Origin of the sequence: Micromonospora sp. CA-259024 (assembly GCF_050936255.1) — a bacterium.
GTDB lineage: Bacteria > Actinomycetota > Actinomycetes > Mycobacteriales > Micromonosporaceae > Micromonospora.
Genome location: NZ_JBNJND010000001.1, coordinates 1,320,710 through 1,377,389 on the forward strand (window position 1 = coordinate 1,320,710; position 56,680 = coordinate 1,377,389).

Here is a 56,680-nt window from a genome sequence, read left to right on the forward strand (position 1 = left end):
CGGCCAACCGGAACGTCATGCCCGGAAACTGGCTCTGCACCGCGTCGATCGTCGCGTCGATCGCCTCCCGGCCCTCGGCGACGGCCAGCGGGTCGACGTAACGGCCCTCGGGAGCCCACAGGTCGTCGATGTCCCGGCGTCGCCTCGCCGGGTCGGTCTCGTTCCAGGTCGCGATGTACCGCTCGGCCAACTCGTCGTACACGCTCGCCATGACATTCTCCTCGTCGCGGGGCTGGAGGTCGGGTCGTCGCCTCCGGAAAGATGATCTCGGGCGTCCGCGCGCCTTGTCGATTACGTCGCAGGTAATGGCCTGTGCCCACTGCGGTCACTAGGGTCGGGACGTGACGACCACGACCGAGCGGGGGCGACCGGTCGGCGAGCTGCTGCGCTACTGGCGCCGAACTCGCGGCATGAGTCAGCTGGACCTGTCGATCGAGACGGGCGTATCGGCCCGGCACCTGAGCTTTGTGGAGACCGGCCGATCCCGGCCTAGCCCGGAGTTGATTCTGCGGCTGGCGGACCAGCTCGACATGCCCCTGGCCGAGCGCAACACGGTGCTACTCGCGGGCGGATACGCCCCCGCCTACCCCGCTCGAGAGTTGAACGACCCGGAGTTGGCTCCCATACGTGCCGCCGCACGGCAGATTCTCGACGGACACAGCCCGTATCCAGCGTTGCTCATCGACCAGCATTGGCACCTCGTCGAGGCCAACGCCGCCGTCGCTCTGTTCACCACCGGCGCCGAGCCGCACCTGCTGGCCCCACCGGTCAACGTGCTGCGGCTCAGCCTGCACCCCGACGGCATGGCTCGGCGAATTCTCAACCTGCCGGAGTGGCGCGCCCATCTGCTCGCACGACTGCGCCAGCAGGCCGTGGCGACCGGCGACCCGGCCCTGTCCGACCTGCATGAGGAACTCCGCGGCTATCCCAGTGGCAACGACCGCACGGCGCCGGTCAGCGACGCGGCGTCGCGTGTCGTCATCCCGCTCCGGTATCGCCACGGAGACCAGGAGCTGTCGTTCTTCAGCACCACCACCCTCTTCGGCACCCCGCTGGATGTCACCGTCTCCGGGCTGGCCGTCGAGGCCTTCTTCCCCGCCGACCAGGCGACCACCGCCACGCTCCACGCACTCGGCACGCCCGCGGCCGGGCTGGGCTGAACGCCACACACCCCCGCAGCATCCCGCTGGCTCGCGTTCAGAATGAACCGATGGGTCGTATTTTCCGTGATGACGGTCAGGGTCACACACCAGAGTCACGGAGGCGCGATGTCAACGGTTCGAACTGGTCCGCTCATCGGGCTGATCGTGCAGATCGTCATGCTGGCGGTGCTCGCGGGAACAGTCGGGCTGGGCGCGGCGGGGTGGTTGGCGGGGCTGGCGTACGGCGTCGTCCTGTGCGTCCTGCTCAGTCGGGGGTTGACCCGGTCGACTGCGCGGGGCCTGAGCCCGGCTGACCGGGTGACCCTGAGCCGGGCGATCCTCGTCGGCGGCGTGACGGCCCTGGCGGCGGAGTCGTTCTCCCGGCCGGCACCGGTCGCCTTGATGGTCGCCCTCACCAGCGTGGCGTTGGCCCTGGACGCGGTCGACGGCTACACGGCCCGACGTACCGGGACCACCAGCGAGCTTGGCGCGCGCTTCGACATGGAGATCGATTCTTTCCTGGTACTGGTGCTCTGTCTCCACGTGGCACCCTCGGTGGGCGGCTGGGTGCTCGCGATCGGCGCGGCGCGCTACGTCTTCGTCGCCGCGAGCTGGGTCCTGGGGTGGATGCGTGGATCTCTGCCGCCGCGCTACTGGCGGAAGGTGGTCGCGGCGGTCCAGGGCGTGGTGCTGACGGTAGCGATGGGAGGTGCCCTGCCCGGGCCGCTGACGATCGTCGTGCTGATGGTGTCGCTGGTGTTGCTGACGGAGTCGTTCGGGCGCGACGTCGCCTGGCTCTGGACGACCCGTCACCTCCGCCGCGCCTCCATCGAGGACACGCTGGACGTGCGGGGCGGTGTGGTTCACGTGGGTGCTCAGCCGAGCCACCGCACCCGGCACACCGGCTCTGCGCTGGGCGGGATCGGCGCGGGGAACACGGATGGGCTGTCCTGGCCGCCCCGCCCGACGGTCGCCGTGGCTCGGAATGAGATCGCCCGAGTCTGAGCCGCCGGCACGCTGCCCCCATCAACGAATCATGGAAGGACGCCCGGGTTGTCGCTCTTGACACGAGTACGTCAGCTGCCGAGCCAGGGACGGACGAGGCGCTCCATTCCGGCCCTGCTGGCGACCGTCCTGGCCGCACTGCTCGTGCTGTTCGTGCTGCTCGTGCCGTACGACTTCGGCCGCCTCACCCCGGCGGCGTTCGTACGGATCCCCCTGGAGGCGTTGCTGGCCGTCGCCCTCCTGCTCGCCCTGCCAGCCCGGGGGAGTCGGGTGGTCGCGACGCTCGTCGGCATGGCCCTCGGCCTGCTCGGCCTGCTGAAGCTGCTCGATCTGGGGTTCTCCGCCTCGCTCAGCAGGGCGTTCGACCCAGTCCTCGACTGGGCGTTGCTCGACGACGGGTTCGCCTTCCTCAGCGAGTCGTACGGCCGGCCGGCCGCCACCGGCGCCGCCATCGCCCTGGCGGTGGGGGCCGTGGGCCTGCCCGTCCTGGTCGTGCTGTCGGTGCGGCGACTGCGGCGGTTGGTGATCCGGCACCGCACCGGGACCACCCGGATCGTGGCGGCGCTGGTGGTCGTCTGGGTGGCCTGCGCCGCGTTCAACGTGCGGGTGGTCGAGGGCGTACCGGTCGCCGACACGTCCGCGACCACCCTGGCCAACGGCCACGGCTTCCAGGTGCGCCTGCGTCTCGACGACCGGGAGACGTTCGGCGCCCTGATCGAGGCCGACAGGTTCGGCGACACACCGGGCGACCAACTGTTGACCGCGCTGCGCGGCAAGAACGTGGTCATCTCCTTCGTGGAAAGCTACGGCCGGGACGCCGTCGAGGACCCGGAGTTCGCCCCGCAGATCGGTGCGGTCCTCGACAGCGGAACCAGTCGGCTGAATGCGGCGGGTTTCTCCGCACAGAGCGGCTTCCTCACCTCGCCGACGTTCGGTGGCGGCAGTTGGCTGGCCCACGCCACGCTGCTCTCCGGCCTCTGGATCGACAACGACCAGCGTCACCGCACCCTGCTGGCGAGCGACCGGATGACCCTCAACGGTGCCTTCCGGCGGGCGAGCTGGCAGACCGTGGGCGTGATGCCCGCCGTCACCAGGGCCTGGCCGGAGGGTGCCTTCTATGGCTACGACCGCTTCTACAACGCCAAGACGCTCGCCTACCAAGGCCCGAAGTTCAGCTTCGGCACCCCGCCCGACCAGTACACCCTGTCCAGTTGGCAGCGGCTGGAGCAGGCGAAGCGCGGCACCCCGACGATGACGGAGCTCGCGCTGGTGTCGAGTCACGCGCCCTGGACGCCCGTTCCGCCGCTGGTCGACTGGGCCGACGTCGGCGACGGCGCGGTCTTCCACGAGGTTGGCGGCGGCGCGTCGGACGACCGGCGACGAAACACCGCCCAGATCCGGGCGGACTACCGGCACTCGATCGAGTACACGCTCAGCGCGCTCGTCTCCTACGTGGAGACCTACGGCGACGACGATCTCGTGTTCATCTTCCTCGGTGACCACCAGCCCGCCACGGTCGTCACCGGCGAGAACGCCAGCCGCGACGTCCCGATCACGATCGTCACCCGAGACCGGGCCGTACTGGACCGGATCTCCGACTGGGGCTGGCAGGACGGGCTCAAGCCCGGTCCGCAGGCTCCGGTCTGGCGGATGGACACCTTCCGGGACCGGTTCCTGACCGCCTTCGGGCCGTGATCCCGGCCCACCTCGCGCCCCTCTCACCGACTGGAAACAGACAGATGACGGCTACCATCGGCACCAGGATCGCGGCGCTCATGACCGATCCGGCGATGTCTCTCCTGCGCCGGTCGCTGAACGTCTACTACGGCGACCCCGAGCGGGACGCGCGGATGGACACCTTCTACTCCCGGTTCGTCACCAGCGGTGATCTCGTCTTCGACATCGGCTCCCACGTGGGTGACCACATCGGCAGCTTCCGCCGCCTCGGAGCCCGGGTCGTCGCCGTGGAGCCGCAGCCGCTGTGCCTACGCGTACTGCGGGCGATCTATGCCGACGACGACCAGGTGACTCTGCTCGAAGCGGCCTGTGGCGCGGTTCCCGGGAGCACCCGGTTCCACATCAACTCCGCCAACCCCACCGTGTCGACCGCCTCGTCCGACTTCGTGCGGGCGGCGAAGGGCGCGGGCGGCTGGGAGAGCGAGGTGTGGGATTCGGCCATCGAGGTCCCGGTCGTCACCGTCGACGCGCTGATCGACCAGTACGGCATGCCGGCCTTCACCAAGATCGACGTGGAGGGTTTCGAGGACGAGGTGCTGGCCGGCCTCAGCCGCCCGCTGCCCGCGCTCTCGTTCGAGTTCACCACCATCGCGCGTGCGGTGGCCGATCGGTGTCTCGACCGCCTGACCGCGCTCGGCTTCGACGGCTTCGACGTCGCACTGGGCGACAATAAATCGATGACGTTCCAGCGCTGGGTTTCCGCGAACGACATGGCGACACACCTCCTTGGACTGCCGCACGAGGCGAACTCCGGCGACGTGTACTGCGTGTCCCGCAACGCGGTGGCCGCCACCGGATGAGCGACCCCTGTGGACACCACCGCGTCACCGTGGCGTCACCCGCGATGACGTAAGATCGACAACGACACATGTCGCCTGTTGGTGTACGGGGGCTTTGATGAGAATTCGACAAGGCTTGGCCGAACTGATGGCGGTGGCATCGGTGGTGGCCGGTGTGACCGCCCTGCCGTCGGCCGCTTCGGCGGCGGAGGCGGCCGAGGTGGGCCCGTCCTGCGTCCGGGAGGACCTGCGACTGCCCGCCGGGCCGTGGCAGCGGATCACGGTCGGCCACGCCGACCCGAGCGGCCGGTTCCAGATCGCGTACGGCGAGGACACCTCCTGGCGCGGGCACATCATCCGCTGGGACAACGGCGTGCCAACCAACCTCGGCATGCCGGCCAGCGGCCCCGAGGAGATCAACGAGCAGGGTGACTTCGTCGGCAACACCTCCTCGGAGGACGGGCTCTACCGCAGCACCGCGTGGCGGTATTCGGCCGGGCAGGTGACCACGCTGCCGGGCCTGCCGGACAGCGTGCAGACCATCGCGAGCGCCATCGCCGCGGACGGCACCGTCGCCGGGTGGGTGCGGTCCGCCGACGGGCGACCGACCGCGGTGACGTGGGCGCCGGACAACACCGTACGGGCGCTTCCGGGCTCCGGCGAGAGCCGGGCGATCGACCTCGACGCCGACGGCACCGTCATCGGTTACCTGGCTGACAAGCCGGTTCGGTGGGCGCCCAACGCCCAGCCGGACATCCTGCCCGGCTACGCGGCTGGCCCCGACACCTTCTGGGCGCTGACCGGGATCAGCGCGGGCGTGGTGGTAGGCCAGGAATACACCGGTTCCAGCCAGCTCGCCCTGGTGTGGGCGCCCGGAGCGGCCCCGGCCCTGCTGGCCCAGGGGGCGGTCGCGCACGCCGTCAACGCGCGTGGCTCGGTCGCGTACGAGCGGATCTATGAAAACGAGCAGTGGCTCCGGCAGAACGGCGTCAACCGGGCATTGCCGTTCGGTCCGTCGCCCTTCTCGATCGCCGACATCACCGGGCTGACCGACGACGACATCGTGTACGGCAACCACTACTCGACCCCGGTCCGGTGGATCTGCGCCTGATCCATGGTGGCCCGGGATCGCGTACCCTCCGCGGATGAATCTCGATGATCTTCCGCTTGCCGAGTTCGCGTTTCCGGGGCCACTTCGGGACACGCTGGTGGCCGCGATCCTGTCCGGCGCGAAGACCTCGACGTCCGGCCTCCTGGTCAGCTACGAGTGCGCGAACGAGCCGCTGCCCCAGGTGGGGCAACTATCCGCCGTGGTGGACTCCGAGGGCCGGCGGGTCGCGGTCATCGAGCTGACCGACGTACGGGTGATCCGGCTCGCCGACGTCGACCTGCCACACGCCCTGGCCGAGGGGGAGGGCGATGAGTCGGTGGCGCAGTGGCGTGCGGGGCACGAGACGTTCTGGCACAGCGCGGCAGTGCGCGCCGAGCTGGGCGATCCCGACTTCACCGTCGACGACGACACCCTGGTGGTGACCGAACGCTTCCGGTTGGTGCGCGTCGTCTGAGCAGCCCCGCCGGGACGCGCGCCAACGTCTCACCGCGCAGCGCAGGGGTCGGCCCAGCGTTTCGCTGTTGTCGGGCCGACCTGGAACCGTTCCGCGGCCCGGCGCAGCGGCCAGCCGTCGTCGACGACACAGCTGGCCAAACGCAGTCTGCCGTGTTCGGTCAGGGGTGCATTAGCGTGGGTCATGAGGACCTCCCGGGTGGTGCGAAACCGTCGACAAGCTCCACCCCACCCGGAGATCCTCACCCATCTCAAGATCTCAGCTCTGTCACCACGTCCATGGGCAGAACACCTAGGCTTCCGCCATGCTGATCATCGAAGGCGCGGGCCGGTGGACCGCACCCGCCGGGGCCGCCAACGACTGGGTTGAACACCTGAGAGTGCCGGACCTTTCGGTGGGAACGTACTGCATCCCGGCGGGCGGTCTCGACGATCAGAGCCCGCACACCGAGGATGAGATCTACGTGGTCACCGCAGGGCGGGCCCGGATCATGACCCCGGGCGGCGCGGCCGAGGTGGGCCTGGGTTCGGTGATCTTCGTGCCGGCTGGCGAGGAGCACCGGTTCGACGAGGTGACCGAGGACTTGGCGCTGCTGGTGGTGTTCGGCCCGGCGTACGGCTCGCGCGCTCCCGGTCGGTGAGCCGAGTAGGGCGGTCGAAGTCGACGACCGGAAGTCGGCTTCCGTCGTGAGTGGACCCGGCGACCGGGCCGAGGTGGTCTTGAGGGCTGCGCGGGAGCTGTCGATCCAGCGCTGGACATTGTCGATGCCCTGGTGGCGGTATTCGACGGCCTGGACAAGACACTCGAGCTTGTCGGCGTCGCGGGCGACGATGGCCTCCAGGGTCTCCTGGGCGTGGTACTCGCTCTAATTCGATTGCCTCAGCTCGGCTACGTAGACGCCTTTGCCCGGATGCCCCTCGACCAACTCACGCTCTTTGAGGATCGTCATGACCCGGTTGACCGTGGAGATGTGCACGCTGTGTTGCTCGGCCAGCTCGCGCGTGGACGGTAGCTTCTCTCCCGGCGCGAGTTCTCCGGACTTGATCTTTTCGGCGATCTCGGTTGCGATGCGCCGGTAGTCCACTCTCTCGGTCGGCATGAGTCGATCTTCGTAGGTCCCCTGGTTTCGGCACCCCAATTCGATCACGTAGGACGCACGGACTCTGCCCCCAGGTGGGGGCTAATCATGATCGCGGGGAGGGTGTCGACCATGCCGATCGACGAGCCGATCTCCAAGGCCACCGAGTTGTTCACTGCCAAGAGAGTTCTGGACGCGCATTGGACGAGTGCCCTCGACCGGCCATGGCGGGTAGGTGGTTGCCTGGAGTGCCGAGGTCGCAACAATTGTCCGCAGCTGGATTGGGCAGTCGAGCTGACCGCGGAAGTGGCAGCGTTGATGTTCCAGAAGCGCTGACTGCGTTTACAGCATCGCCAGCGGAGCCAGGGGTACGCCGTCGACACCGTCGAGCTTCATCAGCTCGGACACTCCAGATCCCTCTCTGGTCAGGGGCATCTCGAACCGCCACGACTCGTGCGTCATCTGCGGTTGGAGCTGCGTGCTCAGGTCACCCTTGCCCTGGCACCGCTTGCGCAGGCGCTCGTATGCGGCGTCGCGGTCCTCGAACCGCACTGACTTCGCCGTGGGCAATGCCTGAACGGCTTTCTCCACGGCGGCTCGTTGCTCGCCGGTCGCCGACGATTCCAGCCGGACGATGACCCCGATCCGCGAGGGCAGAGGCTCGACATCCGCGATCCTGAGCACCACGTCATCGACGCCGTCAACCTCGGCCATCACCAGTTCGACCGCCTCGGCGATCGAGGCGTCGGTGACGGTGGCGTGGATCAGCTCCGGCACGTACTCCGGCTTGAGAGCCGCCAGCAGATCGGGCTGGTCCTTCAGGTCCGCCTTCTGGCGCTCGTACACCTGGTCGCGGGTTTCGAGGGACACCTCCTTGACACTCGGCATCGACCGAAGTCGCTGTTGGGCTGTGTCTCTCTGGATCGCTGTCACGTCGTTGACCAGGAAGACGGTCAACGCGACGTCCTCAGTCTCCTCCGGCTTCGAGGTGCAGGCGGACAGGCTCAGCAGGAGTACGAATGCCAGTAACGGGGCGACACGACGCATGGGCGGAGATGCTAGCGCTCTGACCGGGAACGTTGGCCGGGTCGGGTGACACGCCGCGGCAGTGTTGTGGAGGCGCGGCCGATGGCTGGGAGAGCCGGCAGGACCGTGCAGGTTCCTCCCGGCTCTCCGCCGGAGCTCAGAAGGCGCTGAGCATCGTCCAGTACTCCTTCGTGCGGAATCCGAGGCTCTCGAAGAAGGGCAGGGACGGCTCATCCGCGTGCAGGTACGCGGCCTGGGCGCCCGCCGTGTGACCGTCGCGGAGGATGGCCTCGGTGAGGGCGCGCCCGTACCCCCGACGTTGGAATTCGGGAACCGTCGAGATGTTGGCCAGGCCGAGGTACTGGTCGTTGAGGAATGCGACTCCGGCCGACACCGCGTCCCCCCGGTCGTTCTCGGCCACGTACGCCGAGGTGCCGGGGCTGTCCAGCACGGCGGGCGTGTAGATGGCGGAGATCATCTCCGGCGGCGCCCCGAATCCCGCGCTGAGTACGGCGGCGAAGATCGCGGACTCGTCCCCCGACAGGCGGCGTACCCGCACCTCGCTGACGGATTCGGGCCGCGCCGGACCGTACCCGTCGAGCGACACGAGCATGAACGGTTGCTTGGACGTGGTGGTCAGGCCGTACCGCGTCGCCGTCTCCACGACCTCCGGGCCCGGCTCCCCGCGCAGCCGGATGCTCCAGGGCGCCGGCCCGGATTCTCGGGCGGCGACCTCCGCCAGCGCGGCGATCTCGGCGGCATCGGGCGTGGCGGCGGCACTGAGGATGGGATTCAGCGCCGGAACCATGGCGTGCGTCACGGCGAGCAGGGTGCCGCTCGCACCCCGCTCACGGTATGAGCCGGGAATCGCCGCCGCCAGATCCTCGATGCCCGACTGGAAGGCGAGTGCGGCCTTCGCGGTTGAATCATTCTCCGTCATCAGAACCCCCTGTTGTCGGTTGCGGAACGCCGATCCCCGCTGTTCCGGGTCCACCGTTCACGCGTTCACAGTCGGCACGATGCGCGGGAACACCGGAAAGTTCGAGGATCGGGTTGTGGCCCCGGTCACCGATCCGGCCCTCCTCATCACTGAGCCGTCGAGCCCGTACAGGTTCTGCCACCCCGACAGCCTGACCCCGACGCAACCCCTCTGTCGGCCGACTCGTTGGTGCGACAAGGGGCGGACGGAGGCGGACGATGGCGGCGCGACGCGGTGCCGAACTGCTGCGCCCTCCCACGAGTTCGGGCCGCGCCACCTTCCTCGAGCTCTTCTTCGATCTGGCCTTCGTTGTGGCCCTCACCCGGGTCTCGCAACGATTCGCCGACCTGAGCAATGACACTGGCTGGGCGCTCGTCGCGGGGTTCGGTCGTACCCTGCTGCTCTTCTTGGCGCTCTGGCTGATCTGGTCGCACACCACCTGGATCACCAGTCGCTACGAACCAGAGCGGTCGATCATCCAGGCCGTCGTGGTCGGCACCATGTTTGCCAGCCTGGTTATGGCGGTGGCGCTGCCACGCGCTTTCGAGGAGCGCGCGCTGCCGTTCGTGGCCGCGTACCTGATGGTGATGGTGGTGCGGCCGCTGGTGATCGCCGCCGCGCTGCGTGGCCATCCGCGACGGCTGGTGCCGTTCCGGCTTGCCGCGTGGGCTGCGGCGAGCACGCCGCTCTGGTTGGCCGGCGCCTTGGGCCCGGACCGACTTCGCCTGCCGCTGTGGTCCGCCGCCCTCGCTGTCGACTATCTCGCCTGGGGTCTGGGCTGGCCGCTGCCGAGGCTCGGGGCTTCGGCGGTGGCCCGCTGGCGGATCGCTGGAACGCATCTTGCCGACCGTCACCAGCAGATGTTTCTCATCGCACTCGGTGAGTCGATTCTGGTCATCGGCACGGTTTTCAGTGGCACGGACTACTCCGCGGAGCGGGCAGCCGCCTTCGGGGTCGCGTTCGCCACCAGCGCGCTGCTCTGGCGGATCTACTTCCACCGCGCCGGGCTGCTGCTCAATGAGGCGTTGGGTCGGGCGGGGATGCCCGGCCGGCTGGGCACGGCGTCGGAACGGACGCACTTGCTGATCGTGCTCAGCGTGCTCGTCACCGCGGTCGGCTACGAGCTGGTGATCCATCATCCGTTCGGGCCGCCGCGGCCCAGTTGGCTTCTGTTCGTGGTAGGCGGTCCGGTGCTCTTCCTCGTCGCCCGTGTGCGGCTGGAGTACGAGATCTTCGGCCGGATATCCCGATCCCGGATGATCGGCTTGGTGGCCCTGCTGCTGCTCACCTGGGCGTTGGCCCGCTGGGCGCCGATGGTCGCGCTGAGCGTGGTGGCCGGAGTGCTGGCCCTGGTCGCGCTCCTCGACGCGCTGCGGAGTCGGGGACGGCCGCTGGAGGTTCCCGCCTCACCGATCGGGCGGGAGGCGCCCGCCGATCGCGACTCCGAGGCTTGACCGCGCGCGGCCGTGCACAGCGACCAGACCCGACTCGGTTGTCGTTACTGGCGGGCGGAATCGGTCGACTGGCGCTCGGCATTGATCCGGAGGAGTCCCTCGATCCCGTGGAGGAAGGTGTCGGACACCAACGCGGGGTCGAAAAGGCATCCGGCCGCCATGGCGCCGTCGCGGAGCATGACGAAGTGGCGCGCGGCGGGATCCGCCGTTTCCTCGTGGACCTGCGCCATCAGCATGGTGAGCGTGTCCAGGAACCATTGCCGGTGGGCGATGATCTCCTGGCGCACGGGATGGTCGGCGTCGGGATACTCCGCCGCGGCGTTCAGGAATGCGCATCCGCGGAACCCGGGGGACTGGATGCTCTGAGCGATGGAGCCGGCAATGGCCAGGAGGGGGTCGACCGGCGATGGGTTGGCGGCGATGGCCGCGTCGACCGCTCCGCGCTCCATCTGATGGACTTCACGCAGGTAGGCGAGGATGAGGTCTTCCTTGCTGGGGAAGTGCCGGTAAAAGGTGGCCCGGGTCACCTTTGCCTCGGCGATGATCCGGTCAACGCCCACGGAGTGGATGCCCTCCGCGTAGAAGATCCTGGTCGCCGTGGTGAGGAGCCGGAGTCGCGCTTCAGAGGGCCGAGTTTCGGGTTCGCCGCGCGTCATACAACCATCTTAGCGAACAGAACGTTCGGTCTGACATGCAGGCGCCGAACTCGCTGTGCAATGGCTCACTGCGGTGGATAGAACGTTCGGTCTTGACAACGTGAGTTGGGTTCGCCATGCTGACGGTGACAGAACGTTCGGTCTCTACACGCCTCCACTGGAAGGGTCACCGTGACCACCATTGCTGCTTCGCCCGGCATCTCCCAGACCGCTTCCGCGCTGCGGCGGCTGTACTTCATCCGCTTCGCGTTCGCCATCGTGTGGGCACTCGTGACGATCGCGACCGCCAAGGAGATCGGTCCGCTTACAGTGGTGCTGTTCGTGCTCTACCCGCTGTTCGATGTGGGTGCCGCCATCTATGACCTTCGCTCGTCGCGGGCCAGCGGCTCGCCGACCCTGCTGTACGTGAACATCGCGGTCAGCCTGATCACCGCAGTCGGCGTGGGTGTCGCCTGCGCGTCCGGTATTCCGGCGGTGCTGCGGGTGTGGGGTGCCTGGGCGATCCTGGCCGGTCTGGTCCAGCTGATCGTGGGTGTCACGCGCCGCAAGATGGGCGGACAGTGGCCGATGATCATCAGCGGTGGCATCTCGGTGCTGGCCGGCGGGTCCTTCATCGCCAGTGCTTCCGCGGACAGTCCGTCGCTGACCAACGCGGCTGGCTACGCCATCCCCGGCGCCATCTTCTTCCTCATCGCCGCCTTCCGCCTCGGCCGTAGCGCGAAGGGCAACTGACATGACCGTCACCGAGTACGACGTAGTCGTGATTGGCGCGGGCCCGGTTGGCGAGAATGTCGCCGACCGGGTCGCGCAGGGCGGGCTGACCGCCGCCATCGTCGAGCGGGAGTTGGTCGGCGGGGAGTGCTCCTACTGGGCCTGCATGCCGACCAAGGCGTTGCTGCGCAGCCCGTCCGCCCTGCGGGCGGCGCGGCAGGTGCCGGGTGCCCGCGAGGCGGTGACGGGTGACCTGGACGTGGCGGCGGTGCTCGGGCGCCGGGACTCCTTCGCATCGCATTGGAAGGACGACGGGCAGGTGTCGTGGCTGGAGTCGGCCGGGATCGCGTTGTACCGGGGTCAGGGGCGGATCAGCGGCACCCGGGTCGTCGAGGTGACGGGTGACGACGGCACGGTCGCGTTGACCGCGCGGCATGCGGTGGTCGTCGCGACGGGGAGCAGCGCTCTGCTGCCGGATATCCCGGGTCTGCGTGAGGCGGTGCCGTGGTCCAGCCGCGAGGCCGCCTCGGCCCGCTCGGTTCCCCGCCGGCTTGCCATCATCGGTGGTGGCGTGGTGGCGACCGAGATGGCAACCGCGTACTCCGCCCTGGGATCCGCGGTGACGGTGCTGGCCCGCGACGGTGTGCTGCCGTCGGTCGAGCCGTTCGCCGCTGAGCTGGTGACGACGTCGTTGCGCGAGGCCGGTGTGTCGGTACGCCTCGGCGCGGAGGTCGTCTCCGTCAACCGTGACGACAGCGGAGCCGTCCAGATCGAGACCGCCGCCGGCGAGCGGATCGAGGCCGACGAGGTCCTCGTGGCGATCGGTCGCACCCCGAACACTCAGGACGTCGGCCTGGAGAGCATTGGGCTGGCGCCGGGTGCCTGGCTGGCGGTCGACGACACGTTGCGCGTCGTCGGCGGCGGGGAGTGGCTGTACGCCGCGGGTGACGTGAATCGGCGGGTGCTGCTGACCCATCAGGGCAAGTATCAGGCGCGTGCGGTGGGCGACGTGATCGTGGCCCGGGCGAAGGGTGAGAAGGTCGAGGACGGCCGGTGGGGCCGGCACGTGGCCACGGCCGATGAGCGTGCGGTGCCGCAGGTGGTCTTCACCGACCCGGAGATCGCGTCGGTGGGGCTGACCGCCGCCGCGGCCGAGGCGGCCGGATTGCGGACTCGGGTCGTGGACTACGACCTGGGCGCGGTTGCCGGATCTTCCCTGCACGCCGATGGCTACAGGGGCCACGCCCGCATGGTTGTCGACGAGGACCGGAAGGTGATCGTCGGCTTCACCCTCGCCGGCCCGGACGTCGCGGAGCTGATCCACGCTGCGACGATCGCCATTGTCGGCGAGGTCCCGCTGGACCGGCTGTGGCACGCGGTTCCGGCATACCCGACCGTCAGCGAGGTTTGGCTACGGCTGCTGGAAACATACGGCCGCTGACGGTGGAATTGAGCGCTCGTCCCGTCGCCGTCCGCGCCGGGACGAGGCCTGCCGTCCGCTCCGCGCGTTCCTGGAGTGCCGTGGCTGGCGTTCGTCATTCGGATCCGCCAGACTGCGCGGCATGGGTGATCGTTCGCGTCGGTGGGCCTGGGTCGGGGTGCTCGTCGTCGGGCTGATTCTCTACATGGCGGTGCTGCGGACCCTCGTCAGCACGCAGAATCCGAACTTCGTGCCGGCGCTGATCCTGCTCGGGGCGACGCTGGTGCCGCTGACGTTCCTGACGTTCGCGCAGGCTCGCACGGGGCGGTGGCAGGTGCCGGCGTCGGTGTTGGTGACGTCGGCGTTCTTCGGCGGTGTGATCGGTACGGTGGTCGCCGGCACGCTGGAGTACGACACCCTGCGTGGCCTGGGCACCCTGCCCATGCTGTTCGTGGCACTGATCGAAGAGTCAGCGAAGCTGATCGTCCCGGTGGTGCTGCTGTTCACGGTCGTGGCCCAGCATCGTCGTCGCGTTCCCTCCGACGGGCTGATCATCGGCGTCGCCGCCGGTATGGGTTTCGCCGCACTGGAGACGATGGGCTACGCCTTCACCGCTCTGCTGAGCTCGCAGGGCAACATCGGCGCGGTGGAGCAGACGCTGTTCATCCGCGGTCTGACGGCGCCTGCCGGTCACACGGCGTGGACCGGCCTCACCGCCGGCGCGCTGTGGGCGCTGTTGGCCAGCCCGAGCGTCGGCCGGCTCTTCGGGTTCGTCGGCACGTTCCTGGGTGTGGTCGTCCTGCACACTCTCTGGGACACGTTCTCCGGCTCGCTGGTCTTCGTCGTGTTGGCGATCATCAGCATCGGCTGGTTGTTCTGGGAGCTGCGCCGCTACCGGGCCTTCAGCGATCACCGTGCCGGGCAACTCCAGCCGAACTGACCGCCGACCGCATACACCATGCCTTCCCCAGCCTGAGCGAAAAGGCTGGGGGAGGCATGTCTCTTGTGATCCCGCTGCGACCGGGCCGGCACCTCGTCTAATGTCAGGCTGTTCACATTTGGTGGGATTAGCCGGAAAGGTGCCGCGATGGGGGTGCGTAGCTGGATCGAGGGCTGGCCGGTCTATCGCCAGCTCACCGGCACCGATCCCCTCGGCCGGGGTGCCGCGGCCGAGTCCGCCGGGTCCCGGGCGCTCACCGCCCGCACCGAAACCGCCGACTCGATGGCCCGGTCCGTCTGCCCGTACTGCGCCGTCGGCTGCGGCCAGCGGGTGTACGTCAAGGACGGGCAGGTCAGTCAGATCGAGGGCGACCCGGACAGCCCGATCTCGCGGGGTCGGCTCTGTCCGAAGGGTGCGGCGAGCAAGAGTCTGGTGACCAGCCCGTTGCGGCAGACGACGGTCCGCTACCGCCGGCCGTACGGCACCGAGTGGGAGGACCTCGACCTCGACACGGCAATGAACATGATCGCCGATCGGGTCCTGGCCGCCCGGGACGAGACCTGGGAGGACGTCGACGCCGAGGGTCGGCCGCTGAACCGGACGTTGGGTATCTCCAGTCTGGGTGGGGCGACGCTGGACAACGAGGAGAACTACCTCATCAAGAAGTTGTTCACCGCGATGGGGGCGCTCCAGATCGAGAACCAGGCCCGTATTTGACACTCCGCCACCGTCCCCGGTCTGGGGACCAGCTTCGGTCGTGGCGGCGCCACCCAGTTCCAGCAGGACCTGTCGAACTCCGACGTGATCGTCATCCAGGGTTCGAACATGGCCGAGGCGCACCCGGTCGGCTTCCAGTGGGTCATGGAGGCCAAGCGCCGTGGGGCGAAGGTCTTCCACGTCGACCCGCGTTTCACCCGCACCAGCGCTCTGGCTGACTCGTACCTGCCGATCCGGGCGGGCACCGACATCGCGCTGCTCGGCGGGGTGATCCGCTACATCCTCCACAACGAGCTGGACTTCCGGGAGTACGTCGTCGCCTACACCAACGCCGCGACCATCGTGACCGAGGAGTACGCCGACACCGAGGACATGCACGGGCTCTTCTCCGGCTTCAACGACGACAACGCCACCTACGACCAGGCCAGCTGGCGGTACGAGGGCCACAGCCAGAACCAGACGACCCGCGACAGCGAGACGCAGCGGGAGACCGCGGCCGGGCTGGAGCACGAGTCACACGGTGCGCCGGTCGGCGGCCAGACCTTACGCGACGAGACGTTGCAGCACCCGCGCTGCGTCTACCAGATCCTCAAGCGGCACTACGCCCGCTACACCCCGGAGATGGTGGAGCGGGTCTGCGGCATCCCGCAGGAGAAGTTCCTCGAACTGGCGCAGGCGTGGACGGAGAACTCCGGTCGGGACCGCACCGGCATGCTCGTCTACTCGGTGGGCTGGACCCAGCACAGCGTCGGTGTGCAGTACATCCGCACCGGTGCGATCATCCAGCTCCTGCTGGGCAACGTGGGCCGCCCGGGTGGCGGGGTGATGGCCCTGCGAGGGCATGCCAGCATCCAGGGTTCGACCGACATCCCGACGCTGTTCAACCTACTTCCCGGCTATCTGCCGATGCCGCACCACGCCAATCACCCGACCCTGGACAAGTGGGTGGACAGCATCCGGCACCCGGGGCAGAAGGGCTTCTGGGGCAACGCCCGCACCTACGGCGTCAACCTGCTCAAGGCGTACTGGGGTGAGGCCGCCACCGCCGAGAACGACTACTGCTACGGCTACATGCCGCGGATGACCGGTGATCACGGTACCTACCAGCAGGTGCTCAACATGATCGACGGGAAGGTCAAGGGGTACTTCCTGCTCGGGCAGAACCCGGCGGTCGGCTCGGCGCACGGTCGCGCGCAGCGGCTCGGCATGGCCAATCTCGACTGGTTGGTGGTCCGGGACCTGTTCATGATCGAGAGCGCGACCTTCTGGCAGCGCGGGCCGGAGATCGAGACCGGCGAGATCATGCCCGAGGAGTGCCGTACCGAGGTGTTCTTCCTGCCGGCCGCCTCGCACGTGGAGAAGGAGGGCACCTTCACCCAGACGCAGCGGCTGTTGCAGTGGCGGGAGAAGGCTGTCGAGCCGCCGGGCGACGCCCGCTCCGAGCTGTGGTTCTTCTACCACCTGGGGCGCATCATCCGGGAACGGTTGGCGACGTCGACCAAGCCCCGCGACCGGGCGCTGCTCGACCTCACCTGGGACTACCCGACGCAGGGCCCGAATGCCGAGCCGAGCGCCGAGGCGGTGCTGCGCGAGATCAACGGGTACGACGTGGCGACCGGCCGGCCACTGTCGTCGTTCACGGAGATGAAGGACGACGGCTCCACCGTCGGCGGGTGCTGGATCTACACCGGGGTGTACGCGGACGGCGTCAACCAGGCCGCCCGCCGCAAACCCGGCGCGGAACAGTCCCTGGTGGCCCCCGAGTGGGGTTGGGCCTGGCCGGCGAACCGGCGCATCCTCTACAACCGTGCGTCGGCCGACCCGGACGGCAACCCGTGGAGCGAGCGCAAGCGCTATGTCTGGTGGGACGCGGAGAAGGCCGAGTGGACCGGCTACGACGTGCCGGACTTCGAGAAGACCAAAGCGCCGTCCTACCGACCGGAGCGCGACGCCTCGGGCGTGGCGGGCATCGCCGGTGACGACCCGTTCATCCTCCAGGGCGACGGCAAGGGCTGGCTGTACGCGCCAACCGGCGTGCTCGACGGGCCGCTGCCCACCCACTACGAGCCGGTGGAATCGCCGGTGCGCAACCCGCTCTACCGGCAGCAGGCCAATCCGACCCGCAAGGTCTACACCCACCCGATCAACACGCTCAACCCGAGCCCGCCCGAGGAGCACAGTCAGGTCTTCCCGTACGTGTTCACGGTCAGCCGACTCACCGAGCACCACACCGCCGGTGGGATGAGCCGGACCGTGTCACCCCTCGCCGAGCTGCAACCGGAGATGTTCGTCGAGGTGTCGCCGGAACTGGCGGTCGAACAGGGGCTCAACCACCTGGGCTGGGCCCACCTGGTGACCGCCCGTGCGGCCATCGAGGCGCGGGTGCTGGTCACCGACCGACTCACCCCACTGCGGGTCGACGGTCGGATCATCCACCAGGTGTGGTTGCCGTACCACTTCGGGTTCGAGGGTCTGGTGACCGGCGACTCGGCCAACGACCTGTTCGGGATCAGCCTCGACCCGAACGTCCTGATCCAGGAGAGCAAGGTCGGCACCTGTGACGTCCGGCCTGGGCGACGCCCCAGAGGACTGGAGCTGCAGGAACTCGTCATCGACTACCGGCGGCGGTCCGGGGACCTCAACCCGCACTACCCACCGCAGGTCACGACCGACTCCGCCGACAGCGGCCCGGACCAGGAGGTCTGACCCATGCCCCACGCCAACGCCCTGTACGGCCCGCTGGACCCGGCGCCCGACGCCGGTTACGAGAACCCGCCGCCACGGATGGGGTTCTTCACCGACACCAGTGTCTGCATCGGCTGCAAGGCCTGCGAGGTCGCCTGCAAGGAGTGGAACGGTGTCCCGGAGAGCGGCCTGGACCTGCTCGGCATGTCGTACGACAACACCGGGGCGCTGACCGCGAACTCGTGGCGGCACGTCGCCTTCGTCGAGCAGCCCCGTCGGGCCGGCATGGCGACCCCGGCGTTCGCGGGGAACCCGGACGGGCCTGCGGTCAGCCCGGAGACGGCGACGGTCGGCGCGCGTACCAGCACCGACGTCGGCACGGACCCCGGCCTGCCCACCGGCTCACCCGCGGCGGCGGCCCGGATGTCGGCCGGCCCGGAGTTCCTGGGGATGCCGGGGGCGCAGCCGCCGGGTCGGGGGTCGGGTGCGGAGGATCGTACTGATTTCCGTTGGTTGATGATGTCGGACGTCTGTAAGCACTGCACCCATGCGGCGTGCCTGGATGTCTGTCCGACCGGTTCGCTGTTCCGTACCGAGTTCGGGACGGTGGTGGTGCAGGAGGACATCTGCAACGGCTGCGGCTACTGCATCTCCGCGTGTCCGTACGGGGTGATCGATCAGCGTAAGGACGACGGTCGGGCGTGGAAGTGCACGCTGTGCTACGACCGTTTGGGCGCGGGGATGACGCCGGCGTGTGCGCAGGCGTGCCCGACCGAGTCGATCCAGTACGGGCCCCTCGACGAGTTGCGGGAGCGGGCCGCCACGCGGGTGGCCACGTTGCGCGGGCGTGGTGTTCCCGAGGCGCGGTTGTACGGGCACGACCCGAACGACGGTGTGGGTGGTGACGGGGCGTTCTTCCTGCTCCTCGACGAGCCCGAGGTGTACGGGCTGCCACCCGACCCGATCGTGACCACCCGCGACCTACCGGCCATGTGGAAACGCGCCGGCCTCGCCGCCGTGGCCATGACGGCGGCCACGGTGTTCGCGTTCCTCGGCAGGCGGCCATGACCGACGCGCCATCGAACGAACCGGTCGGCGCGCGGTTCCGCGAGTTCCAGGCCCGTCTCGACCAACCTGACGGGAAGCGTCGGCCCGGTCGGGGTCGCGGTCACGACGGCGAGCAGCTCACCGTGCCGGCGGCCGACTTCACCTCCTACTACGGCCGGCCGATCCTCAAACCGCCGGTGTGGAAGCACGACATCGCCGGCTACCTGTTCACCGGGGGCCTCGCTGCCGGGGGAGCGTTGATCGGCGCGGGCGCCCAACTCACCGGCCGGCCCGGTCTGCGCCAGGTGGGACGGTGGACCGCCCTCGGCGGTGTCACCGCCAGCGCGTACCTGCTGGTGCACGACCTCGGGCGGCCGGACCGCTTCCACCACATGCTCCGGGTCGCCAAGCTGACCTCGCCGATGTCGGTCGGCACCTGGATCCTCACCGTGTTCGGGCCACTGGCCGGCATCGCCGCGGTCGCCGAGATCGCGCCACGGCTGCCGCAGCACGGCGTGCTCGGCCTCGCCCGCCGACTCGCGCCACCCGTGGGCAACATCGCCGGACTGGCCGCCGCGGCCACCGCCCCGGCGCTGGCCACCTACACCGGGGTACTCCTCGCCGACACCGCCGTACCGTCCTGGCACGACGCGTACCCCTCATTGCCGTTCGTCTTCGCCGGCAGCGCACTCGCCGCGGCGTCCGGGGTCGGGCTGATCGCGGCACCCGCCGCGGAGACCACCCCGCTGCGGCGACTCGCCCTCGCCGCCGCGACCACCGAGTTGGTCGGCGGTCGCCGGTTGGAGCGGCTGGGCCTGACCGGTGAGCCCTACCGGCACGGCCGCAGCGGTCGACTGGTCCGTGCCGGGCGCGTGCTGCTCGGCGTGGGCACCGTCGCGGCGCTGTTCAGCCGACGCAGCCGGGTCCTGGCCGCGGTCTCCGGCGCCGCTCTCGTGGCATCGTCCGTCGCCACCCGATTCGGTGTCTTCGAGGCCGGCATGGCGTCGGCGCGCGACCCGAAGTACACGGTCGTGCCGCAACGGGAGCGGCGCGACAGCAGGGAGGGCCGGACGCCGGCCGAGAAGGGGACGTAGCTCGACCAGCAGGCGCCAGCCAATGAGCCGGCAGACGGGGGACTCAGCTCATGGCACACACCGCAACTGATCCGGGAAGATCCACACCGACGCGGGGCCGGTGGGGCCTCGTCGTCGCCGCAGTGCTCGTCCAGCTCGCGCTCGGCGCGGTGTACGCGTGGAGCGTGTTCAACACGCCGCTTCAGGAGGAGTTCGGCTGGGCCAAGTGGCAGGCCGTGCTGCCCTTCGAGGTGGCGATCGGGACGATCTTCATCGGCAGCCTCGTCGGTGGCCGCATCCAGGACCGGCTCGGACCACGACCCGTCGCGCTGGGCGGCGGTGTGCTCTACGCGATCGGCAACATGCTGGCCTCACTCACGTCGTCGAAGGACGACCTCTGGTTGCTGGTGCTCACCTACGGGGTGCTGGGTGGAATCGGTTTGGGAGCCGCGTACATCACCCCGATCGCGATGCTCGCCAAGTGGTTCCCGGACCGGCGTGGCCTGATCACCGGCATCGCGGTCGCCGGATTCGGCTTCGGCGCCGTGATCGTCGCGCCGGTGGCGAAGGGGCTGCTCAACGGCACCGACGACCCCACCAGCGTGTTCTTCCCGCTGGGCGTCGCCTACCTGATCGCGATCCTGCTCGGGGCGTCCTTCTTCCGCAACCCACCGGCGGGGTACCAGGTGCCCGGGTTCACCCCGAAGACCGCCGGTCGGGTCGTCGCCGGGACCCGGGTCTACACGCTGCGGGAAGCACTGCGCACCCGGCAGTGGTACCTGCTCACCGGCATCCTCGCGCTCAACGTCGCCTGCGGCATCGCGCTGATCTCCCAGGCATCCGACGCCACCCAGGTCATCACCGGGGCGAGCGCGGCGACCGCCGCCACCCTGGTCGGCGTCCTCGGTCTGTTCAACGGCGCCGGGCGGGTCGCCTGGGCGTGGCTGTCCGACCGGACCGGTCGGATGCCGGCGTTCATCGGGATGCTGCTGTTGCAGGCGATCTGCTTCTTCATCCTGCCGCACGCCGCGTCGCTCGCGCTCTTCGCGGTCCTCGCCGCACTCGTCTACCTCGCCTACGGCGGCGGCTTCGGCACGATGCCCGCCACCGCGGCCGACTACTTCGGCACCCCGCACGGCGGTGCCATCTACGGCGCGATGATCGTGGCCTGGAGCATCGGGGGTGTGGTCGGCCCGCTGGTCACGTCACTGCTCTACGAGGCGAGCGGCAACAGCTACACGCTGCCGTTCACGGTCATCGCCATCGTCGCCCTGATCGCCCTGGTCCTGCCGCCGATCACCCGGTTGCCGTCCGAGCCGGGACGGTCCCAGGCGCAGGGTGGTGGCGGCCGCCGCTGAGCCGTCTCGCCGGAAGGGCGTGGGGTGCGGCCGGAGACCGGCATGCACCCCACGCCAGTCGAGTGGGCTCACTCGTCGCGGGCGAACCCGCCCTTGGGTGCGATGATCTCGAGGTTCGTTCCGTCCGGGTCGTTGAAGTACGCGACCTCGGTGCCAACGGCAGCCGGCGGGTTCACCTCGCCGAACGCGAAGGTGTACGGCTGTCCGAGGAACTCGATCCCGGCCTCGTGCATCCGGTCGAAGACCGAGCGCACGTCGTCCACCGTGAAGCACAGGTGCATCGAGCCGGGCCGGTTGGCCGCCACCTGGGCGACGTCACCGACCGGCTCCTGGAACTGGATCAGGTCGATGCCGAGGTTGTCGAGGTTGAACGTGGCGTACCGCAGCTTCGTCGTCGGCAGCCCCTGCGACTGCGCGAACCCGGTTCCGTGCATGCTCTCGTCGCGTACGACCGGTTCCGCGCCGAGCAGGGCCTGATAGAACGCGACCGAGCGGTCGAGGTCACTCACCGCGATCCCGACGTGCGCGGCCGACGTGAGGCCGATGGACACGGTCGAGGGGTTGGGGAATGCCATCCTGACTCTCCTTACCAGCGTTCTTCGTCGCTTGTGTTGCTGCTGATCTTCAAGTCGTACCCCCGGCGGGATCAGTTCATGCGACGTCGCCGTCAGGCTCGTTCGACCCGCGCCTGCTGGTGATCGGTCAGCCGTAGCCCGACACCTCGAACGACATCGATGGTGGCTCCGGTGCCGAGGTCGTGCAGCTTGCGGCGCAGCCGCTTCACCAGCGACTGCACGTCCGCCTTGCGTTCTCGCCCCTCGTCCCCCCAGACCGACCGGTGCAGCTCCGCGTAGCTCCAGACCCGGGCCGGCTCGGTGATCAGACAGGTCAGTAGGTCGTGTTCCAGGCGGGTGAGATCGACCTCGCGGCCCCCGCAGCGTGCGCGGGACCGGGCCGAGTCGATCACCAGGGCGGCGACGGGCGCCGGTTCGGGCGGGGCGGCGGCCACCTGCTGCGGAGCAGCGATCAGTCGGCGTAGCTCGTCGAGGTCGGCCACCAGCAGCAGCGGTGCGATGCCGTCGAGGCGTTCCGCGAGCCGGATGCGCTCGGCCGGCGACGGGGTCACCGCGATCAGCAGTGGGAACGGCTCGTCGGCCGGATCACCCGTGTCTAACGTTGCCTCGTCGTCCTCGGCCACAGCACCGCCCGGGATCGATGGGCATTCCTGCCCAGCTCTCGTCATGGTCTGACAATGATTGGCAAGCGCGCCGCCAGCTCGGCAACTCTTAGCGACAAGTTGCTCACGGCAAGTTCTTGATCGTCCTTTCTTCTCGATCATAGTGTCCACTCGGGCAACCGGCGTGACCCGCGCGGTGCATGGGAAGGCATGGAGGGTTCGATCGCTCGGTACGCCGAGACGAACCTCCGCACCCTCACCATGGCCCATTTTTCACCCTGGGTCGTTCTGAGGGAGGCAGCACCAATGTTCAGACGTCCACAATGGCGGCGCGCAGCCAGATCACTGGTGAGCGCCGGTGCGGCGACAATCCTCGCCGCGACATGCTTGGCCACCATCAGCTCAGGCGCGCAGGCCGCGCCGGGCGCCGGGATGGGGGCGGGCGCCCCCACGGGGGACAAGATCCGACCGGAGCTCGCCAAGCAGCTCCAGGCCAAGAGTGAAGGGGACTTCTGGATCCGGTTCAAGGACCGGGCGGACCTGAGCCAGGCCAGTGCCATCAAGGACTGGTCGAAGCGCGGCACGGCGGTGGCGGACGCTCTGCGCAAGACCGCCGCAGCGAGCCAGGGCAAGATCCGGGCCGACCTCGACAGCTCGGGCGCGAAGTACCAGACCTTCTGGGCCACCAATGCGATCAAGGTGAGCAGCGGCTCCCTGGCGATGGCCCAGAAGTTCGCCGGTCACGCCGAGGTCGAGGGCCTCTACGCCCCGGTTGCCTACAAGGTGCCCGAGACCACCAAGGGCACCGACGAGAAGACCGTGAACGCCCTCGAATGGGGCATCGCCAACATCAACGCCGACGACGTCTGGTCCCAGTACGGCGTCAAGGGCGAGGGCATCACCATCGCGAACATCGACACCGGGGTCCAGTTCAACCACCCGGCGCTGGTGAACTCCTACCGGGGCAACAACGGCGACGGGACGTTCGACCACAACTACAACTGGTTCAACGCCGCCGGAACCTGCGCGGCAGCACCCTGTGACAACGACGGCCACGGCACGCACACGATGGGCACCATGGCCGGCTCCGATGGCGCGAACCAGATCGGTGTCGCCCCCGGGGTCAAGTGGATCGCGGCGAACGGTTGCTGCCCCAGTGACGCCGCTCTGATCGAATCCGGTCAGTGGATGCTCGAGCCGTTGGACCTCAACGGCCAGAACGCGGACGCGAGCAAGCGCCCGAACATCATCAACAACTCGTGGGGCACCCGGGACCCGTCCAACGAGCCCTTCATGGAGGACGTGACGCTGGCCTGGGCCGCGTCCGGCATCTTCGGCGTCTGGTCCAACGGCAACAGCGGACCGGCGTGCCAGACCAGTGGCTCGCCGGGCAGCCTCGCCAGCAACTACTCGACCGGCGCGTACGACATCAACAACAACGTCGCCGGCTTCTCCGCCCGGGGCACCGGGCAGAACGGCGAGATCAAGCCCAACATCTCGGCTCCGGGCGTGAACGTCCGGTCGAGCATTCCGGGCAGCGGCTACGGCAGCATCAGCGGCACCTCGATGGCCGCACCGCACCTCGCGGGCGCGATCGCGCTGCTGTACTCGGCGGCTCCGTCGCTGGTCGGTGACATCAACGCGACCCGTGCGCTGCTCAACGGCGCGGCGGTCGACAAGGCCGACGCCCAGTGCGGTGGCACCTCGGCCGACAACAACGTCTACGGCGAAGGCCTGCTGGACGCCCTGGCGTTGCTCAACGCCGCACCGACCGGCGACATCGGCACCCTGGCCGGCACGGTCACCGACGCGGCCACCGGCGCCCCGATCGCCGGTGCGACCCTGACGCTCACCGGCCCGACCGCGCGTGAGCTGACCACCGGGGCCGAGGGCAAGTACTCGACCCAACTCCCCACCGGTGACTACCAGGTCGCCGTGGCGGCGTTCGGTTACGGCAGCACCACCAAGCCGGCGACGGTCGCCAAGAGTGCGACCACGACGCTCAACGTGGCACTGACACCGGTGCCGAGTGTCAACGTCACCGGTGCGGTCACCGACGGCTCCGGTCACGGCTGGCCGCTGTACGCGAAGGTGACCGTCACGGGTGTGTCCGGTGTCTACGACTACACCACGCCGTCGAACGGCCGCTACAGCATCGCGCTGCCGGCCGGGCAGACGTACACCCTGAAGTACGAGTCGCAGTACCCGGGTTACCAGACCGTCACCAAGGAGGTCGTGGTCGGCTCGGTCAACGCCACCGCCAACGTCGCCGTGCCGGTGGAGACCACCACCTGCACCACCGCGCCCGGATACACGTTCGGCTCCGACGGTGAGTACGAGACCTTCGACGCCACGACCACGCCGGCCGGTTGGACTGTCGTGGACAACGCGGGCAGCGGTCAGGTCTGGAAGTTCACCGACGACGGCAACCGGGGCAACCTGACCGGCGGCAGCGGCAACTTCGCGATGATCGACAGCGACGCCTACGGAGCGGGCACCAGCCAGGACACCTCCCTGGTCAGCCCGGCGGTCAACCTGACCGGCGTCACGGCCCCGGTCATCCGGTTCAACCAGGACTTCAACCAACTGAACAACGACACCGCCGACGTCGACCTGAGCATCGACGGTGGTGCCACCTGGACCAACGTGCTCCGCCAGGAGACGGACGTCCGGGGACCGAAGGTGACCGAGATCCCGATCCCGCAGGCGGCCGGTCAGGCGCAGGTGCAGGTCCGGTTCCACTACTACGACGCCTCGTACGAGTGGTGGTGGGAGGTCGACAACGTCCTGATCGGCAGCCAGGTCACCTGCGTGCCGGTCGACGGCGCTCTGGTCGTCGGTAACGTCCGCGACAAGAACGACAGCAGCTACGTCAACGGTGCGACGGTCACCAGCAAGGACCGGCCCGCCGAGAAGGCCGTCACGGTGGCGACGCCGGACGACCCGGAGCTCGCCGACGGCTTCTACTGGATCTACTCGACGCTGACCGGCGCGCACCCGTTCACCGCGACCGCCGGCAACTACGTCAGCCAGACCAAGCAGGTCGACATCGAGGCCGACTGGGCGACCGTCGCGAACTTCCAGCTCGCGGCCGGCCGACTGTCGGTGACGCCGACGCAGCTCAACGCGACGCTCCAGATGCCCGGCGGCAAGACCAGCAAGACGTTCACCGTGACCAACACCGGCGGCGCGCCGGTCGAGGTCAAGTTCAGTGAGCGTGACAACGGGTTCGAACTCCTCCGGGCGGACGGGTCCAAGGTCACCAGGCAGCAGGTGCTCGGGGCCACCGGTGCACCGGAGCAGCGGCTCACCGTCCCGACGTCGTTCGCCGCCAAGGCGTCCGGCAAGGAGGCCAAGGTGGCCGCCACCGGGGTCGGCCCGCAGGCCGCCCCGTGGACCGACATCGCCAACTACCCGTCCACCATCATGGACAACCGGGTGGTGAGCCTGGACGGCAAGGTGTACTCGCTGGGCGGTGGCGACGGTAGCGCCTCCACCACCAAGAACTACGCCTACGACCCGGCCGCGCAGGCGTGGACGGCGATCGCCGACCTTCCCGGCGCCCGCAACGCCCTGACGGTGGGCGTCGTGGGTGGGAAGATCATCGCTACCGGTGGCTGGGCCGACGCGGGCCCGGACTCCGCCACCTGGTCGTACGACCCGGGGGCGAACACCTGGACGGAGCTGGCCGACAACCCCGCTCCGCGGGCCGCTGCCGGGCAGGCCGTCGTCGACGGCAAGCTGTACGCGGTCGGTGGCTGCACCACCTCGGGCTGTACGCCGATGTCGAACAGCGTCGTCCGGTACGACCCGGGCACTGACACCTGGGAGACGATGGCCAATTACCCGAAGTCGGTGGCCTTCGCCTCCTGCGGTGGGATCGACGGCATCGTCTACTGCACCGGCGGCAACGATGGCGCCGCCGCGCAGAAGGCCACCTACGCCTTCGACCCGGGTGCCAACACGTGGACCGCCGTCGCCGACGCGCCGGTCGACAACTGGGCCAGCTCGTACGCCGTCGCCAGCGGCAAGCTCCTCGTCGTCGGCGGCTCGCAGGGTGGGGCCATCAGCAACGCCGGCTTCGCCTTCGACCCGGCCGCTGGTTCCTGGTCCAACCTGCCGAACTCCAACACGGCGCGTTACCGCGGTGGCGCGGCGTGCGGTTTCTACAAGATCGGCGGCTCGTCCGGCAGCTTCAACGCGGCTGCGGAGAGCGAGATGCTCCCGGGCTTCGAGGGATGCAGCGAGGCCGCTGCCGACGTCAGCTGGATGACCATCGACAAGTCGGCGGCCACCCTGGCGCCGGGTGAGAAGGTCACGGTCACCGTCGGCATGGCGGCGAACGTGGACCAGCCGGGCACCTACGCCGGCTCGGTCGGGATCACCGAGAACACCCCGTACTCGGTGGCACCGGTCGCGGTGACCATGACCGCGAACCCCCCGAAGACCTGGGGCAAGCTCATGGGTACGGTCACCGGCACCAGCTGCCAGGGTGCGACCTCGCCGCTCGCCGGCGCGGTCGTCCAGGTCGACTCGTGGGCGCTGTCGTGGACCTTCGCCACCGACGCCGAGGGCAAGTACGCCCACTGGGTGGACCGTCGCAACAACCCGCTCACGATGATCGTCGCCAAGGACGGCTGGAAGCCTCAGACCCGTCAGACGAGGATCGACACCGCCACTCCCACCGTGGAGAACTTCGGGCTGGCGCCCATTCGGTGCTGACGCCTGAGCGGTAGCACCAATCCGGCCCGCCTGGTCACCGACCAGGCGGGCCGGACCATGTCCGGCGGATCAGACGGGAGTGAGCCGGAAGCCGACCCCGCGTACCGAGTGGATCGTCGCCGCGGCGTTCAGCCGGGCGAGCTTGCCGCGCACCCGGCGGACCACCGAGTGCATGTCGGAGCCGCGGCCGAGGTGGCGGTTGCCCCAGACCTCCAGGTGCAGTCGCTCGTAGGTCCAGATCTGCCCGGGGGCGTGCACGAGGCAGAGCAGGACGTCGTGTTCCAACCGGGTCAGGTCGATCTCCTGGTCGCGCCACCGCAGCACTCGGCGGTCGGAGTCGACGGCCAGGTCGGTTGGTGGCGGCTGGGGGCTCGGCGCCACCTCGGCGACCATGGCCCGGGTCGGGGGTACTGTGACTCGAGGTGTCTCGACAACCCCGAGAAACTCTCGGGCCTGGTCGACGTTCGAGACGATCAGGAAGGCGTCGCTCCCGCCGAGCAGCCGGGCCAGATGTCGGCGTTCGGCCGGCGAGGACGCGATGCCGATGACCAGGCTGGCGACCGGAATTCCCTGCATTCCCCAACCCCTTCCGGTTCCCCAACTCACTCCGGACGGATTTTTCGCACCGCCGACCGAAACATTGATCGGCGTCCTGACCCTAGTGGTGGCTGATCTCGGCGAGGTAAAACATCGTTGCATGTAAGCATGTGAATCCCATGGCGCCGCCGAGGCTCACACGGCCCTCCCGCCGACGATCCGCTTATCCGGAGGCAGCGGGAGCGTTGTGACAGAACCATGACAATCCGCGTACGGCGTACGGACCTGCCGGGGCGAGCATGGGCGCCATGACCATCGGATCGTCGTACCCTGTCGGGCGGTCGACGCCCAACCCGCCGTCGGCACGACCGCTGCCACACGCCCGCGCGGTGGTGCCGCTGGGTCTTCGGCTGCTGGGGGCGGCTCTGTGCTGTCTGCTCGCTCTGGCACTCACCGCCACCGTCTTCGTGCGGACGTACCCCGGTCAGTGGCTCGACGGTCTGCTTCTCCCGCGTGCCGAGCGGGGCGGAGGGTACGAGCAGCAGACCGTCCTGGTGGGTCCGGCCAAGACCGTGCTGGCCACCTTCGGCAGCCCGATGCTCCTCGCCGCCCTGCTCGGCTCCGTGCTGCTGGTGGGTGTGCTGCGCCGACGGCTGCTTGCCGGCGTCGTCGGCGTGGGAATGGTCGTCTGCGCGGTGGTGGTGGCCGGCGGGGTGAAGTCGGCGCTACCCCGCCCGGATCTCCAGATCGAGAGCTCGACGACCCACAACAGTTTCCCCAGTGGCCACGTCGCGGCCGCGACGGCCCTGCTGCTGGCGTTCGTCCTGGTCCTTCCCGGCTGGGCTCGGCGTTGGCTGGCAGTGCCGGGTGCGGCAGGCGTCACGGTGATCGCCTCGGCCACGATGATCGCGGGCTGGCACCGGTTCAGCGACGCGCTCGGCGGCGTCCTGCTGGGTGTGGCGTTGTTCTGCCTGGCCGCCGCCGCGCTGGCGGGCTGGCGTGGCGACCGCGACACGATCGGCGGGTCGGACGGCGGCAGCCTGTGGCGCAGATTGGCCGAGGCGGCGGTCGGGCTGGTCGTGCTGGTCTGGGCAGGTGTGGTCGTCGTGCCCAGCCTGGCCGCGTCGGTGCAGCGCGGGACGCTCGTCGCCATCGTGGCGGCCGGCGGGTCGACGGTGTTCCTGGTGGGTTCGGTGGTGTTCCTGGTGCGTTCGACGGATTTCGCGGTTCCGCTCTCTCAGCGGCACGGTGTGCGACGGCAGCCATCGACGGAATCTCAAAACATTTCATGATGGGATACTTGACGACATGTCCCAGGTCCTGCTGATCGAAGACCACCAGACGGTGCGCGACGGGCTGCAGTTGGCGCTCACCCGACAGGGACACACGGTGCACGCTGTGGAGACCGGTGAGCAGGGGCTGGAGCGGCTGCGCACGACCTCGTCCGACGTCGTGGTCCTCGACCTGATGCTGCCCGGGATGGACGGGTTCGAGGTGTGCCGCCGGATCCGGCAGCTCGGCGACCTGCCGATCATCATGCTCACCGCCCGCAACGACGACATGGACGTGGTGGCGGGCCTGGAAGCCGGCGCCGACGACTACGTGGTCAAGCCCGTGCAGGCCCGGGTGCTCGAGGCGCGCATCCGCGCCGTGCTCCGACGCACCGGTGGCGAGTCGCGGCGTACCGGCGGCGAGCGGGCCGGCCTGGAGCAGCACGGCGCACTGACCATCGATCGGGCCGCGCTGGTGGTCAGCAAGGACGGTGCCCCGGTCAGCCTCGCCCCGACGGAGCTGCGCCTGCTGCTCGAACTCTCGCACACACCGGGCCAGGTGCTGAGCCGACAGCAACTGCTGGAGGCCGTGTGGGAACACGGATATCTCGGCGACTCGCGACTCGTGGACGCGTGCGTCCAGCGGCTGCGCGCCAAGATCGAGGCCGACTCGTCGGCGCCGGTCTTCATCCAGACCGTGCGCGGTTTCGGATACCGGTTCGGGCCGCTGTGACACTGTGGCGCTGGGCCGGCGCCCGGGTCTCGGGCCTGCGGGTCCGGCTGGTGCTGGCATTCGCGCTGCTGGGTGTGACCACCACGGCGGTCGTGGCCAGCGGCAGCTACTTCCAAGCCCGCACCGTCATCCTTCAGCAGGCGCAGGACGCCGCCGTGATGTCGTTGACCGACCAGCTTGCGAAGGTTTACCCGATCGCCCAACTCCCGCCAACCCAGGGTGAACTGGACGTGTTGGCCCAGCGCCTCTCCGACCGGGAGAGCTTCGCGGTGGTCGTCTACCGGGACATGCGGGCGCAGAGCTCGCCGGCACCCGACCTGCTCACCCCCGAGCTGCGGCAGGAGGTCGGCGACGGCCGCATCGCCTGGCAGCGTGTCTCGCTCGACGGACAGCCCATGCTGCTCATCGGCACCCAGCTGGAACTCGACCGGCCCGACGGCACGTCCCGGCCGTCCGGGCTGGAGGTCTACTCGGTGCGCAGTCTCGTGCCCGAGCAGCAGAGCATCGACCGGCTCGCCACCCTGGCGTGGCTGACCGGTGGGCTGTCCCTGATCCTCGCCGTCCTGTTGGCCCTGCTGGCCGCCCGTGGCGTGCTGCGACCTGTCCGCGACCTGGGTCGGGCGGCGCGCCGCCTCGGCGAGGGCGACCTGAGCACGCGGCTGACGGTCCGGGGCGCCGACGAACTGGCCGATGTGGCGCGGACGTTCAACGACACCGCCGGGACGCTGGAGCGGCAGGTCGACGAGCTGCGGCGGATGGAGTCCGACGCCCGCCGTTTCGTGGCCGACGTCTCGCACGAACTCCGTACGCCGCTGGCCGCGATGACGGCGGTCACCGACGTGCTGGACGAGGAGGCCGACCACCTCCCCGGGGACGCGGGCCGGGCCGCCCGGCTGGTCAGCCAGGAGACGCAGAACCTCACCCAGCTGGTCAACGACCTCATCGAGGTCAGCAGGTTCGACTCCGGCACTGCCCGGCTCGCCGTCGACGACGTGGACGTGGCCGCGGCGGTGACCGCGACCCTGCGGATCCGGGGCTGGCTCGACCGGGTACGGGCGGAGCTGCCGCCCGGAATCGTGGCCCGACTCGATCCCCGGCGGCTGGACGTCATCGTCGCCAACCTGGTCGGCAACGCGTTTCGGCACGGTGCCGAGCCGGTGTCCGTGCGCGTGAGCGCCGACGCGGACTGGATCACCATCGAGGTCAGTGACCACGGTCCGGGCCTGGACCCGGAGGTGCTGCCGCACGTCTTCGACCGCTTCTACAAGGCCGACACGGCGCGAACCCGCTCCGAGGGCAGCGGCCTCGGCCTCGCCATCTCCTGGGAGAACGCGCGCCTGCACCGCCACGGCGAGCGGCGGGGCCGTCTCGTCGCGGGCAACAGCCCCGACGGCGGCGCGGTGTTCACGCTCCGGCTGCCCCGGGACGCCGGAGGTGCCCGGTGACCGGCCGCCGGACGCGCCGCGCGTTCCTCGCCGGTGCGATGCTGCTCACGCTGCTCGCGACGGGTTGTGGGGTGCGGCCCAGCGGCGTCATCACCGGTCGACCCGCGGTCAGCGGCCCATCGCGGGGCATCGGGCTCTACCTGCTCTCGCAGGGCGAACTCACGCTGGTGCTGCGCCCGTCGAAGGCGGACGCCCCGCCCGCCGAGACCCTCGTCCTGCTCGCGGCCGGTCTCGACGAGAGTGAACGCAGCCAGGGTTTCACGAGCGAGGTGCCGGTTGATGTCGCCCCGGTCATGGTGACGCCCGGGGCCGATCGATCTGGCGGTCTCACGGTGCGGACGACCAGTGCGGCGCGGTCGTTGTCGGCGAACGCCGCCGACCAGATCATCTGCACGGTGGCCGACGCCGCCGCGCGGATCGGCCTGGCGACGACCTTCGCCGAGGTCACCATCGTCGGGCCGGACGGCGCCCGAAAACCCCGGCCCTGCCCGATCAGGTGATCAGGCGCCGGCCACCGCCTCACACCAGATCGACCGCCCGTGCCTGCCGGGGCAACCCGCTGTAGCGGATCCGGTCCTGGTCGGCCAGCGCGCCGGAGATCAGAATGTCGATCAGCGTGGCGAACCCGAGGCCGGCCTTCTGCCAGATCTGCGGGAACTGCGACGCGGCGGTGAAGCCGGGGAACGTGTTGACCTCGTTCACGATGGGCTCGGGTGAACCCTCGGCGGGCAGGAAGAAGTCGACCCGGAGCAGTCCCCGGCAGTCGAGGGCGTGGAAGGCGCGGATCGCACGGTCCTGGAGCACCTCGGTGGTTGCCTCGTCGAGCGGGGCGGGGATCTGGAAGACCGCCCCACCGTCGTACTTCGCGTCGTAGTCGAAGAAGCCGGCACCGGTCACCCGGATCTCCAGGGGCGGGCCGGCCTGCACCCGGCCGTCCGGGTGCTGAAGGACGGCCACGTCGATCTCACGCCCCCGCGCACCCTGCTCGACCAGCACCTTCGGGTCGACCTGGCGGGCCTGCTCGAGCGCGGCGGGAACGCCCGCCCAGTCGTTCACCTTGACGACGCCCAGGCTGGACCCGGCCCGCGCCGGCTTGACGAAGACCGGCAGCTCCAGCCGTCGCCGGTCGGCGGGCGACAGCTCCTCGCCGGGACGCAGCGTCACCCCCGGGCTGACCCGCAGGCCCTCCGCGGCGAGGAGCCGCTTGGTGACACCCTTGTCCATGCCGGCCGCGCTGGCGAAGACACCGTTGCCGACGTACGGCACGCCGAGCCATTCCAGCAGCGACGCCACGGTGCCGTCCTCGCCGTACGGGCCGTGCAGGGCCGGGAACACCACCTCCTGGGCGCGCAGGACGCGCAGCGCCGCAGGGAGTGGCGTCGGCCGACCGTCGACGTGCCAACCGCCGTCACGATCGATGAGCACCTCGGTGACCTGGTACCGCTCACGGTCCAGGTTGGCGAGGATGCTCGCCGCCGAGCGGCAGGACACCTCGTGCTCGCCGCTCTGCCCGCCGTACAGCACTGCCAGTCGGGTCGTCATGAAATCCGTGCCCTTTCGTGGAGGTGGTCGCGGGCCACCCGGGCCCCGATTCCGGTCAAGATCTCGTGTGGGTTGGTGCCGGCCCAGCGGGCCCATTCGACGACCGTCGGTGGGCTCTGGTCATCCTCGGCGGGGCCGAACACCACGACCGGGTCGCCGATCGCCACCGGCAGGTCGCCGGCGTCGACCACGCACTGGTCCATGGCGATGCGCCCGACGATCGGGCACCGTCGGCCGCCGAGCCACACCGCGGCGCGGCCGCCGGCGGCCCGGGGCAGGCCGTCGGCGTAGCCGAGCGGCAGCAGCGCCAGGGTGGTCGGCGCGCCGGTCACGTGCTCGGGCCCGTAGGAGACGCCCGTGCCGGCGGGCACCCGCTTCACGTTGACCACGCTCGTCCGCACGGTCATCGCGGCGTGCAGCCCGAACTCGCCCGGACCGGTCGCGCCGAACGGGTCCACGCCGTACAGCGCGATTCCGATCCGGCAGAGGTCGAAGCGGGTCCGCGGTGCGGACAGTGCGGCCGCCGAGTTGGCGAGGTGGACCAGGTCGGGGTCGAGGCCGGCCGAGCGGGCGACCCGCAGCGCCTCCTCGAAGGTTGCCACCTGCCGGTCCAACTCGGGGGCACCGGGCATGTCCGCGTCGATGAGGTGGGACCACACGCCGCGCACCCGGATCCCGCCCTCCCGTTCGTACTTGCGGGCCCAACCGACCAACTCGGGCCAGTCGTCCCCGGCGGCCCCGTTGCGGGACAACCCGGTGTCCGCCTTGAGCTGCACCATCGCCGGTACGCCGAGCCGGCGGGCCGCGTCGGCGACGGTGTGCAGGTGCGTCGTCGTCGACACGCCGACGTCGACGCCAGCGATGATCAACGTACCGAAGTCGTCGTTCGGGCCGTGCAGCCAGCTCAACGTGGGCGCGGTCACACCGGCGTCGCGCAGGGCCAGCGCCTCGGCCGCCGAGGTCACCCCCAGCCAGCCGGCGCCGGCGCGCAGCGCGGCACGGGCCACCTGCACCGCACCGTGGCCGAACCCGTCCGCCTTCACCACGGCCATCAGGTCGGTGCCGGCGACCGACGCGATCGTCCGCACGTTGCTGGCGATCGTCGTGAGGTCGATCACCGCCTCGGCCAGGGCGCTCATTCGGCCACCTTCAGCTGGCGGGAACCGGGCAGCGTGAACAGCCAGCGCGCGCGCACCGCCAGCAGCCCGCGGTGGATGGCCAGGCTCAGGCCGGTCACCAGACCGGTCAGCAGAACCGGGTATCCGAGCACGATCAGACCCTGGACGGGCCGATTCAGCCCGGAAACCGGTACGAGCAACAGCCGGTGCAGCAGAGCCAGGACCGGCATGTGGATGACGTAGATCGGCAGTGTGATGCGGCCGAGCCTAGCCAGCGGGTTGCTGAGGGCGGGCCACCGGGCCAGCCGCGCGGCGGCGGTGATGCCGAAGGCGACCGCCACGACGGAGACCGCCGTCCATACGCCGAGCCACTGCTGGGCGCCAGCCACCGCCATCGCGGCGAGCGCGAGAACGTAGACGCCCGAGGTCAGCACGAGGCGGCGTCGGCTGGCGGTGGCCGCCCACCGTTGGATCTGCGGCCGCAGGTACAGGCCGGCGAGGAAGAAGACCAGGTTCTGGTAGAGGCCGGCGCGGTTGCCCGGGGTGTCGAGCAGGCCGGCGGCGGTGACGGCGGACAGCACCGCGGCCGGCACGAGAACCAGCGCCCGGGGCACCCGACGGGTCGCCTTGGCGATCGTGAAGTACAGCGCCAGGGCGTACAGGTACCAGAGGTTGGACGGCGTGATGGTGAGCTGCTCCAGCAGGCCGAGGGCCGAGGTGGCGCGGTCGGTCGGCAGCTCCGGAGCGGTGGCGAGGACGGCGGTGTGGATCAGCAACCAGACGGCGTACAGGTAGAGGAATCCGGCGATCCGGCTGCGGGCGACGACCCGCCAGGGCCGCTGAGCGGCGTTCGCCGCGAAGACGCCCGAGATGGTGAAGAACAGCGGCATCCGCAGCGGAAGGAACTGCTCACCCAGCGTTCCCCACAGGCCCGGCACCGGTACGCCGATGTGCCAGTCGATCTGCAGGTAATCCTTGACGACGACGTGCCACAGGACGACGAGGATGATGCAGGCGCCTTTCGCCGCGTCGGCCCACTCCGCCCGGTGTGACCGGCCCGCGGCGGGGGTGTTCCCGGCCCGATAACGGTGGCGAAACCGGACGCGCGCCGCGTCAGGGTCGTTTTCGGCGGGCCGGGTGTCGATGAAGGAGAGCTCTTGGATCACCCATCAGAAGCTGCCAGCCGGATATCCGCGCGTGGTCCACGAATTGTCATGAACCGGTAATGGACGCCGGCGGGCGCGAATCGCGGGCAGCATCGAGCGGCACCCGCTGGCGCCCGGGGAGCACTAGGCTCGTTGCGGAGGTGCCGAACATGAAGCTCGGGCTGCACTACTGGAACTACTCGACCCCGGCCGACCCGGCCGCCATCGCCCCGACCCTGGCGGAGACGGCGGCCACCGCCGACCAGGCCGGCGTCGCGTCGTTCACGGTGATGGACCACTTCTTCCAGATGGACGCGGTGTTCGCGGCCGAGGAGCCGATGCTGGAGGCGTACACCACGCTGGGCTACGTCGCGGCGAAGACTCAGCGGATGACGCTGGGTGTGCTGGTCACCGGCGTGATGTACCGGTATCCGGGGTTGCTCGCCAAGACCGTGACAACCCTCGACGTGCTCTCCGGCGGCCGGGCCCGCCTCGGCATCGGCGCGTCCTGGTACGAGCGGGAGCAGCTCGGGCTGGGCGTGCCGGTGGTCCCGGTGGCCGAGCGGTTCGAGCGGCTGGAGGAGACGCTGCGCATCTGCCGGCAGATGTGGAGTGACGACGACGGTCCGTTCAACGGACGGCACTACCGGCTCGCCGAGACCATCAACTCGCCGCAGCCGTTGAGCCGCCCGCACCCGCCCATCATGATCGGTGGCGGGGGCGAGAAGAAGACCCTGCTCCTGGTGGCCCGGTATGCCGATGCCTGCAACCTGTTCGGCAGCAGCGGCACCGACGACGTCGCGCGCAAGCTGGATGTGTTGCGCGGGCACTGCGCCGCCGAGGGCCGCGACTACGACACCATCGAGAAGACGGTGGTCGCCGCCCGGCCGCCGCTGGACGACACCGACGCGTTCCTTGCCGAGGTGTCCGACTACGCCGCGCTCGGGGTGAGCGAGGTGCAGGTCACGCCGGATCGGCACCCGGTGGAGTTCGCCCAGCGGCTCGGCGACGAGGTGCTGCCACGGTTGGCGGACATCGGCTGATCGCGCTGCACGGTGCGGGTGGCCACTGTGCACAGAAAGCCACGGCGCGGCGGGATTATTGATGTACCCGCACCGATTCGGGCGGCGGAAAGGGGCCCGCTCGGGCTGGAATGATCCAGGTCACATAAAGGAGAGCTGCGCCCGCCGGAAATTGCGTCCACGGCGGGCCAGGTAGCCTCTCCGGGTGCCGCAGATGTTACCGCTTTTAGTTACCGATCGGTATGAAGTCTTGGAGCTCCTCGGCCAGGGCGGAATGGGTCGAGTGTGGAAAGCCCGCGACCGAATGCTTCAGCGGGACGTCGCCATCAAGGAAATCGTCCCACCGCCCGGCCTGACCGATCAGGCACGGCAGGAATTGCGGATCCGTTCGCTTCGGGAGGCGCGGGCGATCGCGCAACTCGACCACGTCAACGTCGTCCGGGTCTTCGACGTGTTGCTCAGCACCGACGGCGACCCGCAGATCGTGATGGAGTACGTGCCGTCCCGTTCGTTGCACGACACCATCACCACGGACGGCCCCGTCGCGCCGGTGCGGGCGGCCGAGATCGGGCTGGCCGTGCTCGGCGCGCTCCGCGCCGCCCACCAGGCCGGAATCATGCACCGAGACGTCAAACCGGCCAACATCCTCGTCGGCGTCGACGGCCGGATCGTGCTCACCGACTTCGGTCTGGCCACCGCCGTCGAGGACGTGAACCTGACCCTCACCGGTGTCGTGCTCGGCTCGCCCGCGTACGTCTCACCGGAGCGGGCCATGCGTGGCACCGTGGGCCCGGAGGGGGACTTCTGGTCGCTCGGCGCGACCCTGTACGCCGCGGTCGAGGGCCAGTCACCGTACGCCCGCCCGTCGAGTCTGATGAGCCTCACCGCCCTGGTCACCGAACCACCACCCACGGCGCGGCACGCGGGATCGCTCGCGCCGGTGTTGGACGGCCTGCTGCGGAAGGACCCGGCCGAGCGGCTGGACGCGGACGCCGCCGAGCGGTTGCTTCGCGCGGCGCTCGACGGCACGCCGACGCCCATCGCGGTGACGTGGCGCCCCGGGCCCACCGCGCCCCGGCCGGAGGCGGCGAGTGTGCCGCACCCGATCGGCGTCCACGGTACGCAGCTCGCACACGTGCAGCACCGGGGCGATCAGGTGCGCCACGACGTACCCCGGTCGTTGGCCGGCGCCGCACCGGCCGGTGCGGGTCGCGGACCGGCCCGCCGACGGCGGATCTGGCTCCTCGGTGGCCTCGGCGCCGTGGTCGCGCTCGGCCTGGTGATCGGCATCGCGCTGACCACCCGCCGCACGGCGCACCCGGGCGGCGGCGGGACAGAGCTGGTGGACTCGAGCGTGCCGGGTGCGGCGGCGAAGCCCGGCGCCGCGCCGACCACAGACGTGCTTCGGCCGATCTCGTGGTCGGTCTACCGTGACAGCAGCGGCTTCTCCGCGCCGGCACCGCGCGACTGGCAGATCGTCCGGCGCGGCCAGCAGGTCGAGTTCCACGAGCCGAACGGCGAACGGATGCTCGTCATCAGCCAGACCGACTCGCCTCGGAGCGACCCGGTGGCCGAGCTGAGCAGCCCCGCTGTCGGCGAGCGGTACCGCGACTTCCGCCGGGTCGAGCTGCTCGCCGTCAACTACCAGCTCAAGGCCGCCGACCTGGAGTGGCGCTACACCAGCGATGCGGGCACGGCCATGCACGCCCGCCAGCGCACCTTCACGGCGGCGAAGCGGAAGGGTTACCGCATCGCCTGGCTGACGCCCGAGGCCGACTGGGCGGCGGGGGCGGAGGCGTTCCGGGAGGTCACCGCGGGCTTCCGGCCGGCGTCGGCGGCGGGTGGAACCACCCCGTCCGCCAAACCCGACCCCAGCGTGTCGCCCAGGCCGAGCACGCCCCCGGCCCAGGACGGCTACCGGCTCGTCGGGGTGGCGAGCAACCGGTGCCTGGACATCACGGCGCCGGACTCACCGGACCCGGTCCGGCTCCAGCTCTGGGACTGCCGGGACGACCGTGCCCGCAACCAGCTCTGGACGATGCGGCCGGACGGGAGCGTCCAGTTGGGCGGGCGCTGCCTGGACGTGCTCGGTGCATCCAGCGACGCCGGCGCGGCGATCCAGCTCACCACCTGCAACACGACCCCGGCACAGCAGTTCACCCTGAACGCCGACCGACAACTGGTCAACGCGCACAGCGGAATGTGCCTGGGCGCGGTCGGCCAGAGCACCGCGAACGGGGCCCTGGTCGAGCAGCGGAGCTGCGGCGCCGGCACCAACCATCTGCAGTGGACCCGGAAGTAGCGGCAGGAGAGCTGACGAGGGCCGGCCTCCCGATGACGGGGAGGACGGCCCTCGCCGTGATCGGGCGGTGTCAGGCGACCGAGGCCGGGAATCGTTCCCACACCCGGTGTGTGGCCAGCAACTGCCGCACCGCCGTCAGAGCCTCGGCACCGGAGCCCGCCGTGACGATGCCGGGCGTGCCGGCCACCCCGGCCTGCTCCAGGACGGTGACGCCGGCACCCCAGGCGCCGATCGCCTTGGCGTGCCGCCAGCACTCCTCGACGAGGAGCAGCAGGCGGGGATCCACGGCTGCCGGTCCCGGCTCACCCGCCTTGTCGTCGCGGGCCGGGATCGCATCCGGTGCGGGTGCCGGCGCTCCGGCCAGCAGGACCGCGTCGAACTCGACCGACCGGCCGGTGGCGAAGGTGCGCTGCACCGGCAGGTTCGCCACCATGCCGCCACGTGGGGCGATCAGCAGCGGCACCATGCCGGCATCGAACACGGCCCGGCGGACCTCGGCGACGCCGTCCAGGTCGCCGTCGGGGTCGACGACGATCCCGATCGTGCGACCGTCACTCGGCCACTCTCTGCCGACCTGCGACAACGCCGGGCTCGGCGTGACGTCGGCGAGCGGCACGCTGGGCCGCGGGGCGGGCAGGCCCAGGCCGGTGGCGACCTCCGCGCACAGCACCGGGTCGATGTTGGCGAGGCTCCGGAGCTGGCGCTCCTTGATCGCCTGGTGGTAGCACTTGCCGAGTTCGAAGGTGTACGCCCGGATGATGTGCTCCTTCTCGACCGGCGACATGCTCAGCCAGAACAGGCGTGCCTGGCTGTAGTGGTCGTCGAACGAGACCGGGTTCGCGCGTACCTTGGGCGCCTGCGCCACCGTCACCGGCACGTCGAGGAACGCGTGTTCGTCGTCGCCGGCGGGGAACGGGTTGCCGCCGTCGAGTGAGTTCGGTCGGTACGGCGCGACACCCGCGTGCACGGCGTGCTGGTGGAAGCCGTCGCGCAGCATGTCGTTCACCGCGGCATGCGGGCGGTTGACCGGAATCTGTGCGAAGTTGGGCCCGCCCAGCCGGCTGAGCTGCGTGTCGACGTACGAGAAGAGCCGGCCCTGCAACAGTGGGTCGTTCGTGACGTCGATGCCCGGCGGGAGGTGACCGAGATGGAAGGCGACCTGCTCGGTCTCGGCGAAGAAGTTCGTCGGCGTCCGGTTGAGGACCAGCTTGCCGATGGGCTGCACCTCTGCCAGTTCCTCCGGCACGATCTTCGTCGGGTCCAGCAGGTCGATCCCGGCGAAGGTCTCCTCAGGGGTGTCGGGCAGGACCTGGATGCCGAGTTCCCACTCCGGGTACGCGCCGGCCTCGATGGCGTCGTAGAGGTCCCGGCGGTGGAAGTCCGGGTCCATTCCGCTCAGCATCTGGGCCTCCTCCCACGTGAGGGAGTGCACGCCCAGCTTCGGCTTCCAGTGGAACTTGGCCAGCACCGTCTCCCCGGCCTCGTTGACGAGGCGGAACGTGTGCACGCCGAAGCCCTCCATCGTCCGGTACGAGCGTGGGATGCCCCGGTCGGACATGTTCCACAGTGCGTGGTGCTGTGCCTCGGTGTGCAACGAGACGAAGTCCCAGAAGGTGTCGTGGGCGCTCTGCGCCTGCGGGATCTCCCGGTCGGGGTGCGGTTTGGCGGCGTGGATGATGTCGGGGAACTTGATGGCGTCCTGAACGAAGAAGACCGGCATGTTGTTGCCGACCAGGTCGAAGGTGCCCTCGTCGGTGTAGAACTTCGTCGCGAAGCCGCGAGTGTCGCGGACCGTGTCGGCCGAACCGCGCGAACCGAGCACGGTGGAGAACCGCACGAAGACCTCGGTTTCCCGCCCCTTCCTGAGGAAGCCGGCCCTCGTGACCGCCTCGGCGGTCCCGTACGCGGTGAACACGCCGTGGGCACCGGCGCCACGGGCGTGCACGACGCGCTCCGGAATGCGCTCGTGATCGAAATGCGTGATCTTCTCGCGCAGGTGGTGGTCCTGGAGCAGCGCCGGGCCACGCGGACCGGCCTTCAGCGAGTGGTCGGTGTCGCGTAGCCGCGCCCCCTGCGCCGTGGTGAGGTAGGCACCCTGCTGACCGTTCGTGGTCGTCGGCGCGCCGGTTTCCGCGCCGGTCGGCGTACGGGTCTGCGGTGCCCCCTGTTCCGGCTTCGGCGGCAGTGGGTCCTGCGGCGTCGTCGGTTCCTCGACGGTCGGTGACGCGCTTCCGGGTGCGCCGGGGACCTCCGGAGTCAGGGCGTCGGAGATCTTTCCGGAGGCTGACTTCACGGCGTTCTTGACCGCCTCGGCGGGCTTGCTTGAGTCCACTGGATGAACCCCTCCATGGAGCGTGTACGGGCAGGCGTCTGCCCTGCTACCCCTGGTCAGTGGGCCGAAACGCCACGATCACGGCATTCGTCGGCGGGACTGGTGATTTCGCCGATGCGTGGATCGGCGGAGAAGCCAAAACTGACGCACGTCGATATCCCTCGACTCTAGGGAGTGCCCGACGTGTCGTCACCAACCACCACCCGTCCCCGTTCCGTCGCCGCCCGACTCGCGCTGGCCGCTGCCCTGGTCGCCGGCGGCATCCTGGCCGGCCCGACCGGCGCCGCCCAGGCGGCGAGCCCGTACGAGCGGGGCCCCGCCCCGACCACCGCGATCCTGGAGGCCAGTCGCGGTCCCTTCGCCACGTCTTCACAGAGCGTGTCGTCGCTGAGCGTCACCGGCTTCGGTGGCGGCGTCATCTACTACCCGACCAGCACCAGCGAGGGCACCTTCGGCGCCGTCGCCATCTCGCCGGGCTTCACCGCGGCCTGGTCCAGCATCAGTTGGCTCGGGCCGAGGCTCGCCTCGCACGGGTTCGTGGTGATCGGTATCGAGACCAACAGCAGGCTGGACCAGCCGGACAGTCGGGGTCGGCAGTTGCTCGCCGCGCTGGACTACCTCACCGAGCGCAGCTCGGTGCGCAGTCGGATCGACAGCAGTCGGCTCGCGGTGGCCGGTCACTCCATGGGTGGCGGGGGCAGCCTGGAGGCGGCCTCGGCGCGGCCGTCGTTGCAGGCCGCGGTGCCGCTCGCGCCCTGGAACACGGACAAGGGCTGGTCCGAGTTGCGGGTGCCCACGCTGATCATCGGTGGTGAGAGCGACACTGTCGCGCCGGTCTCGTCGCACTCGGTGCCGTTCTACACCAGCATCCCGGCCTCCGCCGAGAAGGCGTACCTGGAGTTGAACGGTGCGAGCCACTTCTTCCCGCAGACGACGAACACGCCGACCGCCCGGCAGATGGTGGCCTGGCTGAAGCGGTTCGTCGACGACGACACCCGCTACGAGCAGTTCCTCTGCCCGGGCCCGAGCGGCTCGCAGATCGAGGAGTACCGCAACACCTGTCCCAGCGCCTGACCCTGGTCCAGGGGCGGCCGCCGGTGGCGGCCGCCCCGTCCGGGTGTGGGCGGTGAGGCATTGAAGGTCTTGACGCGGTTCCCGAGAAACGTACACTGCGAGTGTAAATAACACCCGCCACGACCGAGGGATGGGTGATGGAGCGCGGCCTCGAACTGCACCACATCGGCGTCCGTTTCGGCGGCCTCACCGCCCTCGACGACGTCTCGCTGCGGGTGCCACCCAACCGGGTGGTGGGCGTGATCGGGCCCAACGGAGCCGGTAAGACCACGCTGTTCAACGTGATCTGCGGCTTCGTCGCGCCGGCGGCGGGTTCGCTCACCCTCGACGGCCGACCGCTACGGCCACGGCCGCACCGGCTGACCCGGCTCGGCATCGCCCGCACCCTGCAGGGCACCGGGCTCTTCGCCGGGCTGACCGTGCTGGAGAACGTGATGACCGGCGCTTCGCACACCGCCCGTGCAGGCTTCCTCCCCGCGCTGCTCGGGCTGCCGGCCAGCGACCGGGACGAGCGGCGGCTGCGCCGGCACGCCCTGGACATCCTCGACGACCTGGGCATCGCCGGGCACGCCGACGCCGCTCCGACCACGCTGCCCTTTGCCGTACGCCAGCGGGTCGCCCTGGCCCGGGCACTCGCCGCCCGGCCACGGCTGCTGCTGCTCGACGAGCCCGCCGGTGGCCTCGGCGCCGACGACATCGCCAGGCTGGCGGAGCTGGTCCGGCAGCTGCCCCGGCGGGACGCCGACCCCTGCGCGGTGCTCCTGGTCGAGCACCACATGGATTTGGTGATGGCCGTCTGCGACGAACTCGTGGTGCTGGACTTCGGCCGGGTGCTCGCCGCCGGCACGCCGGACGAGATCCGCGACGACCCGACGGTCACGGACGCGTACCTCGGTGCGACCGTCGAGGAGGTCTCCCCATGAGCGCGCCCGACCTGCTCGTGGTGCGGGGCCTGGTGGCCGGTTATGGTGCCGCGCCCGTGTTGCGGGCCGTCGACCTCACCGTCCCGACCGGCACGATCGCCGCGGTCGTCGGCGCGAACGGTGCCGGCAAGACGACCCTGCTGCGCGCGCTCTCCGGCATGATCCGCCCGGCCGCCGGCCAGGTGCTCCTCGCCGGAGAGGACCTACGCGGTACGCCCGTGGAGCAGCTCGTCCGGCGCGGCATGGCGCACGTGCCGGAGGGGCGGGGCGTGATCAGCGAGCTGACAGTCGACGAGAACCTGCGGCTCGGCGGGTTGTGGCGGCGCGACCGGGCCGACTCCGGTCGTGCCCTCGACGAGGTCTACCAGCTCTTCGAGCCCCTCGCTCGACGTCGCCGGCACCTCGGCCACCAGCTCTCCGGCGGTGAGCGGCAGATGCTGGCGCTCGGCCGGGCACTGGTCGGGCGGCCCCGCCTGTTGCTGCTCGACGAGCCGTCGCTCGGCCTGGCACCGCGCGTGGTCGCCCGGACCATGGCCCTGCTGCGCCAGCTGCGCGACCGGACCGGCCTGACCGTGCTGCTGGTCGAGCAGAACGTGCGCAGCGCGCTCGCCGTCGCCGACCAGGGCGTGGTGATGTCCCTCGGCCGGGTGGTGATCGCCGCCCCGGCGGCCAGACTGCGCGACGACGTCGACCTGCGCCACGCGTACCTCGGTTTCTGACCACCACCTCGTCCCCCGGAGGGAGGACTGTTGGACCGCTTCGTCTTCCTCACCGTCGACGGCCTGTCCCGGGGTGCGGTGTACGCCGCGTTCGCGCTGGCCCTGGTGCTCATCTGGCGGGCGGCGCGGGTCGTCAACTTCGCCCAGGGAGCGATGGCCGTCGCCGCCGCGTACGTCGCCTACACCGTCTCCGCCGCGACCGGCTCCTACTGGCTCGGCTTCCTGGTCGCGATCGTCGCCGGGCTGCTGCTCGGCGCGCTGGTCGACCGGGTCGTGATGCGGCACGTGGACCACGCGTCGCCGCTCAACCCGGTCATCGTCGCGCTCGGTCTGGTGCTGCTGATCCAGGCCGTGCTGGGCATGGTGTACGGCAACGAGTTCCGCCCCGCCGAGGCACCGTTTCGTCGGTCGGCCCTCACCGTGGGAGGGGTTGCCGTGCTGTCGCCGTACGACCTGTTCGTCTTCGCCACGATCGGGGTGGTGGTCGGTGGTCTGGCCTGGATGTTCGCCCGTACCCCGGTCGGGCTGCGGATGCGCGCGGCGGCCTTCGCTCCCGAGGTCTCACGGCTGCTCGGGGTCAATGTCGCGGGCATGCTGACCCTCGGTTGGGCGCTGGCCTCCGGTGTGGGGGCGCTGGCCGCCATGCTGGTCATCCCGACCGAGCTGGGCCTGCATCCGCACGCGATGGACCTGGTCTTCGTCTCGGCGTTCACCGCAGCCGTGGTGGGAGGGCTGGACAGCCCACCGGGGGCGGTGGTCGGCGGCCTGGTGGTGGGTCTGCTGCTCTCCTACGTGAGCGGCTACGCCGGCAGTGACGTCACGCCGCTCGCGGTGCTGGTCCTGTTGTTGGCGGTGCTGTTGGTCCGGCCCGGTGGGCTGTTCGCCCCGGTCGCGGCGAGGCGGGTGTGAGCGCCACGAGGGCGGCCCTGCCGCCGAAGCGCCGGCAGGTCGACGCCGACGACCGCCCGGTCGATCCCCGACGTGGCTCCACCCTGCTGCGTCACCTCGTGGTGGTGCTCGCCGTCGGGCTGCTGCTGGTGGCGGTCAGCTACACCGTCGAGCCGTTCCGCAACTTCCAGCTCGCCACCGTGGCGGCCTATTTCTGCGCGACCGCCGGGCTGACCGTCCTCACCGGGCTCAACGGTCAACTGTCGCTCGGGCACGGCGCGTTGATGGCCACGGGGGCGTACACCGTGGCTCTGTGCCAGAACGCGTTCGCCGACCGGGGGATGACCGGCGGCTGGCTGTTGCCGCTCTCGCTGGGCGCGGCGATCGCCGTCACGGTCGGGGTCGGTGCGGTGGTCGGTGTGGCCGCGGCCCGGCTGCGCGGCCCCTACCTGGCCGGGGTCACCCTCGCGGTGGCCGTCGTCGTGCCGGCGCTGGCCGTCACCTTCGACGGCGTCCTCAACGGCGAGCAGGGACTGTCGGTGCCGGTGGAGCCACCGCCGGTGGCGCTCGGCCCGTACTTCCCGTACGAGCGGTGGCAGCTCTGGCTGTGCGGGGCAGCCACTCTGTTGGCCCTGCTGCTGCTGGCGAACCTGGTCCGCAGCCGTTACGGGCGCACCTTCCGGGCGGTCCGTGACGACGAGGTGGCGGCCCGCCTCGCCGGCATCCACGTGGCCCGCACCCAGGTCATCGCGTTCGTGGTCAGTGCCGCCACCGCCGGGCTCGGTGGCGCGCTGCTGGCGGTGCTCGCCCAGAGCGTCTCGCCCGGCGCGTTCTCGCTGACCCTGTCGCTCTTTCTGCTGATGGCCGTGGTGATCGGCGGCCTCGGGCGTCTCGCTGGCGCGCTGTGGGGGGCGGTGCTGCTGGTCGCCCTGCCCGACCTCACCCACTCCGTGACGGAGCTGCTCACGCTCTCGCCCGCGGTGGCACAGCGGTTGGAGGGCAATCTCCCGTTGGCGATCTTCGGGCTGACCCTGATCGTCGTCATGATCGCGGCACCCGGCGGCGTGCAGGGCCTGCTGTCCCGTCTTGGTCGGCGCCTGCGGGCCCGGCGTTCCTGAGCTGTCCCGCGCCCGGCCCCGGCCGGGCGCCCACCACCACACCGTTCCCCGTGACAACCGGACCGAGAAAGGTCGGTGTTCTCCATGCACCGTATGGCACAACGTGGTCTCGCGATCGCCAGCACCATCGCCCTGTTGGCCGCCGCCGGTTGCAGCGGCGACGACGGTTCCGGTCCCGGCGGAGCATCGGTGCCGGGCGTCACCGACACCGAGATCATCGTCGGTACGCACATGCCGCTCACCGGGCCGGCCTCGGCCGGCTACGCCAAGATCGCCCCGGCGACGAAGGCGTACTTCGACTACGTCAACGCCAATGGCGGTGTGCACGGCCGGAAGATCACCTACAAGATCATGGACGACGGCTACAACCCGGCGAACACCCAGCAGGTGGTCCGTCAGCTCGTCCTGCAGGACAAGGTCTTCGCCGTTCTCAATGGCCTCGGGACGCCGACCCACACCGGGGTGCTCGACTTCCTCAAGAGCAACCGGGTGCCCGACCTCTTCGTCGCCTCCGGCAGCCGCAGCTGGGACCAGCCGGACAAGTACCCGGGCACGTTCGGTTTCAACCCGGACTACACCGTCGAGGGCAAGATCCTCGCCAACTACGCGAAGGCGAACCTGGCCGGGCAGAAGGTCTGCTTCCTCGGCCAGGACGACGACTTCGGCCGGGACAGTCTGGCCGGCGTGGAGAAGGTGCTCGGCGCCGGAGCCGTGGCGGTCAAGCAGACGTACGTCACCAGCAACACCAACGTGGCGCCGCAGATCGGTGCCTTCAAGGCGGCCGGATGCCAGGTCGTCGTGCTCGCCACCGTGCCCGGCTTCACCGCGCTCTCCATCGGCACCGCCGCGCGGCTGGGTTTCACACCACAGTGGCTGGTCTCCAACGTCGGCGCCGACCACCCGACCCTCGCCAAGCAGCTCGGCGCCGCCGCACCGCTGTTGAACGGGATGGTCGGCACCAACTACCTGCCGATGCAGAACGACACCGCGAACCCGTGGATCCAGCTCTTCACGAGGATCAACACGTCGCACAACGGGGGCGCGCCGTTCGACGGCAACACCGTCTACGGCATGTCGGTCGGCTACCTGTTCGTGCAGGTCCTGCTCGCCGCCGGCAAGGACGTCACCCGGGAGAAGGTGCTCGACGCCGTACGGAAGGGTGGCTTCCAGGGCCCCGGCCTGGCACCGCTGCGGTTCTCCGCGCAGGACCACTCCGGGTACGGCGGACAGCGGCTGACCCGGGTGAGCGGGGGAGTGCAGAGCTACTTCGGGCCGACGTACGAGACCGACGAGGCCGACGGTCCGGTCAACGAGTACGCCGTCACGCCGGCCACGCCCCCGGCGAACGGGGTACCGACCGTCTCCTGAGGACCCGTACGCCCCGACGTCCGACCGGGCGTGGTCGCACCTGACCACGCCCGGTCGACGGCTGCGCCGATTCCTGCGCGGAGTCTCCCGGCTGGTCGTCCGGGCGTTGACCGACACCGATCAGCCCCTCTAGTATCTGCACTGTGACTGCATATTCTGGCCGGATCATGGATCGTGTCGCCATCGTCGCCGGTGCTGGGCGGGCCATCGTCCGCGACGAGGGCGTCCCGCCGGCCGGCCGGCCCGGATGACGACGCCGGCGGACGCTCCGGGATTGCTGATCGCCGCCTGTCTAGACTCGGCGGTGCGTCGGGAGGCGCCGTGGCGGTGAGGGGGCGGGGGCGGATGGACGGGGTCGAGGTCGCTGGCCGGGTCGACGGGCGCACCGCCCGGGCCGAGCGCACCCGCGCGGCCATCGTCGAGGCGCACCTCGCGCTCATTTCCGAGGGCGACCTGCGCCCGACCGGGGAACGCATCGCCGAACGAGCTGGCATCTCGCTGCGCACGCTCTGGACGAACTTCAAGGACATGGAGACACTCTTCGAGGCGAGCGGCGCGGAGGTGCTCCGGCAGCAGGACGCCGCCTACCGGCCGATCCCAACCGGGCTACCGCTGGCGAAGCGGGTCGACGCGTACTGCCGGCAACGGGCCCGGCTGCTCCAGCTCATCGCACCGTCGGCGCGGGCCGCCCAGATGCGGGAGCCGGTCTCCGACCAGTTGCACCGCAATCGCCTCAAGCACATCGACCGGGTTCGCGACGAGGTCTCCGAGCTCTTCGCCGTCGAGCTGGCCCAGGCCGGTCGGGGTCGGGAGCAGCTGCTCAACGCCCTGGTGGCGGCGAGCATGTGGCCGGCCTGGTCGATGCTGCGCTACGGCCTCGGGCTGGGCGTGGACCAGGCCCGCGCGGTGATGACCCGGACGGTGGGCGCCCTGCTGGCCGAGGTCACGGCCGACTGATCCCGCCCCGACGTCGCCCCCTCTTTCCATCCGGTTACCGATAGGTGACACTGAATGCATGGTTGCTGCATCAAGAGTGCAACTAACCGTGCTGCATGGCCGGGACGACGAGTGCCGGACGATCCGGAACCTGCTCGACGGCGTGACCGAGGGCGGCGGCGCCCTGCTGCTGCGCGGCGAGCCGGGCTCGGGCCGGACGGCGCTGCTCGGCTACGCCCACCGGCACGCCGAGGGCTGCAGCGTGCTGGCCGGGACCGGCCTCGCCGAGGAAGCCGTCCTGCCGTACGCCGGCCTGCAACGCCTGCTCGACCCGGTGCTCGACCGGGCCGCGGCCCTGCCGGACGAGCAGCGTCAGCTGCTGCGGCGCGCGCTGGTCGGCGAGACCTGCCCGGCCGACCGTCACCTGACGCTGTCGATGGCGGTGCTCGGGCTGCTCGCCGTGGCCGCCCGGGACCGTCCACTGCTCGCCACCATGGACGACGTCGACCGGGGTGATCCGCGGACCGCGCAGGTGCTGGCCTTCGTGGCCCGCCGCCTGCGACACCTGCCGGTCGCCGTCCTGCTCACCGCGGACGTCACCGCCACCGTCGACGGGATACCGGCGCATCGACTCCGGCCGTTGGATGCGCGGGACAGCGTCGCCGTCCTCACCGACCGGCTGCCCGAGCGCCCCACCGCGCCGGTCGCGGCCACACTCGCGGTGGTCGGTGGCGGTAATCCGCAGGCCCTGGTGGATCTCGCCGAGGTGCTCAGCCCGGGGCAGTGGCGGGGGGAGGAGCCACTGCCCGCCGCGCCGCCGGCCGACGGTGCGCTGGGCCGCGCGTACCGGGCCCGCCTGGACCGGTTGTCGCCGGACACCCGGGCGATGCTGTTGCTAGCGGCGCTCGACGAGGACGGCGAACCGGGCACCCTGGCCCGGGCGGCGCGAGTCGCCGGCACCGAGGTCGAGGCGCTCGCACCGGCGGAGGTCGCCGGCCTGGTCCGCGTCGAGCCGCAGGGCGTCACCTTTCCCCAGCCGTTGGTTCGCGCGCTGATCGCGTCCAGTGCGACGCTCGCGGAGCGCCGCGCGGCCCACCGGCTGCTCGCCGGAGCGCTGGACGCGAACGGGCAGCGGCTACGCCGGGCGATGCACCTCGCCGCCGCGACGGCGGACGCCGACCCGGCCCTCGCCGCCGAGCTGGAGCAGGCGGCGGTCGATGGATCGGACGGCTGGGTCGTGGCCTCCGCGGCGCTGCGCCGAGCGGCCGACCTCAGCGACCAGCCGATCCAGGCCGCTGCTCGCCTGCAGACCGCCGCCGAGTATGCCTGGGCCGGGGGGCAACCCGATCAGGCCCGGCTGCTGCTCGACCGCCTCCGCGCCGTGTCCACGGACCCAACCGTCAGGGCGCGCGCCGACCTGCTGCGCGGTGAGTTGGAGCTGCGCTGCGGCATCGCGGAGGGCGCCTCGGTCACGTTGCTGACCGCCGCCAGAGCGGTGGCCGACTCCGACCGTGCCCTGGCGTTGACCGGTCTGGTGCGGGCCGGCGAGGCCGTCTGCTTCGCCGGGGACCAGTACCGGTACGCCGAGGTCGGCCGGTGGGCGTCGGCGTTACGACGCGCGAGCGACCCGCCCGCCATGGAGCTGATGAGCTGTCTGATCGCCGGGGTGGCGTCGACCCTGCGGGGTGACCACGAGCGGGCCGGTCCCGCGCTGCGCCGCGCCGTCGTGCTGGGTGGCCGGTTGACCGGCTCGGCGCTGACCCCGACCGCGCTCACCTGCGCGGCGGCGGCCGGCCTCCTGGTGGCCGTGGACGGCGCGGCGCACCGGCTCGCCGAGCGTGCCGTCGGGTTGGCCCGGGAGCGGGGCGAGCTGTCCATGCTGTCCCGGGCGCTGGAGTTGCGCGCGGTCGCCGAGTACTGGCTGGGTCGACACGAGGCGGCGGCGGAGACGTCCCGCGACGGGCTGCGGGTCGCCCGCGCATCCGGTCAGGTCAACTGCGCCAACGTCCACCTGGGCATGCTCGCCGTGCTCGCCGCGATCCGGGCCGATCGGCACACCAGCCTGCGGCGGATCCGCGAGATCGGCGAGGCGCCGACGCCGGGCGGCCGTCCGCACGCGCTCGCGGGATGGGCGCTGGCGGTGCTCGACCTGGTGGACGGCCGGCACGCCGAGGCAGCGGACCGACTGGCGTCGTTGGCCCGGCTCGGCACCGGTCGCGGTCAGGTCCTCGTGCAGGTGATGGCCACCCCGTACCTGGTGGAGGCGGCAGCGCAGCTGGCACACCGGCCGGCGGCGACGGCCGCGCTCGCCGTGTTCGACAGGTGGGCCGGCAGCACCGTGAGTCCGCTGCGCCGGGCGCTGTCCGCGCGGTGCCACGCGCTGCTCGCTCCCCGGGGTGGCGCCGAGGCCGAGCGGGAGTTCCGGATGGCGCTGCGGCTGCACCCGACGGAGGCCGGCGCGTTCGAGCGAGCCCGCACCGAGCTGCTCTTCGGCCAGGAGCTGCGCCGCAGCCGACGCCCCCGTGACGCGCGTGCGCACCTGCACCAGGCCCGCGAGATGTTCACCCTGCTCGGCGTGGCGTGCTGGGCTGAACAGGCCACCACGGAGCTGCGCGCGGCCGGGGAGTCGGTGGGCCCGCCCGACCTGCCGTCCGCGCGGCTGTTGACGGGCCAGCAACTGCGGATCGCCGAGCTGGTCGCGGAGGGAGCCACCAACCGGGAGATCGCCGCCCGGATGTTTCTCTCCACCCGTACGGTCGACCACCACCTGCGCAACGTGTTCCATCGGCTCGGCGTCCGCTCGCGCACGGAGTTGGCCCGCGCGTTCGCCGCCGAACGGCACGTCGGGCTGGCCTCCGAGTGGTGACCGTCCGGTCTGGACGCCATAAACTATCACCGCTAGTTTAAGCGTCATGGAGCTCACCCTCTCCGCCGAGCAGGTCGCGGTCCGGCAACTGGCCGCCGAGTTCGCCGACCGGGAGTTGCTGCCTCACGCCGCCGCCTGGGATCGGCGTGAGTCCGTCGACCCTGCCATCGTCGCCAAGCTCGGCGACCTGGGCTTTCTGGGGCTGACCATCGCGGAGGCCGACGGCGGTTCCGGGGGCGACCACCTCGCGTACTGCCTGGTCCTGGAAGAGCTCGGCCGGGGCGACTCGGCGGTGCGCGGCATCGTCTCGGTCTCACTCGGCCTGGTCGCGAAGTCGATCGCCGCCCACGGTTCGGTCGCACAGCGGGCCGAGTGGCTGCCCCGGCTCTGCGCAGGCACCGCACTCGGGTGTTTCGCGCTGACCGAGCCGGACAGCGGCTCGGACGCGGCGGCGCTGCGCACCCGTGCGGTCCGCGACGGCGCCGACTGGCTGCTGACCGGCACGAAGACGTTCATCACCAACGGCACCACCGCCGACGTCGCACTGGTCTTCGCCCGCACCGGCGGCCCCGGGCACCGAGGCATCACCGCGTTCCTGGTCCCCACCGGCAGCCCGGGGCTGACCCGACGCGAGATCCACGGCAAGCTGGGCCTGCGCGGTCAGGCCACCGGCGAGCTGCGCTTCGACGAGGTGCGCGTGCCCGACACCGCCCGCCTCGGCGGCGAGGGCAACGGCTTCCGCCTGGCCCTGGCCACCCTCGCCAAGGGCCGGATGTCGGTGGCCGCCGGCTGTGTCGGAATCGCCCAGGGCTGCCTCGACGCCGCGGTGGGCTACGCCGGGCAGCGGACCCAGTTCGGCAAACCGATCGCCGCCCACCAACTGGTCCAACAACTGCTCGCCGCCATCGCGATGGACACCGCCGCCGCCCGGCTGCTGGTCTGGCAGGTGGCCGATCTGATCGACCGCGGCCAACCGTTCGCCACCGAGGCGTCGATGGCCAAGCTCTTCGCCAGCGAGGCCGCCGTCCGCGCGGCCAACAACGCGGTCCAGGTCTTCGGGGGGTACGGCTACATCGACGAGTACCCCGTGGGTAAGTACCTGCGCGACGCGCGGGTCGCCACCCTCTACGAGGGCACCAGCCAGATCCAGCAACTCCTCATCGGACGCGCGCTCACCGGCGTCAACGCCTTCTAGCTGTAGGGAGACCTGGCATGAGAGTCTTCGCCTCGTTCGAGGAGCTGGCCGGCGCGGTCGGCGAAACCATCGGCCCCGGCCCGTGGCAGCGGATCGAGCAGAGCCGGGTCGATCTCTTCGCCGACGCCACCGACGACCACCAGTGGATCCACCTCGACCCGGTACGCGCCGCCGCCGGGCCCTTCGGCGGCACCATCGCGCACGGCTACCTGACCCTGTCGCTGCTGCCGGCGCTGGCCGGCCGGCTGTACCGGGTCGACGGGGTGGCGATGGGGGTCAACTACGGGCTGAACCGGGTGCGCTTCCCCGCGCCGGTCCGGGTCGGCGCCGCCGTACGCGCCACCGCCACCATTGCCGAGGTGTCGCCGGTGAGCGGCGGCGTCCAGCTGATCGCGGCGGTCACCGTGGAGAGCGACAGCGGTGGCAAGCCGGTCTGCGTCGCCGAGACCGTGAGCCGGCTCTACCGCGCCGCAGGTCGATGACCGCATAGCTGAGCGGGCGGCTACGGAACCCCGTCGCCGTCCCGTCATCTGTCGCGAGGCTGCCTGCGTGCCTGCCGCTGGTCGGAGCGCGTCCCGACCGTAGCCGAAGGGGCGAGCTGGTCGCGGCGGCGGGTGAGGTAGGCCCGCTCCGCGGGGTTGCCGGCGAGATCGATGGCCCGGTCGTACGCCGCCCGCGACTCGTCGCCGCGTCCGAATCGCCGCAGCAGGTCGGCGCGCGCGGCGTGGAAGGCGTGGTAGCCGTCGAGGACCTCGGCGAGCCGGTCGATCTCGGCGAGCCCGACCCCGGGGCCGTCGACCTCGGCGACCGCGACCGCCCGGTTGAGCCGCACGATCGGCGACGGGTCGAGCAGCACCATGCGGCCGTAGAGGGCGACGATCGTGGACCAGTCGGTGTCCCGGGTGGATGGGGCGTCCGTGTGGACCGAGTTGATCGCGGCCTGCAGCTGATAGCGCCCGGGTGGGTCACCCCCGGCGGCCACCGCCGCGATCCGCTCGCGAAGCAGGGCGTTGCCCTCGGCGATGAGAGTGCGGTCCCATGCGCCGCGGTCCTGCTCGTCCAGGGTCACCAGCTCCCCGGTCTGGGACACGCGCGCCGGTCGTCGGGCGTCAGTGAAGAGCATCAAGGCAAGCAGTCCGGCTACCTCGCCGTCGTCCGGGAGGAGACTCCGGAGCAGGCGGCCGAGGTGGATCGCCTGGTCGGTGAGGTCCACGCGCACCGGGTCGTCCCCCTCGCTGGCGAGATAACCCTCGTTGAAGACGAGGTAGACGACCGCGAGCACGCCGTCGAGCCGTTCGCGGATGTCGTCGGCCGAGGGCACCCGGTAGGGGATGTGGGCTGCCTTGATCTTCGCCTTGGCACGGGTGATTCGTCGCGCCATCGTGGTCTCCTGCACCAGAAAGGCGCGGGCGATCTCGGGGACGGTGAGGCCACCGAGCAGGCGCAGGGTGAGCGCCACCCGGGCCTCCATGGCGAGCGCAGGGTGGCAGCAGGTGAAGACCAGTCTGAGCCGGTCGTCCTCCACCGGACCGGTCGACTCGGGAGGGTCGCCGTCGTACACGATCCGGGCCTCCTGATGCTTGGCGTAGCGCTGCGACTCGCGACGGATCCAGTCGATCGCCTTGCGGGTCGCGGTGGTGACGAGCCAACCCCCGGGATTCGGCGGTACGCCATCACGCGGCCACCGCTCCGCAGCCGCTACGAACGCCTCGGCCGTCGCTTCCTCGGCGACGTCAAGGTCGCCGAAACGGCGCGCAAGGCCGGCGACCATGCGCGCCCACTCCTCGTGGTGGACACGGGTGATCGCCTGCTCGACGGTGGGACCGGTCACGGCTCTGGCAGCGCTCGTACGGGTTCCGCAGTTCGGAAGGGACGCACCTCGACCGTGCCGCGGCACGCTTTCGACCCCTCGGCGGCGAGCGCCAGGGCCACGTCGAGGTCGGCCGCCTCGATGACCCAGAAGCCGTCGAGGCACTCCGGCGTCCGCAGGTAGGGCCCGTCGGTGAAGGCTGGCTTGTCGCCCTGCCCGTCGACGGTGGTGGCGGTCGTTGCGGGCTCCAGACCGTCGGCGAAGACGAAGTGCCCATTCCGATGGAGCCTCTCGTTGAAGGCGCCGGCGTCGGCGATCGCCTGCAGCATGACCTCCTGGGAGGGGTGGGTGCCGAACTCGGTCTGCTCGGCCGGTCCGTAGACGGACAACAGGTACCTGGGCACCGCGCTCACTGCTCCCCGGAGCCGTTACGCCGGGCGTGCCCGGGACCGTGGAACCGGTGCACCTCCTGCGGCCAGTCGAGCACGGTCGCGAGCCTGCCGGCCCAGTATCGCGCCGCCGCGTCGTCGGGCACGTCCACGACCGCGAAGCCACCGAGGTGCTCCTTGGTCTCGACGTACGGGCCGTCGGTGAAGATGGGCTTGCCGTCGACCAGCTCGACACTGCACACCGCGGTGGACCGGTCGAGCCCGCCGTTGGTGAAGATCAGGACGCCGTCGGCCTGCATCTCCTCGATCACGGCCCGGCTGGACGCGGCCTTCTCGCGCAGCTCTTCCGCCGTGTGGTCGGGCACCCACTCATCGTTGAAGGTGATCAGGTACTCCGTCATGATCGTCTCCTCTCAGTCCCCGGACGAGGGCCTTGCCCGGCTCCTCGTGTCGGGCGGCCCGGGCCGGCCGCCGCGCACCAGTTCCACGAACGGCTGCCCCTCGATACGACACCATCGCGGAAACTCCTCTGATCAGTTTCCGTCTGCGTCGTGGTGAACCACGGACGGGTTCAGCAGCGCGGGGCTCCCCGCGGCGGTCCTGTGCCCGTTGGCGCCGAGTAGGTGGCGGAGCCTCCGGATCTCAGCGATCAGGCGAGGAATGTCCTGGCGGGCACTGGCGATGAACCGGGCGTTCTCGTCCCAGCGTTCGTCCGCGACATCAACATAGCGGGGCTGCTGGACGAGGGTGGCGGCCACAATCTCAGAAGGGTCGAAGTCCGGCCAGCGTTCACCGAGCGCGGTGTCAGGGATCGTGCTGATGGCGACCAGGCTCATGGCGAAGTCATCGTCGAGTTGACGCACGTACCAGGGGCCCGGAGTCGCGGCGTTGGCGAGCTCCTCGATCTCGGCGAGTTCCTCGTCGGTCATCGGTTCGGGGTTGTCCATCGGGCGGCAAGCTCCTCGCGTTCGACCAGGCGTCCGTTGGTAAACTGTGCGCCAGCGCGGACGAGCGCGACGAGGCGGGTGTCGTCAGCGCGGACTCCGACAACGGCGGCGCCGGGCCCCTGGTGCCCGGCACCGCGACGGATGCTGTCAGGCGACCGCGCAGGCGGTGCCGTTGAGGCTGAAGGCGGCCGGTCGGCCGGTGTTACCGGTGTGGGTCGCCTGGAAGCCGATGTCGACCGAGGTGTTCGGCGCGATCGTCGCGTTGTAGGAGACGTTGCGGGCAGTCACCGCTCCGCTGGACGGGGAGTAGGCGGCGTTCCAGCCGCTGGAGATGGTCTGCCCGCCCGGCAGGGTGAACGCCAGAGCCCAAGCGTTGACCGGTGTGCTGCCCGTGTTGGTCACCGAGACGGACGCGGTGAGGCCGCTGTTCCAGGCGTTGACCGCGTACGTGACGCGGCACCCGCCGGATGCTGGCGGGGTGGTCGGCGGGGGCGTGGTGGTCGGAGGCGTGGTGGTCGGAGGCGTGTCGCCCCCGATGCTGCCGGGCACCGACCGGAGGGCGTCGTACCAGGCCACGGCCATCTTGCGGTAGCCCGTCGCGTTGGGGTGCACCCCGTCGGCCAGGTCGCTGAGCGTCAGGGCGCGGTACATGTCGACCAGGTGGACGCGTTTCCCGGCGGCGGCCCTGGTCTGCGCGATCCCGGGAATCGCGGCGTTGAACGCCCGGACCTGGTTGTCGGCACCGGACTTCGGGACGATGGTCGCGACGAACACCTCCGCGTTCGGGGCGGTGGCGGTGATCCGGTCGATCAGCGTGGCCAGCCGGGCCGGAGCGCCGGACGTGTCTCCGTACATGTCGTTGGTGCCGATGTGCAGCAGCACGGTCCGGGGATTCGTGGCCCGCAGCCAGTTGACGACGTTGGCGTCGATCTGGGCGATCGTCCACCCGGAATGGCCCTCGTGGTCGTGGTCGCCGAGGCTGGCTGGGCCGTTGAACTGGGAGCCGACGAAGTCGATCCGATAGCCCCCGGTCGTGAACCGCTGCCAGAGTTCGATCCGGTAGCCGCCAGGAACGTTGAATCCGTCGGTGATCGAGTCACCGAGGGGCATCACACGTACCCCGCCGTTGGACTCCGCGCTCGCGGGAGAGATCGCGATCGGTACGGCGGCGACCATGGCGGCGACGGCGGCCAGCGCCGCCCACCACCGGCGAACCCGGCGGGGCCTCGGCGTCGGTGCGATGGCGGTGGGTGGGGGAGGGACGGGATACCCGGGCATTGGACTGCTCATGGCACTTCCTCAGGTGGTGGTTGCGTGACAGCGGCGGGCACCGGAGAGATGGATGCCGCCATGACGCGGTACGCAGGAGTGGGCCGCGCGCAACGACCAGCACCCGGACGTTTCCCTGGTGGTCGCATCGCTGTAGCTGGCACTGCCCGTCGAGGGTGGCAGCGACAGATCGATGAGCCATGGTGGAGGTGTGCCCTGCACCCCGCGTGACGGACGATAGCGTGTTGTCGCCAACAAGGGCAACGGATCGACGTACGCCTATGCCACGCGGTTGTCGTTCACCCCGTGCCGACGTGGCTGCGATCCTGCTGGAGCACCGAGTCGAGCCAGCGCAGCTGACGTCGGACGTGGACGGCCTCGCCGCCCTCGTGGCCGTTGAACAGGTAGACGTGCATCTCCCGCACGGGCCGCCCAGCCGCGGCGCCGTAGTGGTTGTAGG

Annotated in this window: 49 protein-coding genes and 4 pseudogenes (2 of these 53 cut by a window edge); 33 read left to right on the forward strand and 20 right to left on the reverse strand. The window is 70.5% G+C overall.

Annotated elements, in window-relative coordinates:
* Window positions 1-211: the 5' portion of a nuclear transport factor 2 family protein gene (locus ACQEUX_RS05345; RefSeq protein WP_433042015.1), read on the reverse strand. Its footprint begins 182 nt before the window's first position; 211 of the gene's 393 nt are visible here — the first part of the coding sequence; its start codon is at window positions 209-211; its stop codon lies off the left edge, out of view.
* A 130-nt stretch (window positions 212-341) separates the two neighbouring features.
* Here ACQEUX_RS05345 and ACQEUX_RS05350 point away from each other — a divergent pair, with 130 nt between their 5' ends.
* From ACQEUX_RS05350 to ACQEUX_RS05375, 6 genes and pseudogenes are all read left to right on the forward strand, one after another.
* Entirely contained in the window at window positions 342-1,160 is an 819-nt protein-coding gene (locus ACQEUX_RS05350; RefSeq protein WP_433042018.1) for a helix-turn-helix domain-containing protein, read from the forward strand.
* Between the two features lie 108 nt (window positions 1,161-1,268).
* A pseudogene (locus tag ACQEUX_RS05355) lies at window positions 1,269-1,961 on the forward strand (CDP-alcohol phosphatidyltransferase family protein); the annotation flags it as partial.
* Between the two features lie 303 nt (window positions 1,962-2,264).
* Window positions 2,265-3,842 (forward strand): annotated as a pseudogene (locus tag ACQEUX_RS05360) (sulfatase-like hydrolase/transferase); the annotation flags it as partial.
* A gap of 44 nt (window positions 3,843-3,886) precedes the next feature.
* The gene (locus tag ACQEUX_RS05365) at window positions 3,887-4,684 is read left to right on the forward strand and encodes an FkbM family methyltransferase (protein ID WP_433042021.1); all 798 of its coding nucleotides are present in this window, start codon (window positions 3,887-3,889) and stop codon (window positions 4,682-4,684) included.
* A gap of 97 nt (window positions 4,685-4,781) precedes the next feature.
* Window positions 4,782-5,774 carry a hypothetical protein gene (locus ACQEUX_RS05370; RefSeq protein ID WP_433042024.1) on the forward strand — a complete coding sequence of 331 codons (993 nt, stop codon included), beginning with the start codon at window positions 4,782-4,784 and terminating at the stop codon, window positions 5,772-5,774.
* Window positions 5,775-5,808: 34 nt separating this feature from the next.
* On the forward strand, window positions 5,809-6,228 hold the full coding sequence (locus ACQEUX_RS05375; RefSeq protein ID WP_433042027.1) for an ASCH domain-containing protein: 420 nt from the start codon (window positions 5,809-5,811) through the stop codon (window positions 6,226-6,228).
* A 50-nt stretch (window positions 6,229-6,278) separates the two neighbouring features.
* On the opposite strand, the pseudogene ACQEUX_RS05380 reads toward ACQEUX_RS05375, so the two are convergent.
* Window positions 6,279-6,413 (reverse strand): annotated as a pseudogene (locus tag ACQEUX_RS05380) (IS481 family transposase); the annotation flags it as partial.
* A gap of 119 nt (window positions 6,414-6,532) precedes the next feature.
* Between ACQEUX_RS05380 and ACQEUX_RS05385 the strand changes: the two are divergent.
* Window positions 6,533-6,868 (forward strand): cupin domain-containing protein, encoded by a 336-nt coding sequence (locus tag ACQEUX_RS05385; protein ID WP_433042030.1) that lies wholly within the window; start codon window positions 6,533-6,535, stop codon window positions 6,866-6,868.
* A 66-nt stretch (window positions 6,869-6,934) separates the two neighbouring features.
* On the opposite strand, the pseudogene ACQEUX_RS05390 reads toward ACQEUX_RS05385, so the two are convergent.
* Window positions 6,935-7,093, reverse strand: a pseudogene (locus ACQEUX_RS05390) (HD domain-containing protein); the annotation flags it as partial.
* Window positions 7,094-7,327 (reverse strand): GntR family transcriptional regulator, encoded by a 234-nt coding sequence (locus ACQEUX_RS05395; protein ID WP_433042033.1) that lies wholly within the window; start codon window positions 7,325-7,327, stop codon window positions 7,094-7,096.
* Between the two features lie 111 nt (window positions 7,328-7,438).
* On the opposite strand from ACQEUX_RS05395, the gene ACQEUX_RS05400 reads away from it, so the two are divergent.
* The gene (locus ACQEUX_RS05400; RefSeq protein ID WP_433042036.1) at window positions 7,439-7,642 is read left to right on the forward strand and encodes a hypothetical protein; all 204 of its coding nucleotides are present in this window, start codon (window positions 7,439-7,441) and stop codon (window positions 7,640-7,642) included.
* Between the two features lie 6 nt (window positions 7,643-7,648).
* On the opposite strand, the gene ACQEUX_RS05405 is transcribed toward ACQEUX_RS05400, so the two are convergent.
* Together ACQEUX_RS05405 and ACQEUX_RS05410 are read right to left on the reverse strand one after the other, a co-directional pair.
* Window positions 7,649-8,353 carry a permease-like cell division protein FtsX gene (locus tag ACQEUX_RS05405; RefSeq protein WP_433042039.1) on the reverse strand — a complete coding sequence of 235 codons (705 nt, stop codon included), beginning with the start codon at window positions 8,351-8,353 and terminating at the stop codon, window positions 7,649-7,651.
* Between the two features lie 136 nt (window positions 8,354-8,489).
* The gene (locus ACQEUX_RS05410; protein WP_433042042.1) at window positions 8,490-9,272 is read right to left on the reverse strand and encodes a GNAT family N-acetyltransferase; all 783 of its coding nucleotides are present in this window, start codon (window positions 9,270-9,272) and stop codon (window positions 8,490-8,492) included.
* A 257-nt stretch (window positions 9,273-9,529) separates the two neighbouring features.
* Between ACQEUX_RS05410 and ACQEUX_RS05415 the strand changes: the two genes are divergently transcribed.
* A complete protein-coding gene (locus ACQEUX_RS05415) occupies window positions 9,530-10,765 on the forward strand; it encodes a low temperature requirement protein A (protein WP_433042045.1) in 1,236 nt (411 codons plus the stop codon).
* Between the two features lie 44 nt (window positions 10,766-10,809).
* Here the strand turns inward: ACQEUX_RS05415 and ACQEUX_RS05420 are convergent, their stop codons facing one another.
* The gene (locus tag ACQEUX_RS05420; protein ID WP_433042048.1) at window positions 10,810-11,421 is read right to left on the reverse strand and encodes a TetR/AcrR family transcriptional regulator; all 612 of its coding nucleotides are present in this window, start codon (window positions 11,419-11,421) and stop codon (window positions 10,810-10,812) included.
* Window positions 11,422-11,592: 171 nt separating this feature from the next.
* On the opposite strand from ACQEUX_RS05420, the gene ACQEUX_RS05425 reads away from it, so the two are divergent.
* The 7 genes from ACQEUX_RS05425 (at window position 11,593) to ACQEUX_RS05455 (ending at window position 21,372) form a co-directional block, all read left to right on the forward strand.
* The gene (locus ACQEUX_RS05425) at window positions 11,593-12,153 is read left to right on the forward strand and encodes a hypothetical protein (protein ID WP_433042051.1); all 561 of its coding nucleotides are present in this window, start codon (window positions 11,593-11,595) and stop codon (window positions 12,151-12,153) included.
* A gap of 1 nt (window position 12,154) precedes the next feature.
* On the forward strand, window positions 12,155-13,573 hold the full coding sequence (locus ACQEUX_RS05430) for a dihydrolipoyl dehydrogenase family protein (RefSeq protein ID WP_433042054.1): 1,419 nt from the start codon (window positions 12,155-12,157) through the stop codon (window positions 13,571-13,573).
* Window positions 13,574-13,694: 121 nt separating this feature from the next.
* Window positions 13,695-14,492: a PrsW family intramembrane metalloprotease gene (locus ACQEUX_RS05435; RefSeq protein WP_433042057.1), complete on the forward strand. Its 798-nt coding sequence runs from the start codon at window positions 13,695-13,697 to the stop codon at window positions 14,490-14,492.
* Between the two features lie 147 nt (window positions 14,493-14,639).
* The gene (fdh, locus tag ACQEUX_RS05440; protein ID WP_433042060.1) at window positions 14,640-17,915 is read left to right on the forward strand and encodes a formate dehydrogenase; all 3,276 of its coding nucleotides are present in this window, start codon (window positions 14,640-14,642) and stop codon (window positions 17,913-17,915) included.
* Window positions 17,916-17,918: 3 nt separating this feature from the next.
* Complete coding sequence (locus tag ACQEUX_RS05445) at window positions 17,919-18,962, forward strand: 4Fe-4S dicluster domain-containing protein (RefSeq protein ID WP_433042063.1); 1,044 nt, start codon at window positions 17,919-17,921, stop codon at window positions 18,960-18,962.
* On the forward strand, window positions 18,959-20,035 hold the full coding sequence (nrfD, locus tag ACQEUX_RS05450) for an NrfD/PsrC family molybdoenzyme membrane anchor subunit (RefSeq protein WP_433042066.1): 1,077 nt from the start codon (window positions 18,959-18,961) through the stop codon (window positions 20,033-20,035). Before ACQEUX_RS05445 ends, nrfD begins: the two co-directional genes overlap by 4 nt.
* Window positions 20,036-20,085: 50 nt before the next feature.
* Window positions 20,086-21,372, forward strand: coding sequence for an L-lactate MFS transporter (locus tag ACQEUX_RS05455; RefSeq protein WP_433042069.1), 1,287 nt, complete (start codon window positions 20,086-20,088; stop codon window positions 21,370-21,372).
* Window positions 21,373-21,440: 68 nt separating this feature from the next.
* On the opposite strand, the gene ACQEUX_RS05460 is transcribed toward ACQEUX_RS05455, so the two are convergent.
* Complete coding sequence (locus ACQEUX_RS05460) at window positions 21,441-21,947, reverse strand: VOC family protein (protein WP_433042072.1); 507 nt, start codon at window positions 21,945-21,947, stop codon at window positions 21,441-21,443.
* A 92-nt stretch (window positions 21,948-22,039) separates the two neighbouring features.
* The gene (locus tag ACQEUX_RS05465; RefSeq protein WP_433042075.1) at window positions 22,040-22,615 is read right to left on the reverse strand and encodes a winged helix-turn-helix domain-containing protein; all 576 of its coding nucleotides are present in this window, start codon (window positions 22,613-22,615) and stop codon (window positions 22,040-22,042) included.
* Window positions 22,616-22,897: 282 nt separating this feature from the next.
* Here ACQEUX_RS05465 and ACQEUX_RS05470 point away from each other — a divergent pair, with 282 nt between their 5' ends.
* Window positions 22,898-27,271, forward strand: coding sequence for a S8 family serine peptidase (locus ACQEUX_RS05470; RefSeq protein WP_433042078.1), 4,374 nt, complete (start codon window positions 22,898-22,900; stop codon window positions 27,269-27,271).
* Window positions 27,272-27,340: 69 nt separating this feature from the next.
* Here ACQEUX_RS05470 and ACQEUX_RS05475 read toward each other — a convergent pair whose 3' ends face one another.
* Window positions 27,341-27,847, reverse strand: coding sequence for a winged helix-turn-helix domain-containing protein (locus tag ACQEUX_RS05475; RefSeq protein ID WP_433042081.1), 507 nt, complete (start codon window positions 27,845-27,847; stop codon window positions 27,341-27,343).
* A gap of 269 nt (window positions 27,848-28,116) precedes the next feature.
* Here ACQEUX_RS05475 and ACQEUX_RS05480 point away from each other — a divergent pair, with 269 nt between their 5' ends.
* Genes ACQEUX_RS05480 through ACQEUX_RS05495 form a run of 4 tightly spaced genes read left to right on the forward strand, consistent with a single transcriptional unit; the run spans window position 28,117 to window position 31,757 of the window.
* A complete protein-coding gene (locus tag ACQEUX_RS05480; RefSeq protein ID WP_433042084.1) occupies window positions 28,117-29,100 on the forward strand; it encodes a phosphatase PAP2 family protein in 984 nt (327 codons plus the stop codon).
* A 16-nt stretch (window positions 29,101-29,116) separates the two neighbouring features.
* On the forward strand, window positions 29,117-29,812 hold the full coding sequence (locus ACQEUX_RS05485; RefSeq protein ID WP_433042087.1) for a response regulator: 696 nt from the start codon (window positions 29,117-29,119) through the stop codon (window positions 29,810-29,812).
* Entirely contained in the window at window positions 29,809-31,257 is a 1,449-nt protein-coding gene (locus ACQEUX_RS05490) for an ATP-binding protein (protein ID WP_433042090.1), read from the forward strand. The genes ACQEUX_RS05485 and ACQEUX_RS05490 overlap by 4 nt, the downstream gene beginning before the upstream one ends.
* Window positions 31,254-31,757, forward strand: coding sequence for a hypothetical protein (locus tag ACQEUX_RS05495; protein ID WP_433042093.1), 504 nt, complete (start codon window positions 31,254-31,256; stop codon window positions 31,755-31,757). Before ACQEUX_RS05490 ends, ACQEUX_RS05495 begins: the two co-directional genes overlap by 4 nt.
* A gap of 19 nt (window positions 31,758-31,776) precedes the next feature.
* Here the strand turns inward: ACQEUX_RS05495 and ACQEUX_RS05500 are convergent, their stop codons facing one another.
* The 3 genes from ACQEUX_RS05500 to ACQEUX_RS05510 are packed head-to-tail and all read right to left on the reverse strand — an operon-like array spanning window position 31,777 to window position 35,083.
* On the reverse strand, window positions 31,777-32,799 hold the full coding sequence (locus ACQEUX_RS05500; RefSeq protein WP_433042096.1) for a D-alanine--D-alanine ligase family protein: 1,023 nt from the start codon (window positions 32,797-32,799) through the stop codon (window positions 31,777-31,779).
* Window positions 32,796-33,938 (reverse strand): alanine racemase, encoded by a 1,143-nt coding sequence (alr, locus tag ACQEUX_RS05505; RefSeq protein ID WP_433042099.1) that lies wholly within the window; start codon window positions 33,936-33,938, stop codon window positions 32,796-32,798. The genes ACQEUX_RS05500 and alr overlap by 4 nt, the downstream gene beginning before the upstream one ends.
* Window positions 33,935-35,083, reverse strand: a complete 1,149-nt coding sequence (locus ACQEUX_RS05510) for an acyltransferase family protein (protein WP_433042102.1) — start codon at window positions 35,081-35,083, stop codon at window positions 33,935-33,937. Before ACQEUX_RS05510 ends, alr begins: the two co-directional genes overlap by 4 nt.
* Before the next feature lie 149 nt (window positions 35,084-35,232).
* Between ACQEUX_RS05510 and ACQEUX_RS05515 the strand changes: the two genes are divergently transcribed.
* Both ACQEUX_RS05515 and ACQEUX_RS05520 read left to right on the forward strand, forming a co-directional pair.
* On the forward strand, window positions 35,233-36,105 hold the full coding sequence (locus tag ACQEUX_RS05515; protein WP_433042105.1) for an LLM class F420-dependent oxidoreductase: 873 nt from the start codon (window positions 35,233-35,235) through the stop codon (window positions 36,103-36,105).
* Window positions 36,106-36,358: 253 nt separating this feature from the next.
* On the forward strand, window positions 36,359-38,386 hold the full coding sequence (locus ACQEUX_RS05520; RefSeq protein WP_433049608.1) for a serine/threonine protein kinase: 2,028 nt from the start codon (window positions 36,359-36,361) through the stop codon (window positions 38,384-38,386).
* 70 nt (window positions 38,387-38,456) lie between these two features.
* Here ACQEUX_RS05520 and ACQEUX_RS05525 read toward each other — a convergent pair whose 3' ends face one another.
* Window positions 38,457-40,718: a catalase gene (locus tag ACQEUX_RS05525; RefSeq protein ID WP_433042108.1), complete on the reverse strand. Its 2,262-nt coding sequence runs from the start codon at window positions 40,716-40,718 to the stop codon at window positions 38,457-38,459.
* Between the two features lie 183 nt (window positions 40,719-40,901).
* Between ACQEUX_RS05525 and ACQEUX_RS05530 the strand changes: the two genes are divergently transcribed.
* The 10 genes from ACQEUX_RS05530 (at window position 40,902) to ACQEUX_RS05575 (ending at window position 52,287) form a co-directional block, all read left to right on the forward strand.
* Window positions 40,902-41,792, forward strand: coding sequence for an alpha/beta hydrolase family protein (locus ACQEUX_RS05530; protein WP_433042111.1), 891 nt, complete (start codon window positions 40,902-40,904; stop codon window positions 41,790-41,792).
* Window positions 41,793-41,929: 137 nt separating this feature from the next.
* Window positions 41,930-42,715, forward strand: a complete 786-nt coding sequence (locus ACQEUX_RS05535) for an ABC transporter ATP-binding protein (protein ID WP_433042114.1) — start codon at window positions 41,930-41,932, stop codon at window positions 42,713-42,715.
* Window positions 42,712-43,434, forward strand: coding sequence for an ABC transporter ATP-binding protein (locus tag ACQEUX_RS05540; RefSeq protein ID WP_433042117.1), 723 nt, complete (start codon window positions 42,712-42,714; stop codon window positions 43,432-43,434). The genes ACQEUX_RS05535 and ACQEUX_RS05540 overlap by 4 nt, the downstream gene beginning before the upstream one ends.
* A gap of 30 nt (window positions 43,435-43,464) precedes the next feature.
* Window positions 43,465-44,343, forward strand: coding sequence for a branched-chain amino acid ABC transporter permease (locus ACQEUX_RS05545; RefSeq protein ID WP_433042120.1), 879 nt, complete (start codon window positions 43,465-43,467; stop codon window positions 44,341-44,343).
* A complete protein-coding gene (locus ACQEUX_RS05550; protein ID WP_433042123.1) occupies window positions 44,340-45,440 on the forward strand; it encodes a branched-chain amino acid ABC transporter permease in 1,101 nt (366 codons plus the stop codon). Before ACQEUX_RS05545 ends, ACQEUX_RS05550 begins: the two co-directional genes overlap by 4 nt.
* Window positions 45,441-45,524: 84 nt before the next feature.
* Window positions 45,525-46,808: an ABC transporter substrate-binding protein gene (locus ACQEUX_RS05555; protein ID WP_433042126.1), complete on the forward strand. Its 1,284-nt coding sequence runs from the start codon at window positions 45,525-45,527 to the stop codon at window positions 46,806-46,808.
* 345 nt (window positions 46,809-47,153) lie between these two features.
* Window positions 47,154-47,765 (forward strand): TetR/AcrR family transcriptional regulator, encoded by a 612-nt coding sequence (locus tag ACQEUX_RS05560; RefSeq protein ID WP_433042129.1) that lies wholly within the window; start codon window positions 47,154-47,156, stop codon window positions 47,763-47,765.
* A 58-nt stretch (window positions 47,766-47,823) separates the two neighbouring features.
* Window positions 47,824-50,610 (forward strand): AAA family ATPase, encoded by a 2,787-nt coding sequence (locus ACQEUX_RS05565; protein ID WP_433042132.1) that lies wholly within the window; start codon window positions 47,824-47,826, stop codon window positions 50,608-50,610.
* 46 nt (window positions 50,611-50,656) lie between these two features.
* Window positions 50,657-51,805: an acyl-CoA dehydrogenase family protein gene (locus tag ACQEUX_RS05570; RefSeq protein WP_433042135.1), complete on the forward strand. Its 1,149-nt coding sequence runs from the start codon at window positions 50,657-50,659 to the stop codon at window positions 51,803-51,805.
* Window positions 51,806-51,822: 17 nt separating this feature from the next.
* Entirely contained in the window at window positions 51,823-52,287 is a 465-nt protein-coding gene (locus tag ACQEUX_RS05575) for a MaoC family dehydratase (RefSeq protein ID WP_433042138.1), read from the forward strand.
* 44 nt (window positions 52,288-52,331) lie between these two features.
* Here the strand turns inward: ACQEUX_RS05575 and ACQEUX_RS05580 are convergent, their stop codons facing one another.
* The 6 genes from ACQEUX_RS05580 to ACQEUX_RS05605 all read right to left on the reverse strand — a co-directional run.
* Window positions 52,332-53,636 (reverse strand): RNA polymerase sigma factor, encoded by a 1,305-nt coding sequence (locus tag ACQEUX_RS05580; protein ID WP_433042141.1) that lies wholly within the window; start codon window positions 53,634-53,636, stop codon window positions 52,332-52,334.
* On the reverse strand, window positions 53,633-54,019 hold the full coding sequence (locus ACQEUX_RS05585; protein WP_433042144.1) for a YciI family protein: 387 nt from the start codon (window positions 54,017-54,019) through the stop codon (window positions 53,633-53,635). Before ACQEUX_RS05585 ends, ACQEUX_RS05580 begins: the two co-directional genes overlap by 4 nt.
* 5 nt (window positions 54,020-54,024) lie before the next feature.
* Window positions 54,025-54,405, reverse strand: coding sequence for a YciI family protein (locus ACQEUX_RS05590; protein WP_433042147.1), 381 nt, complete (start codon window positions 54,403-54,405; stop codon window positions 54,025-54,027).
* Window positions 54,406-54,537: 132 nt separating this feature from the next.
* Window positions 54,538-54,951: a hypothetical protein gene (locus tag ACQEUX_RS05595; protein ID WP_433042150.1), complete on the reverse strand. Its 414-nt coding sequence runs from the start codon at window positions 54,949-54,951 to the stop codon at window positions 54,538-54,540.
* Between the two features lie 147 nt (window positions 54,952-55,098).
* Entirely contained in the window at window positions 55,099-56,241 is a 1,143-nt protein-coding gene (locus tag ACQEUX_RS05600; RefSeq protein WP_433042153.1) for a cellulose binding domain-containing protein, read from the reverse strand.
* Window positions 56,242-56,519: 278 nt separating this feature from the next.
* Window positions 56,520-56,680: the end of an acetylxylan esterase gene (locus ACQEUX_RS05605; protein WP_433042156.1), read on the reverse strand. Its footprint extends 844 nt past the window's final position; only the last 161 of its 1,005 coding nucleotides appear in the window; its start codon lies off the right edge, out of view; the stop codon is at window positions 56,520-56,522.

Excerpts from the sequence above, each read along its gene's own strand:
- ACQEUX_RS05555 (WP_433042126.1), top strand. The coding sequence starts at position 45,525 with ATGCACCGTATGGCACAACGTGGTCTCGCGATCGCCAGCACCATCGCC.
- ACQEUX_RS05485 (WP_433042087.1), top strand. The coding sequence starts at position 29,117 with ATGTCCCAGGTCCTGCTGATCGAAGACCACCAGACGGTGCGCGACGGG.
- ACQEUX_RS05415 (WP_433042045.1), top strand. The coding sequence starts at position 9,530 with ATGGCGGCGCGACGCGGTGCCGAACTGCTGCGCCCTCCCACGAGTTCG.
- alr (WP_433042099.1), bottom strand. The coding sequence starts at position 33,938 with ATGAGCGCCCTGGCCGAGGCGGTGATCGACCTCACGACGATCGCCAGC.
- ACQEUX_RS05480 (WP_433042084.1), top strand. The coding sequence starts at position 28,117 with ATGACCATCGGATCGTCGTACCCTGTCGGGCGGTCGACGCCCAACCCG.
- ACQEUX_RS05560 (WP_433042129.1), top strand. The coding sequence starts at position 47,154 with ATGGACGGGGTCGAGGTCGCTGGCCGGGTCGACGGGCGCACCGCCCGG.
- ACQEUX_RS05455 (WP_433042069.1), top strand. The coding sequence starts at position 20,086 with ATGGCACACACCGCAACTGATCCGGGAAGATCCACACCGACGCGGGGC.
- ACQEUX_RS05515 (WP_433042105.1), top strand. The coding sequence starts at position 35,233 with ATGAAGCTCGGGCTGCACTACTGGAACTACTCGACCCCGGCCGACCCG.
- ACQEUX_RS05435 (WP_433042057.1), top strand. The coding sequence starts at position 13,695 with ATGGGTGATCGTTCGCGTCGGTGGGCCTGGGTCGGGGTGCTCGTCGTC.
- ACQEUX_RS05395 (WP_433042033.1), bottom strand. The coding sequence starts at position 7,327 with ATGCCGACCGAGAGAGTGGACTACCGGCGCATCGCAACCGAGATCGCC.
- ACQEUX_RS05375 (WP_433042027.1), top strand. The coding sequence starts at position 5,809 with ATGAATCTCGATGATCTTCCGCTTGCCGAGTTCGCGTTTCCGGGGCCA.
- ACQEUX_RS05590 (WP_433042147.1), bottom strand. The coding sequence starts at position 54,405 with ATGACGGAGTACCTGATCACCTTCAACGATGAGTGGGTGCCCGACCAC.
- ACQEUX_RS05465 (WP_433042075.1), bottom strand. The coding sequence starts at position 22,615 with ATGACGAGAGCTGGGCAGGAATGCCCATCGATCCCGGGCGGTGCTGTG.
- ACQEUX_RS05460 (WP_433042072.1), bottom strand. The coding sequence starts at position 21,947 with ATGGCATTCCCCAACCCCTCGACCGTGTCCATCGGCCTCACGTCGGCC.
- ACQEUX_RS05540 (WP_433042117.1), top strand. The coding sequence starts at position 42,712 with ATGAGCGCGCCCGACCTGCTCGTGGTGCGGGGCCTGGTGGCCGGTTAT.
- nrfD (WP_433042066.1), top strand. The coding sequence starts at position 18,959 with ATGACCGACGCGCCATCGAACGAACCGGTCGGCGCGCGGTTCCGCGAG.
- ACQEUX_RS05445 (WP_433042063.1), top strand. The coding sequence starts at position 17,919 with ATGCCCCACGCCAACGCCCTGTACGGCCCGCTGGACCCGGCGCCCGAC.
- ACQEUX_RS05370 (WP_433042024.1), top strand. The coding sequence starts at position 4,782 with ATGAGAATTCGACAAGGCTTGGCCGAACTGATGGCGGTGGCATCGGTG.
- ACQEUX_RS05595 (WP_433042150.1), bottom strand. The coding sequence starts at position 54,951 with ATGGACAACCCCGAACCGATGACCGACGAGGAACTCGCCGAGATCGAG.
- ACQEUX_RS05565 (WP_433042132.1), top strand. The coding sequence starts at position 47,824 with ATGGTTGCTGCATCAAGAGTGCAACTAACCGTGCTGCATGGCCGGGAC.
- ACQEUX_RS05600 (WP_433042153.1), bottom strand. The coding sequence starts at position 56,241 with ATGAGCAGTCCAATGCCCGGGTATCCCGTCCCTCCCCCACCCACCGCC.
- ACQEUX_RS05430 (WP_433042054.1), top strand. The coding sequence starts at position 12,155 with ATGACCGTCACCGAGTACGACGTAGTCGTGATTGGCGCGGGCCCGGTT.
- ACQEUX_RS05500 (WP_433042096.1), bottom strand. The coding sequence starts at position 32,799 with ATGACGACCCGACTGGCAGTGCTGTACGGCGGGCAGAGCGGCGAGCAC.
- ACQEUX_RS05420 (WP_433042048.1), bottom strand. The coding sequence starts at position 11,421 with ATGACGCGCGGCGAACCCGAAACTCGGCCCTCTGAAGCGCGACTCCGG.
- ACQEUX_RS05385 (WP_433042030.1), top strand. The coding sequence starts at position 6,533 with ATGCTGATCATCGAAGGCGCGGGCCGGTGGACCGCACCCGCCGGGGCC.
- ACQEUX_RS05365 (WP_433042021.1), top strand. The coding sequence starts at position 3,887 with ATGACGGCTACCATCGGCACCAGGATCGCGGCGCTCATGACCGATCCG.
- ACQEUX_RS05520 (WP_433049608.1), top strand. The coding sequence starts at position 36,359 with ATGGGTCGAGTGTGGAAAGCCCGCGACCGAATGCTTCAGCGGGACGTC.
- ACQEUX_RS05575 (WP_433042138.1), top strand. The coding sequence starts at position 51,823 with ATGAGAGTCTTCGCCTCGTTCGAGGAGCTGGCCGGCGCGGTCGGCGAA.
- ACQEUX_RS05410 (WP_433042042.1), bottom strand. The coding sequence starts at position 9,272 with ATGACGGAGAATGATTCAACCGCGAAGGCCGCACTCGCCTTCCAGTCG.
- ACQEUX_RS05475 (WP_433042081.1), bottom strand. The coding sequence starts at position 27,847 with ATGCAGGGAATTCCGGTCGCCAGCCTGGTCATCGGCATCGCGTCCTCG.
- ACQEUX_RS05535 (WP_433042114.1), top strand. The coding sequence starts at position 41,930 with ATGGAGCGCGGCCTCGAACTGCACCACATCGGCGTCCGTTTCGGCGGC.
- ACQEUX_RS05570 (WP_433042135.1), top strand. The coding sequence starts at position 50,657 with ATGGAGCTCACCCTCTCCGCCGAGCAGGTCGCGGTCCGGCAACTGGCC.
- ACQEUX_RS05400 (WP_433042036.1), top strand. The coding sequence starts at position 7,439 with ATGCCGATCGACGAGCCGATCTCCAAGGCCACCGAGTTGTTCACTGCC.
- ACQEUX_RS05405 (WP_433042039.1), bottom strand. The coding sequence starts at position 8,353 with ATGCGTCGTGTCGCCCCGTTACTGGCATTCGTACTCCTGCTGAGCCTG.